Source organism: Flagellimonas olearia, assembly GCF_004150225.1.
Lineage (GTDB): Bacteria > Bacteroidota > Bacteroidia > Flavobacteriales > Flavobacteriaceae > Flagellimonas > Flagellimonas olearia.
Window position 1 is genome coordinate 978,447 of the sequence record NZ_ML142907.1, and the last position, 49,903, is coordinate 1,028,349.

The 49,903-nt window shown below is 45.4% G+C and carries 43 protein-coding genes (1 of these 43 running past the window's edge); 23 read left to right on the forward strand and 20 right to left on the reverse strand.

Going from position 1 to position 49,903, the window contains the following annotated elements; translation table 11 throughout:
- A protein-coding gene (locus DN53_RS04485) for a WD40/YVTN/BNR-like repeat-containing protein (protein WP_129653186.1) crosses the window boundary here: on the forward strand, positions 1-371 show its 3' end. The gene continues 2,791 nt to the left of window position 1, outside the view; 371 of the gene's 3,162 nt are visible here — the last part of the coding sequence; its start codon lies beyond the left edge, outside the window; the stop codon is at positions 369-371.
- Positions 372-386: 15 nt separating this feature from the next.
- On the opposite strand, the gene DN53_RS04490 is transcribed toward DN53_RS04485, so the two are convergent.
- From DN53_RS04490 to DN53_RS04500, 3 genes are read right to left on the reverse strand one after another with little or no spacing between them, the layout of a single operon-like run.
- Positions 387-1,394: a 4-hydroxyproline epimerase gene (locus DN53_RS04490; protein WP_129653187.1), complete on the reverse strand. Its 1,008-nt coding sequence runs from the start codon at positions 1,392-1,394 to the stop codon at positions 387-389.
- Between the two features lie 44 nt (positions 1,395-1,438).
- A complete protein-coding gene (locus tag DN53_RS04495) occupies positions 1,439-2,959 on the reverse strand; it encodes an aldehyde dehydrogenase (NADP(+)) (protein ID WP_129653188.1) in 1,521 nt (506 codons plus the stop codon).
- On the reverse strand, positions 2,959-3,882 hold the full coding sequence (locus DN53_RS04500) for a dihydrodipicolinate synthase family protein (protein ID WP_129653189.1): 924 nt from the start codon (positions 3,880-3,882) through the stop codon (positions 2,959-2,961). The genes DN53_RS04495 and DN53_RS04500 overlap by 1 nt, the downstream gene beginning before the upstream one ends.
- A gap of 132 nt (positions 3,883-4,014) precedes the next feature.
- On the opposite strand from DN53_RS04500, the gene DN53_RS04505 reads away from it, so the two are divergent.
- Positions 4,015-4,860 carry an AraC family transcriptional regulator gene (locus DN53_RS04505; RefSeq protein WP_129653190.1) on the forward strand — a complete coding sequence of 282 codons (846 nt, stop codon included), beginning with the start codon at positions 4,015-4,017 and terminating at the stop codon, positions 4,858-4,860.
- 54 nt (positions 4,861-4,914) lie between these two features.
- On the opposite strand, the gene DN53_RS04510 is transcribed toward DN53_RS04505, so the two are convergent.
- The 4 genes from DN53_RS04510 to DN53_RS04525 are packed head-to-tail and all read right to left on the reverse strand — an operon-like array spanning position 4,915 to position 11,393.
- The gene (locus DN53_RS04510; protein WP_165357276.1) at positions 4,915-6,900 is read right to left on the reverse strand and encodes a M13 family metallopeptidase; all 1,986 of its coding nucleotides are present in this window, start codon (positions 6,898-6,900) and stop codon (positions 4,915-4,917) included.
- 41 nt (positions 6,901-6,941) lie between these two features.
- Positions 6,942-7,388, reverse strand: coding sequence for a YybH family protein (locus DN53_RS04515; RefSeq protein ID WP_129653192.1), 447 nt, complete (start codon positions 7,386-7,388; stop codon positions 6,942-6,944).
- 11 nt (positions 7,389-7,399) lie between these two features.
- Positions 7,400-8,743, reverse strand: coding sequence for a hypothetical protein (locus tag DN53_RS04520; RefSeq protein ID WP_129653193.1), 1,344 nt, complete (start codon positions 8,741-8,743; stop codon positions 7,400-7,402).
- Between the two features lie 28 nt (positions 8,744-8,771).
- Positions 8,772-11,393 (reverse strand): DUF5916 domain-containing protein, encoded by a 2,622-nt coding sequence (locus DN53_RS04525; RefSeq protein ID WP_129653194.1) that lies wholly within the window; start codon positions 11,391-11,393, stop codon positions 8,772-8,774.
- Positions 11,394-11,665: 272 nt separating this feature from the next.
- On the opposite strand from DN53_RS04525, the gene DN53_RS04530 reads away from it, so the two are divergent.
- The 4 genes from DN53_RS04530 to DN53_RS04545 all read left to right on the forward strand — a co-directional run bounded on the left by DN53_RS04530 (position 11,666) and on the right by DN53_RS04545 (position 17,540).
- On the forward strand, positions 11,666-12,439 hold the full coding sequence (locus tag DN53_RS04530) for a LytR/AlgR family response regulator transcription factor (protein WP_129653195.1): 774 nt from the start codon (positions 11,666-11,668) through the stop codon (positions 12,437-12,439).
- Complete coding sequence (locus DN53_RS04535) at positions 12,436-13,521, forward strand: sensor histidine kinase (protein WP_129653196.1); 1,086 nt, start codon at positions 12,436-12,438, stop codon at positions 13,519-13,521. Before DN53_RS04530 ends, DN53_RS04535 begins: the two co-directional genes overlap by 4 nt.
- Positions 13,522-13,700: 179 nt before the next feature.
- Positions 13,701-16,112, forward strand: coding sequence for an outer membrane beta-barrel protein (locus DN53_RS04540; RefSeq protein WP_129653197.1), 2,412 nt, complete (start codon positions 13,701-13,703; stop codon positions 16,110-16,112).
- A 66-nt stretch (positions 16,113-16,178) separates the two neighbouring features.
- On the forward strand, positions 16,179-17,540 hold the full coding sequence (locus DN53_RS04545) for an exonuclease domain-containing protein (RefSeq protein WP_129653198.1): 1,362 nt from the start codon (positions 16,179-16,181) through the stop codon (positions 17,538-17,540).
- A gap of 381 nt (positions 17,541-17,921) precedes the next feature.
- Here DN53_RS04545 and DN53_RS04550 read toward each other — a convergent pair whose 3' ends face one another.
- The 4 genes from DN53_RS04550 to DN53_RS04565 form a co-directional block, all read right to left on the reverse strand.
- Positions 17,922-18,695: an aldose 1-epimerase gene (locus DN53_RS04550; protein ID WP_129653199.1), complete on the reverse strand. Its 774-nt coding sequence runs from the start codon at positions 18,693-18,695 to the stop codon at positions 17,922-17,924.
- A 3-nt stretch (positions 18,696-18,698) separates the two neighbouring features.
- Complete coding sequence (locus tag DN53_RS04555) at positions 18,699-19,994, reverse strand: M20/M25/M40 family metallo-hydrolase (protein ID WP_129653200.1); 1,296 nt, start codon at positions 19,992-19,994, stop codon at positions 18,699-18,701.
- 31 nt (positions 19,995-20,025) lie between these two features.
- Entirely contained in the window at positions 20,026-21,006 is a 981-nt protein-coding gene (locus DN53_RS04560; RefSeq protein WP_129653201.1) for a PLP-dependent cysteine synthase family protein, read from the reverse strand.
- A 73-nt stretch (positions 21,007-21,079) separates the two neighbouring features.
- Positions 21,080-22,321, reverse strand: a complete 1,242-nt coding sequence (locus DN53_RS04565; protein WP_129653202.1) for an ABC transporter permease — start codon at positions 22,319-22,321, stop codon at positions 21,080-21,082.
- A gap of 3 nt (positions 22,322-22,324) precedes the next feature.
- On the opposite strand from DN53_RS04565, the gene DN53_RS04570 reads away from it, so the two are divergent.
- A complete protein-coding gene (locus DN53_RS04570) occupies positions 22,325-23,551 on the forward strand; it encodes an exo-beta-N-acetylmuramidase NamZ family protein (protein ID WP_129653203.1) in 1,227 nt (408 codons plus the stop codon).
- On the opposite strand, the gene DN53_RS04575 is transcribed toward DN53_RS04570, so the two are convergent.
- Both DN53_RS04575 and DN53_RS04580 read right to left on the reverse strand, forming a co-directional pair.
- Positions 23,548-24,378, reverse strand: a complete 831-nt coding sequence (locus DN53_RS04575; RefSeq protein WP_129653204.1) for a sterol desaturase family protein — start codon at positions 24,376-24,378, stop codon at positions 23,548-23,550. The two genes, DN53_RS04570 and DN53_RS04575, sit on opposite strands and share 4 nt — an antisense overlap.
- 22 nt (positions 24,379-24,400) lie before the next feature.
- The gene (locus tag DN53_RS04580) at positions 24,401-24,895 is read right to left on the reverse strand and encodes a YkgJ family cysteine cluster protein (RefSeq protein ID WP_129653205.1); all 495 of its coding nucleotides are present in this window, start codon (positions 24,893-24,895) and stop codon (positions 24,401-24,403) included.
- 74 nt (positions 24,896-24,969) lie between these two features.
- On the opposite strand from DN53_RS04580, the gene DN53_RS04585 reads away from it, so the two are divergent.
- Entirely contained in the window at positions 24,970-25,677 is a 708-nt protein-coding gene (locus DN53_RS04585) for a class I SAM-dependent methyltransferase (RefSeq protein WP_129653206.1), read from the forward strand.
- 43 nt (positions 25,678-25,720) lie between these two features.
- Positions 25,721-26,551, forward strand: a complete 831-nt coding sequence (locus tag DN53_RS04590; protein ID WP_129653207.1) for a hypothetical protein — start codon at positions 25,721-25,723, stop codon at positions 26,549-26,551.
- Between the two features lie 10 nt (positions 26,552-26,561).
- On the opposite strand, the gene DN53_RS04595 is transcribed toward DN53_RS04590, so the two are convergent.
- Entirely contained in the window at positions 26,562-27,194 is a 633-nt protein-coding gene (locus tag DN53_RS04595; protein WP_129653208.1) for a 7-carboxy-7-deazaguanine synthase QueE, read from the reverse strand.
- 83 nt (positions 27,195-27,277) lie between these two features.
- Here DN53_RS04595 and DN53_RS04600 point away from each other — a divergent pair, with 83 nt between their 5' ends.
- Together DN53_RS04600 and DN53_RS04605 are read left to right on the forward strand one after the other, a co-directional pair.
- Positions 27,278-28,786, forward strand: coding sequence for a helicase HerA-like domain-containing protein (locus tag DN53_RS04600; RefSeq protein WP_129653209.1), 1,509 nt, complete (start codon positions 27,278-27,280; stop codon positions 28,784-28,786).
- Between the two features lie 6 nt (positions 28,787-28,792).
- The gene (locus DN53_RS04605) at positions 28,793-29,338 is read left to right on the forward strand and encodes a hypothetical protein (RefSeq protein WP_129653210.1); all 546 of its coding nucleotides are present in this window, start codon (positions 28,793-28,795) and stop codon (positions 29,336-29,338) included.
- Positions 29,339-29,350: 12 nt separating this feature from the next.
- On the opposite strand, the gene DN53_RS04610 is transcribed toward DN53_RS04605, so the two are convergent.
- Positions 29,351-29,779: a winged helix-turn-helix transcriptional regulator gene (locus DN53_RS04610; protein ID WP_129653211.1), complete on the reverse strand. Its 429-nt coding sequence runs from the start codon at positions 29,777-29,779 to the stop codon at positions 29,351-29,353.
- A 92-nt stretch (positions 29,780-29,871) separates the two neighbouring features.
- Here DN53_RS04610 and DN53_RS04615 point away from each other — a divergent pair, with 92 nt between their 5' ends.
- Both DN53_RS04615 and DN53_RS04620 read left to right on the forward strand, forming a co-directional pair.
- Positions 29,872-30,711: an alpha/beta hydrolase gene (locus DN53_RS04615; protein WP_129653212.1), complete on the forward strand. Its 840-nt coding sequence runs from the start codon at positions 29,872-29,874 to the stop codon at positions 30,709-30,711.
- Between the two features lie 32 nt (positions 30,712-30,743).
- Complete coding sequence (locus tag DN53_RS04620; protein WP_129653213.1) at positions 30,744-31,166, forward strand: VOC family protein; 423 nt, start codon at positions 30,744-30,746, stop codon at positions 31,164-31,166.
- Between the two features lie 2 nt (positions 31,167-31,168).
- On the opposite strand, the gene DN53_RS04625 is transcribed toward DN53_RS04620, so the two are convergent.
- On the reverse strand, positions 31,169-31,795 hold the full coding sequence (locus tag DN53_RS04625) for a DUF2306 domain-containing protein (protein WP_129653214.1): 627 nt from the start codon (positions 31,793-31,795) through the stop codon (positions 31,169-31,171).
- Between the two features lie 118 nt (positions 31,796-31,913).
- Here DN53_RS04625 and DN53_RS17875 point away from each other — a divergent pair, with 118 nt between their 5' ends.
- Positions 31,914-32,069, forward strand: a complete 156-nt coding sequence (locus DN53_RS17875) for a hypothetical protein (RefSeq protein ID WP_165357278.1) — start codon at positions 31,914-31,916, stop codon at positions 32,067-32,069.
- Here the strand turns inward: DN53_RS17875 and folD are convergent.
- From folD to DN53_RS04640, 3 genes are all read right to left on the reverse strand, one after another.
- On the reverse strand, positions 32,066-32,953 hold the full coding sequence (folD, locus tag DN53_RS04630) for a bifunctional methylenetetrahydrofolate dehydrogenase/methenyltetrahydrofolate cyclohydrolase FolD (RefSeq protein WP_129653215.1): 888 nt from the start codon (positions 32,951-32,953) through the stop codon (positions 32,066-32,068). The two genes, DN53_RS17875 and folD, sit on opposite strands and share 4 nt — an antisense overlap.
- Positions 32,954-33,057: 104 nt before the next feature.
- A complete protein-coding gene (ffh, locus tag DN53_RS04635; RefSeq protein ID WP_129653216.1) occupies positions 33,058-34,386 on the reverse strand; it encodes a signal recognition particle protein in 1,329 nt (442 codons plus the stop codon).
- Positions 34,387-34,490: 104 nt separating this feature from the next.
- A complete protein-coding gene (locus DN53_RS04640) occupies positions 34,491-36,254 on the reverse strand; it encodes a hypothetical protein (protein ID WP_129653217.1) in 1,764 nt (587 codons plus the stop codon).
- A 113-nt stretch (positions 36,255-36,367) separates the two neighbouring features.
- Between DN53_RS04640 and DN53_RS04645 the strand changes: the two genes are divergently transcribed.
- The 4 genes from DN53_RS04645 to DN53_RS04660 all read left to right on the forward strand — a co-directional run bounded on the left by DN53_RS04645 (position 36,368) and on the right by DN53_RS04660 (position 43,002).
- Complete coding sequence (locus DN53_RS04645; RefSeq protein WP_129653218.1) at positions 36,368-36,868, forward strand: RNA polymerase sigma factor; 501 nt, start codon at positions 36,368-36,370, stop codon at positions 36,866-36,868.
- 135 nt (positions 36,869-37,003) lie between these two features.
- Positions 37,004-37,918 carry a FecR family protein gene (locus tag DN53_RS04650; RefSeq protein ID WP_129653219.1) on the forward strand — a complete coding sequence of 305 codons (915 nt, stop codon included), beginning with the start codon at positions 37,004-37,006 and terminating at the stop codon, positions 37,916-37,918.
- On the forward strand, positions 37,896-40,460 hold the full coding sequence (locus DN53_RS04655) for a TonB-dependent receptor (RefSeq protein ID WP_129653220.1): 2,565 nt from the start codon (positions 37,896-37,898) through the stop codon (positions 40,458-40,460). The genes DN53_RS04650 and DN53_RS04655 overlap by 23 nt, the downstream gene beginning before the upstream one ends.
- Positions 40,461-40,635: 175 nt before the next feature.
- Positions 40,636-43,002: a hybrid sensor histidine kinase/response regulator gene (locus DN53_RS04660; RefSeq protein ID WP_129653221.1), complete on the forward strand. Its 2,367-nt coding sequence runs from the start codon at positions 40,636-40,638 to the stop codon at positions 43,000-43,002.
- A 22-nt stretch (positions 43,003-43,024) separates the two neighbouring features.
- Here DN53_RS04660 and argS read toward each other — a convergent pair whose 3' ends face one another.
- Positions 43,025-44,803 carry an arginine--tRNA ligase gene (argS, locus tag DN53_RS04665; protein WP_129653222.1) on the reverse strand — a complete coding sequence of 593 codons (1,779 nt, stop codon included), beginning with the start codon at positions 44,801-44,803 and terminating at the stop codon, positions 43,025-43,027.
- 106 nt (positions 44,804-44,909) lie between these two features.
- Between argS and DN53_RS04670 the strand changes: the two genes are divergently transcribed.
- The 5 genes from DN53_RS04670 to DN53_RS04690 all read left to right on the forward strand — a co-directional run bounded on the left by DN53_RS04670 (position 44,910) and on the right by DN53_RS04690 (position 49,791).
- Complete coding sequence (locus DN53_RS04670; RefSeq protein WP_129653223.1) at positions 44,910-45,335, forward strand: hypothetical protein; 426 nt, start codon at positions 44,910-44,912, stop codon at positions 45,333-45,335.
- A complete protein-coding gene (locus tag DN53_RS04675) occupies positions 45,332-45,856 on the forward strand; it encodes a DUF1648 domain-containing protein (protein ID WP_129653224.1) in 525 nt (174 codons plus the stop codon). Before DN53_RS04670 ends, DN53_RS04675 begins: the two co-directional genes overlap by 4 nt.
- A 341-nt stretch (positions 45,857-46,197) precedes the next feature.
- Positions 46,198-47,694, forward strand: coding sequence for a peptidase associated/transthyretin-like domain-containing protein (locus tag DN53_RS04680; protein WP_129653225.1), 1,497 nt, complete (start codon positions 46,198-46,200; stop codon positions 47,692-47,694).
- A 114-nt stretch (positions 47,695-47,808) separates the two neighbouring features.
- A complete protein-coding gene (locus DN53_RS04685) occupies positions 47,809-48,018 on the forward strand; it encodes a hypothetical protein (protein ID WP_129653226.1) in 210 nt (69 codons plus the stop codon).
- A 246-nt stretch (positions 48,019-48,264) separates the two neighbouring features.
- Positions 48,265-49,791 (forward strand): BCCT family transporter, encoded by a 1,527-nt coding sequence (locus DN53_RS04690; RefSeq protein WP_129653227.1) that lies wholly within the window; start codon positions 48,265-48,267, stop codon positions 49,789-49,791.
- Positions 49,792-49,903 lie beyond the last annotated feature (112 nt).

The window sequence follows — 49,903 nt, forward strand, 5'->3', positions numbered from 1 at the left end:
AACTGAATGAGATCGTTCCACAGTTGCGAAATAAAAATGACATTAAAAAGGCGGAACAGCTCCGTTCGATGGCCGAAGCCATTGCAGGTTCCTTATATGACATCCATTTGACCGGTGCCCGGGAAGATGCATTTCGGTCCCCCATGAAACTATACGGTCGTTTAAGTGCCCTTGCCAGCGATATCACCGGAAACGGTGTGGACTTTAGACCCACTGACCAACAAGGGGAGGTCTACTCCATTTTCAACAAAAGACTCAAAGACGTTGATGACAAATTCAAAACCTTTATGAACGTAGAGGTCAAAAATTTCAACAGTCAATTGAAAAAAAGTGAGCTTCAAATACTATTGGACAAGAAAATCAAGTCTTGATCAACGTAACAGGCCCTACAAAACCTGAAATCCATGGGCATAGGGATCGTCATCATCTATGATGATGGTGTTATACCCAGTTATTTGTGCCCATCCTTGGATGCTGGGCACAATGGCATTGACATTGGTCAAAGTGGTCTCTTTTTCAACTCGCCCAATAAACTTACTCCCGATAAAACTTTCATGGATAAAGTCTTCCCCCATCTTCAACTTTCCCTTGGCATACAACTGCGCCAAACGGGCCGATGTTCCCGTGCCGCAAGGCGAACGATCAATGGCCTTGTCCCCATAAAACACGGCATTTCTCCCTGAGGAGGTTGGATCTAAAGGATTTCCTGTCCACATCATATGGCTGACATCCCTAATCGTCGTATTCTCAGGGTGGATGAATCTATCGGGATATTTTGCATTGATCCTTTCCCGGACCACCTTGGAATACTGAATGATCTTGGATGCCGAAAAATCATGCACTCCACTAAAATTATCCTGCGGATCCACAATGGCATAGTAATTTCCGCCGTAGGCCACATCAAAGGTAATTTCTCCCAACTCGGGGCATTCCACCGTAAGATTTTCGGCCGCCAAATAGGATTTTACATTCACCAATTTGACCCAATCCACTTTCTTTCCTGTCTGTTGGTATTCGATTTCGACCAAACCTGCAGGGGCCTCCATTCTAATTTTTCCAGGGATTTTAGGCTGAATTAATCCTTCCTCCAAAGCAATGGTAATGGTCCCAATGGTCCCATGCCCGCACATGGGCAAACAGCCCGAAGTTTCAATAAAAAGAATCGCGATGTCATTTTCGGGCTCGTGCGGCGGAAAGAGAATACTGCCACTCATCATATCATGTCCCCTGGGCTCAAACATAAGCCCTTTGCGAATCCAGTCAAATTCCTTGAGGAAATGCTGTCGTTTTTCACTCATATTCCGCCCCAAAAGGTTGGGACCTCCACCTGCCACCAAACGGACAGGGTTTCCACAGGTGTGGGCATCCACACAAAAAAACGTCTTTCTTGCCACGGCTAGTTCTACAACTAAATTATATCGTGTTTAAAAATACAACCTTACTTCAAGTAATTGGGCAACAATTCTTCTGGGAAGGATTGGTAACTGATCGGCCTTGCCCATCTTTTGATGGAATGGACGCCCACTGCAGTGAACCTCGAATCCGTGGATGCCGGATAGGGTCCACCATGTTGCATGGACGGACACACCTCGACCCCAGTGGGAACACCGTTGTAAATGATGCGGCCTACCCTATTTTGGAGCACATCGACCAAGGTAGCCAAATCCAAATCATCATCTTTTTCCGCAATCAAGGTTCCGGTCAACTGGCCTTCCAAGTTTTCGATGACCTGAAGGAGTTCTTCCTCATCCTTGCACTGTACCACCAATGAAAAAGGTCCAAAAACCTCTTTGTGCATTTTGGGGTTGTTCAAAAAATCGGCCCCTGAAACCGTGGCAACTTCCGCTGGGGCATCATTGACCTGTACATCTTCACTTCTTTTGGCCATACTTTCCACACCTTTTTGCGATGTCACCTCCTCGCCATTTTTCTCGTACCCCCTTTTTATATTGGGGTGCAACATGCACTGTGGTGAAATGGCCACGGTCTTTTCAGCCAATGTTTCGACAAAGTTTTGTGTATTGGCGTCCTTGATGGTCAGCAATAATCCCGGATTGGTACAAAACTGCCCTGTTCCCAATGTAATGGAATCCGCATAGGTTTGGGCGATTTCATCGGCCCTTCGGGAAATGGCCTTGGGGGTGATGACCACGGGGTTGATACTCCCCATTTCCGCAAATACTGGGATGGGTTCCTCTCGCTGGGATGCCAAATTGAACAGTGCCCGACCTCCATTGATACTTCCGGTAAACCCTACTGCCTTTACCTTGGGATGATTGACCAAGTTCACGCCTACGTCCACACCTCCGTTGACACAGGAAAATACCCCATTGGGCATTCCAGTCTCTTGGGCCGCCTTGACAATGGCCGAAGCCACCAATTCCGAGGTGCCCGCATGCATGGGATGCGACTTTACGATTACCGGGCAACCAGCTGCCAAGGCACTTGCGGTGTCCCCTCCTGCCGTGGAATAGGCCAACGGAAAGTTGCTCGCCCCAAATACGGCCACAGGCCCCATGGGGATCAAGGTTTTTCTTAAATCCACTTTGGGAATGGGCTTTCGGTCCGGCTCGGCCGCATCAAATGTATTTTCCCGCCAATCGTCCTGGGCCACCAACTCGGCAAAAGACCTTAACTGAAAAACGGTGCGTCCACGCTCACCTTTGGCTCTTCCTTCGGGAAGTCCGGTTTCGGAGGTATATCTTTCCACCAATTCTTCATCCAACTCCAAAATATGATCCGCAATGGCATTCAAGAACGCCGCCCGTTGTTTTCCTGGAATCTTTCTGTAGGTCTTGAAAGCGTTCCAAGCCAATTCAGCGGCCATATCCACTTCCTCAGTGGTGGCTTCCACAAAAGTTGAAGGATTTTCCGTATTCAATTTTGGGTTCAAGGTCGTGAATTTCACATCCCCTTTCCCACTCAAGTTGTTTCCAATGTAGTTTTTGCCTGTAATCATTATGCGTTGCTACTGAGATTTTTATAATCGGGCAATACCGGTCTATTCTTTAAGCCTGTTTCAATGATTTTCAACACCCGCTGCCTTTCCCCACCCTGCAAAGGTAGTCTGGGGAGCCTCACATTCTCCGTCCCTATGCCCGTGGCCACCTCGGCCAATTTAATATTCTGTACCAATTGCGGACTGATGTCCAGTTCCAGCAAGGGCATAAACCATCTATAAATTTCAAGTGCCTCGTTGATTCTTCCCGCCTTTACCAATTCGTAAATGGCTACCGTTTCAGCTGGAAAGGCACAGACCAGACCGGCCACCCAGCCATCGGCCCCTATAGCCAGACTTTCCAGACCCAACGTATCCACTCCCGTGAACACTTTTACGCGGTCCCCAAAGCGGTTCTGCAATCGGATGATATTGGTAATATCCCTTGTTGATTCCTTTATCGCTTGGATATTGCTGCATTCCAGCAAATCTTCCAACATATCCAAAGTTACCTCAATTTTATAATCCACAGGGTTGTTGTAGAGCATTATGGGCAACGAAGTATTGTTGGCAATGGCCTTGAAATAGGTCACCGTTTCAAAATCGGTGGCCCTGTACCTCATGGGAGGTAACACCATGAGTCCGTCTGCACCGGCTTTTTCTGCTTGTTGCGCCATGGCTATGGCATCCTTGGTGCTTTGCTCCGCCACGTTCATGACCACAGGTATTTTTCCGTTCGCTATGGCCAGAGAGGTCTTGATCAGGGTTTCTTTCTCATCTGGTCCAAGGGTACTGGCTTCCCCTAAGGTACCTCCCAAGATGATTCCGTGGACCCCTGCCTCCATCTGTGCCTTGATATTCTTTTCGAACATGTCAAGATCCAATTGGTCATTGGCGGTGAACTTTGTGGTAACTGCCGGCATTACGCCTTTCCATTGTAGCATAACGATATGTTTTAATCACAAATTTAGAAGAGACAGGCCCAATCCTCGGTCTGAAAATTATCCAATTCCAATATTATATTATCCTATAAAAATATTTTATATGTATTTTATGATGATTTTTGTATCATTCTTATGAAAGTACTTCCTTTTAAAATACCCAAACCCAAAGATGAAGCCTTGGTCTACCAAGAAGATCGGGAAAAGGTGTTTTATGACCAACTCCACCAACATGCAGAGATCCAGATAAGCTATATTGAAAAGGGAGAAGGCACCCTCATTGTTGGGGATTCCATCAACGAATACAAGGCCAACGACATCTTGGTCATTGGGAGTTACGTTCCCCATGTTTTCCGCAGTGACACCCATACCACGAATACATCAGTCATGCGCACGCTTTTTTTCAACCGAGGTTCTTTTGGAAAGGATTTTTTTGACCTTCCGGACCTTTCCGCCACCCACCTTTTCTTTCAACAATCGGTCTACGGAATGAAAGTGGTCTCCCCAAAAGAAAATAGCATTGCTCTTTTTAAGCAGTTACGGCAACAGAACAAAATGGAACGGATTGCCTCCCTACTTATGATCATTAGTCAGATAACAAAGTCCCATACCCAACCTCTTTCGTCATTTGTGTACAACAAGGCTTTTTCGGACGATGAGGGAAAACGCATGAACAAGGTATTCGATCACGTCATGGAACACTACCATGAACACATCACCCTCCAAGACATTTCGGAAAAGGCCCACATGAGCAAGAATGCCTTTTGCAAGTATTTTAAAAAGCGTACCAACAAGACTTTCTTTCAATTTTTGATTGAAATACGGATAGAGAATGCCAGCAAACGTATCATCGGGCAACCCGAAGTCCCCATTTCTTTGGTTTCTGAACAGTGTGGGTTTAGCAACTTGGCCAATTTCAATAGAAAATTCAAAGAACTGAAAGGCTGCACTCCCACCCAATACAGGGCCCAATTTCAATAGAAAAGGACCCAAACCAAAATGGTCGGGTCCTTTTCATGAACATAAATAACAACCCTACCAAATAGTTATGATTTCCTCACGCCGCATTTTGCTGCCTTTGGGAATATCAAAAGCTTTGATGAATTCCTCGAAATTGGAGAGCGCCCCGTTGGCCCGGTAAAAACCAGGGGAATGCGTATCTGTTTTCACTAAGTTTTCCAAGGACTTATCCCGATACTTACCTCTCCACATTTTGGCATAGGCAAGAAAAAATCGCTGCTCATCCGTTAGTCCATTGATGACTTGGGCGCCTTTTTCGGCCTGATTGATCTTCATGGCTTCAAAGGCAATGGCCAAGCCTCCCAAGTCGCCAATATTCTCACCCAAGGTGAGCTTGCCGTTCACGTGGATGGAATCCAACACCACGTAGGCATCGTATTGCTCTTCTATCTTCTTGGCCCTTGCCTCAAACCGTTCCCTATCCTCTGGAGTCCACCAAGATTTCAGGTTTCCATCGGCATCGTACAGGCTGCCATTGTCATCAAATCCATGGGTAATCTCATGGCCAATGATAACCCCTGCTGAGCCATAATTGGTAGCATCATCGGCTTCATAATCAAAAAATGGCGGGTTAAGAATCCCTGCAGGAAAGACAATTTCATTCCGATAGGCAGAAAAATACGCATTGACCGTGGGTGGGGTCATGCCCCATGCATTGGGGTCAACCTCATCCCCCAAACGGTTCAATTGCCTTAAATAGTCATGCTCCCTCAATCGGATTACGTTGCCAAAGTAATCATCGGCCTTGATGTCCACCGCAGTATAATCCAACCATTCATCAGGATATCCTATTTTCACCCCCATTTTATCCAGTTTATGGCGGGCCTGGATCTTGGTCTCTTCGGTCATCCACGTATATCGGTTTATCCGCTGATGGAACGCTTGCTTCAAATTATCAATGAGTCCGATCATTTTGTCCTTGTTCCGCTTTGGAAAGTATTTTTCCACGAAAAGTTTGCCCAAGGGTTGACCCAAATTTATGTCTGTAGAGTTCTGTGCCAGTTGCCAACGTGGAAACTCTTCCTCCACCCCATTCAATGTGGTTTGGTAAAAAGCAAAGCTTCGATCTCGGATGGCATTGTTCAACATGGGGGTTGTTCCCCGAATCACCTTCCATTGCATATACGTTTTCCAATCCGCAATGGAAAAATCATCCAACATCCGGTCGAACATGGCTAAAAACTCGGGTTGGTTCACGATGACATAATCCACTTCCTTCTTCAACCCCAAATCCTTAAAATACTTAGGCCAATCCACATTGAAGGTAAGCTGGTTGAGCTCGGCCATGGTCTTTTTGTTATAGTTCCTTTCCGAATCCCGAAGTTGGACCGGACTTCTATGGATTTGGGCCATCCGGGTTTCCATTTCGAAGATTTTTTGGGCCGCTTCCCGTTCCTTGCCTTGGTGTAATTGCAGCATTTTGAAGATATCCGTCATCAATTCCAGGTATTTGTCCCGAAACTCCTGATACTGAGGATTGTCTTCCAAGTAGTACGCCCTATTGCCCAGACTCAAGCCAGACTGACTCAGGTAAAGGGCATACACGGAACTGTTCTTGGCATCCAGAACGGTGTAGGTGCCAATGGGTGCCTGAATACCTTTGGTATATAGCTGTGCGGTCAGTGCTAAATAATCCTCTTTGGTGGTGATTTGTTCCACTTTGTCCAAGTACGCTTTAAGGGGGTTCAACCCCAAATTCTCCAATCGTACCGTATCCATACAGCTGGCATAGAAATCGGTCACCATTTGCTCCGTTGACCCCTTTTCATAGGACGTATTGCTCTCTGTAAGCTCTTTAAAAATCCCTTTGATTCGGTCCTGATTTTCAAAATAGACCTCATGAAAGCTGCCCCAAGAGCCATAGGCCGCTGGAATTTCCGTGCTGTCCAACCATTGGTGGTTCACGTAGGTGTAGAAGTCGTCTTGGAGCTGTTGTTTCCCCTGTGCAAAGGCCATGGTTGTGGCCGTTAAAGCCAAAACTGCCATCATCCTGTTTTTCATATGTTCGTTTTTTGAGTTGTTGCTATGCTTTCTTTCCGATGTCAATCCCAAACAAATTTCCATGAGCCATCCTCTTGGCGCTTCCAAACGGTATGAAACACCCCTTTGGCCTCAGCTGGATTGCCTTCGGCATCCTCATAGGAAAATGTATAATACCCAAAGGTGTAGCCCAGGTCCCCGGATTTGGAGACTTCGATAAATTCGGGTTTCCAAGCCAGTCCTTTGGAGGTTTGGTTCTGCATAAAATCGGCAATACCCTGCTTGCTCTCAATGAGTTGATTATTTCTCATGAGAACCGCATCTTCGGCGGCGTAGGCCACAAAGGCCTTGTTCATGCCTTCTTCCTTGGCCATTTTGGCGAAGGCAGCTTCGGTATCGGCTATTTGTTGTTTCCACGTCTCCAAAACTTGGGGAAGTGGCTCTTGGGTCTGGCCACATGCCATAAGCAGTACTAGGACCAAAACACTGCATACGTTGACTATTTTCATCACTTCAAATTTTAGTGGTTTGGGTTCCAATTGGGCTGGGCCTTTTTCCCGTTTACGGAATACGTATTGACCGCCTCCAAATCGGTTCCATTTTTATATCGATATTCAAATCTATGAACTCCTATTTGAGTATTGTTGACCGGGTTTTCATCGGCATCCAAATAGCTACGCTCCACCAACCTTCCTTCTTGATCAAAATGGTTTTCTTCCATGGCATAACCGCCCGACCCATTGACCATTTTGCCTTCTAGATTATGATAAAAGCCACGGACAGGTCGCCCTTTGGAATCAAATTGGGTCTTATATTCGTGAATCTTATTCGCGCCGAGTCCTATGAGGTTTCCTTCTTTGTCAAAGAAAGACCTTGTGGCCAAAAACCTCCCATCCGCATCATAAGTGGTTTTGATAATGCCAATACCACTGTTGGAATTACTTGGTCTATCTTCCGTATCACGAAAAGTCCGTTCCACTTCATTGCCATGTTCATCAAAACGATATACCACTTTGTGCACTCCCCAATTGGTAAGTTGTGGTTCATTGTTTTCATCAATAAAAGTGGCTTCCTGTTCCGAAAAAAAATCGGAAGGGATATAGACTATTTTGGCAATATTGGTCATAGCCCGTGTTAATCTACCATCCCCATCGTAGTTGGACCATTCCGTAAGTTGTCCGTGGGCATTGTATCCAACTTTGGTAGTGACCACATTTGCCTCATCGGGCGTGGGGGTCTTGCCTTCTTTTCCAAAATTGGTCATTTGGGCCAGTAGACCATGTGTATTATAGGAGAACAGGGTCACAAAGTATTGGAACTCTGGGCGGTTTCGCACTACCTCATCCCTGATATTATAGCGCCATTCCATCACATCGCCATCGGATTGGGTCTCCCAAACATATTTGGCAATGCCGAAATCGTTTTCAATGATGTCCCCTGCAATATTGTAGAAAGCCAGGCCAATTCTCTTCCCTTCCTCATTCAGGGCAAACCTTGTTTCGTACACATTTCCTGAAACCAAGGTTCGGTGACCAAACTCGTTGTAAAATGTTCGAATTTCCTCATTTTCTTGATAGTCAATTTTGATTTTGGGTGCCCGTACAAATCGGTCCGAAAATGGAACCAGTTTACCATTGAGCACATAGCGACACTCTACCAACCTTCCCTCTTCATCATAATCCAATTCAAAATGTTTTTTGTTGTCCACATCATGCTTCTCCATCTTTTTGGTTCCTCTGATATCGGCAAAAGGGGTTTCCCTAAATACAATACCCATGGCATATTGGGTGTGTTGAGCAGTTACCTTCAGCCCAAAACTCAATAGCATCAATACTGCCAAGATTAGGTTTGTTGCCTTTTTCATTCAGTTCCCTTTTTATGGTTTGATATGATCATAAAGCCAATCGATAAGTGAGTTTCATCAAGAAAATGTTCTCCGGTTTTTGCCCAAAAATGCCCGATTCCAATCCGCGGGTCAAACTCTCTGATGGGTCCATGAAGTTGGATATCCCCTGGGACCAGACCAAAAACAGTTCCGATCCCGGGATATACTCCCAACGTATCACCAAGTTGGACCGAAACTCCACCAAGGAAAAATCAGGGTCATCGAAACGGTAATCCACAGTGCCGTCCAAATTTTCATCCACCACATACATTCCCGTATCCGACTGCTTGGTTATCTGTCCCTCTTCCAGCAATTGATAGCGATCAAAAAGGCTTTCAGCCACCGGATTGGTAATGTAATTGAAATGGGAATACCGCCCCCTTGCTATAAAAGGTTGCCCATAATATTGAATGGTGAGGTTGGGATTTATGGTGTAATTCACCCGAATGGCCGCGCTCAATGTTTTATTGTCTATTTCCGAAGTAATGTATCTGGGCATCCCATTGAATTGGGTTTCCGTGACATACTGGGTCTTATGGGGGTATCTGGCATACTGTGGACTAAAGGATACGCTCAACGCATTGGAGGGCTGATAGGTAATCCCGCCCGTAAATTCAAAAATGGTAAAGTGACCTTGCTTGCCTTCCGAATAGAGCATATCGGTACTAAACCGTAGTTTTTTTCGCAAATCGGTATTGGCAATGAACCAGACAAAATTTTCCCGTGAGAGCTTGAATCGTGGACCACCCTGCAAATGCGCCGTACGATAATTGATGGGAATATGGCCCCCACCCACATCAAAGCCCCAGTTATTCAAAAAAGTGCCATCGGCCCCAAATTGGTATTGCATGCGATTGCGGTTCCCCTCAAAATCAAAACTGTTGAAGTAATTAAAATTGGCCCCAACTCTCCTAAACTTTCCCATCTGACGGGTAGATTCGTAGGCCACCGTATTGTATTGTCGGAACTCATCGGTCTGACGCAAAAATCCAATATCGTTGATCTCGAGCTCCGGAGATTTCCAGAAAGCGCCAATGGTATAGCGCAAATTGCCCCCGCCCACTTTTCCATACTCCAATTTCCCACCGGTTCCCGCCAAGGAGGTTCGGGTGGAATCCACCTCCACATGACCCGCATCGGTACGTTGGAACAAATGGGTCAAGGTATTTTGGGTCGCGGCAATAGCCTCCCCGCTCCCCTTTACCTTACTAAAAATGGAATAGCCCATGAGGTAGTAGTTACGATTGTTCCATTGGTGTTTAAAGTCCAACCCACCCGAATAGGCGTCGGTATGCAAAAAATTGAGTTGGTCGGGGACATCAAACCTATTGGTGGCGGTGACAATACCCCCTATGTACGAATTGTTGTTGTTAAAGTCTTTTTGCAATCGACCCACAAAATAATTGGTGAGTGGTTCCACCAATTCCTCGCTTCGCTCCCCATTCGTATCGATTTTGGCATATTCCTTGGCCGTTAAGCTCTCCATAACCCCTATGGACCATCCTTCCTTGGTCTTTCCCGAAAATTTGGCCGCACCCAGGATGGTGGTGTTTCCCGGTCGGTCCACATACTGGTCACCAGTAACATTGGGGTACCCTTGTGGGGTCCTTCCTATACGCCTCGAATAAAATAGATTGTCCGAGGCATGTGAAAATCTGTAATCAAAAATGTTCTTGTTCTCCACGAAGAAAGGGCGCCGTTCCTGAAAAAATATCTGAAACCCATCCAAGGCAATGGCCGATGGGTCTGCCTCCACTTGTCCAAAATCAGGGTTCACGGTCAAATCCAACGTAAGGTCGTTGGTCACCCCAATCTTGGCATCCACTCCCCCGTTCAATTTAAAATCGTTGCCATCCCTAAAGGGATTTCCCTCTTCCTTTTCATAGGTTTTTAGCTGCGTTACCGTAAAAGGCTGTATTTCCAACTGATTTTGAGGGGTAAGGTTTTTTAATCCATGGAGCTCCCCAAACTCACTCACCCAGCCCGGGGCATCTTGGGGAATGCGTTGCCAAACGGAGCGCTCCTCATTTCTGAAATAACGCCGTAAAACCTGGAGCCCCCAAACCTGCTCCTTATCTGCATTAAACCGCAGTTGGCTCAATGGAATTCGTATTTCGGCAGTCCAACCCTCATCATCTATCCGGGTTTTAGTTACCCAAATGGGGTTCCAACTGCTGTCCCAATCTTCCCCGTTGTTAGAGATAAATTCATCCCCCCGTACCCCAGCCACGGTTGCCGTAAAGGAAAATGCAGTTCTAAGATCATGATAACTGTCAATCTCCACTTCCACCCAATCGCCATCAAAGGTATCCCTACGGCCCATGCGCCGAACAATACTGTCCGGCGCCGCATCAAAGGCCCGTATGCCGAAATAAATGTATTTGGCATCGTAAATGATCTTAAACTTGGTTTGAAAGCTAGGTGGGGTATTTTCATCAGGTCTCACCTCGATAAAATCACCGCCCCACCCCACAAGATCCCAAACAGGGTCATCCATGGTCCCATCTATAACCGGTGTTCTTCCATCTTCAATGGCCATGGTGGTATATTTCTTTTTTTCAATGATCTGGGCTTCCAAGACCTGGATAGAGGCCAGCAAAAGAGCTGGCCACAAAAAAATCTTTCCCATGTGATTGTTTTACGCACCAGCCCGCATTGACTTCAATCCTTATGGATTGTTTTTGATATAGGTGATGACTGTCGCTTTTTGATTGATTTGATTGACATTTCCGGCTAAATTTAACTGATGCCCCCTTCCAACTTTCCAAAAAGAATTGGGTGTCTGTTATTTTGATATGAATACACAAGTATCTGATTTGAAATGCCCTTATCCTGAAATGGAAAGGCCAATTTTCAGTTTTCGTACCCCAATTGTTTCCTATTTTCGCCTAAATTGCATCGATGGCATATAGGGTAATCATTGTAGATGACGAATTGTTGGCCCGTAAACGGATTGTCGAATTGTTGGGCACAAGGAAGGAATTCCTGATTGAGGCAGAATGCGCCAATGGGGAAGAAGCCATTGAACAGATCAACACTCTGGCCCCCGACGTGCTTTTTTTGGATGTGGAACTGAAAGATCTTACCGGTTTTGATGTACTCCAAAGCCTTTCCCTCCAGAGCATCCCGCTTATTGTTTTTATCACCGCTTATGATAGTTATGCCATCCAGGCCTTTAACAACTATGCGTTGGATTTTCTGCTAAAGCCCTTCAAAAACCACCGCTTTTTTGAAACCTTGGACCGTATAGAGGAACGAATGAAACTCAACAACTACGGGACCGACATGAAGCAATTTTTGTTGGATATCCAAGGAAATCTTGGAAACCCGCCAAACACCATGGCTTCACGGTTTCCCATTCGCGAGAACAACCGAACGGTTTTTTTGAACAAGGACCGCATCAAATATATCTGTGCTTCCAGCTATTATTCGGATATCCACAGCATTGAGAAGAAATATACGGTTAGGGATTCGCTCAAGAACCTAATGGTACAGTTGAACACTTCCAATTTTGTACGGATCCACCGATCTACGATCATCAATGTGGACCATATGTTGGAGTTGGTGCATTCGGATTACAATGAAATGGATGTTCGGATGCAAGATCAGGAACTGTTCCGGATCAGTAAATCCTATAAAAAGGATTTTCTAAAAAAATTGGGGTTGGCACCATGAAGAAGCTTTTGAAGAAATACGGGGAAAGGCCTTTGATCATCTATTTGGTGGCCTTTTACACTTTTATTGCCCTTGTGGATTTTATGCGGAGCTTTTACTTTTTGTACAGTGGCCCAAGACGGGTCACCAACGATTTTACCGGGCTGGTTTTGGTCAGTGTTGTTGATTGGGCCTTTGTAATCCTTTTTATGTGCTCCGTTTCCTTGCTCACCAAATACCTTCTGATGAAACGGGTGTCTTGGACAAAGATCATCCCATTGCACATTGTGTTGAGTATTTTACAAAGTTACCTTGTTGGGTTTATCTCACCTTTGTTGCTCACTTACGAACTGATAACCATTGAACTTGGCTTTTTTGAAAAGGTCACCCATACCTTTTTGTTCAATGTGACCACCAATATCTTGCTTTACAGTTCCATGATCTTGATCATCTATGCCTATTTCTATCTGCAACAGGTAAAAAATCAGGAGATACGAAACAAGGTTCTGGAGAACAGTCTGATCAAGTTCAAGCTCAAAACCTTGGAAAGTCAGCTCAATCCCCACTTTCTGTTCAATACCCTGAACAGTATTTCCAGCCTTATCCCAAAAAATCCGGATACTGCCCAGGACATGGTGGCCGATATCAGTTTTCTATTACGAAAGTTCCTGAGTATCGATGACAAAAATTTCATCACCATTCGCGAAGAACTGGAAATCCTGGAGTACTACACCAATATTTTAAAGCAGCGTTTTCAAGAGGACCTGGTCATCACACAGGAGGTTGAGGAGTCCATTCTGCATAAACAGATTCCCCGACTGTTGATACAGCCTATCATCGAAAATTCCATCAAGCATGGATTCTCACAGGAAAACAAAAAATTGAACATACACCTGTCCATTCAGGAAAAGGAAGGCTCCATTTTGTTGTCCGTGGAAAACAACGGAAAAAAAATCCCCAAATATCCCATCTACTCCAACAGTGGTATCGGTATCATCAACATCAAGGAACGGCTACAGGCACTGTACCACGGAAAATCCGATTTTTATTTTGAAAATATGTCCCACGGAGTAAAGACGGTGATCACCATTCCCATGGCATAGAACGTTCAATGCATTTTTTTGGGGATTCACATCAAATATCTATGCAACAGATTCTATTTTATCCAATTACGTTTAGAAAATCCGAGTTTAGCAACAGTTTTCAAAACAATGGTTTTGTTTGATGATTTATGCTAAAGCCAACTTAAATAGTTGGCTTTAGTTCTTATAGCTACTGAAGTATGGTTAAAAAAATAGGGGTACTGCTATTTCTTGCAGTCGTAGGGCAAGCATTTGCACAAACTTCGTTCAAGGGAAAAATAGTGGATTCCAATAATGGCGCCATTGCCTTTGCCAATGTAGTGGCCATGAGCAAGTCTGATTCCACCTTGTTAAAAGGTGCCATCACCGATATGGACGGGTTGTTCAACATCGATATACGCCAACCACAGAACAGTTATTTATCCATTTCCTACGTAGGTTTTCAGACCAAAACCGTAACTGATCTGTCCAACACCAATTTGGGGAACATCACTTTGGAAGACCAGACCCAAGCGCTTGAAGAAGTTGCCGTGGTAGGTCAAAAACCCTTTATCCAAAAAGAACAGGACAAGCTGGTACTCAACATCGAGAACAGTATCGTGAACACGGGAAACTCCACCATGGAGTTGTTGGAAAAAGCACCAGGGGTCATCATAGATCAAGATGATGTCATCTCCCTCAGTGGCCGTACCGGAGTGCGAATCTATATGGATGGCAAGGATACCCGTTTACAAGGGGAACAACTGGCCAATTTGTTGCGGAGCCTGCCTTCGTCCAATATTGAGAAAATAGAGATTATTACCAATCCCTCGGTTCGTTATGAGGCACAGGGCAACGCCGGAATCATCAACATCGTCACCAAAAAAGGGAAACTGTACGGCACCAATGGAAGCCTTACCCTAAGCCCGGGGTACGGACGTTATTTTCGTTGGAACAGCGCCATGGACTTTAACCATCGGACTGAAAAATTGAACCTCTACGGTCAATATTCCTATACCGATCGCAATCAATACCAAGAAATTGTCATTGATCGGATATTTTTGGATGGGGACCAGCCACAAGGGTATTACGACCTTCAAAATGATTTTGAACTGCCCCTGAAAACGCATACCGGAAGGTTAGGGTTGGACTACACAGTAAGCGAGAAAACCACACTCGGGGTTTTGTTCACCGGACTCAACAATAATACCAAAAACATTTCCACCAGCAACGTATTAGGGTACAACACGGACTGGGATCTAATTTCGGAGGAGAATACCGCTACGGATATCGCCTCCGAATGGAACCAGTTTACGGCCAACCTCAACGCCAGACACAACTTTGGGAACAAAAGTGTCCTCAATTTCAATTTTGACCATGCCCGTTACAGCAATTGGTCCGACCAAAAGTTTGTGTCCAATTTCGACTTTTTTGAAAGTAATACCACTGCGCAGGACATTCTTTTGGGGGACGTGGATGGCTTCCTTAACCTTACTGGGATCACTGTGGATTATGAACTCCCATTAAAAAATGGGGACCGATTTGAAGCCGGTTGGAAAAACACTTGGGTGAAATCAGACAATGACCTGGCCTATGTAAACGAGAACAACGGGGTCACCACCCCAAACACCAACCTTAGCAACCATTTCATCTATGATGAAGATATTTACGCGGGTTATGTAAGCTACAATATCAACCGTGAAAAATGGAATGCACAAGTGGGGCTACGCGCCGAAAATACCTCAGTTATTGGCAACCAGATCACCACCAACACGGTCAATACAATGGATTATTTGAACCTGTTTCCCACAGCTTCCTACAACTATACGTTTAACGAAAAGCATACTTTGGGTGTATCGGCGGGTAGGCGTATTGACCGCCCCGGTTATGGTCAGCTCAATCCCTTCCGAACCTTTGTGAACACCAACACCTACCGTGAGGGAAATCCCTATCTTCAACCCCAGTTCACATGGGTGAGTGAGGTCAATTATACCTTTAAGCAGCGTTACTACTTTGCCTTCAATGTGGGCATCACGGAAGACCATTTGACCATGGCCATCATTCGTGATGGAGACCAAGAGGTCGTCATTGTGCGTCCGATCAACATCGATAGACTCAAGAGCTATTCCTTTGTGGCCAGTCTTCCCATACAGTTCAGCAATTGGTGGCAGAGCAATTGGAACCTCAACGCATCCATCAATGATTTTGATGGGGAAATCAACGGGTTCAATTTTGATCGTAGCAATCCTGTGGTAAGCCTCAACACCAACCATAGTTTTGGCTTAGGGAACGGCTACCGATTGCAGGCCGGGGCGTTTTATCTCTTCCCGCACTATGGAAGCATTACGCGAGCAGAGACCATTTCGTCCTATTCTGTGGGGCTCCAAAAAAACCTGTTCAAGGATGCCATGACCCTACGGTTCAACATCAACGATATTTTCTGGAATCAATATCCTACCGGAAGAACAGCTTTTGGCAATTTGGACGATTCCTTCACCAGCTACCGGGATACCCGCTATGCCACGCTTTCCATTTCGTGGCGATTTGGAAAACAATCGGTACAGCCCGTTCGTAGAAGACAGTCCGAAATCCAACAGGAAATGGACCGAGCTCGACAACAAAACGAAGGGTAGCCCGAAATTTCCGCTTGGGGTTTGCTTTAAAAAAGTTCTAACTTTAATGCTCGAACTTTTGCGAAGTTGTATACCATCATCGACATAGAGACCACTGGGAATGGCATTAAGGGGAACAAAATCACCGAAATCTCCATTTTTAAGTTTGACGGCACCCAGATTGTGGAGGAATTCACCTCCTTGGTGAATCCGCAATGCCCCATCCCGTATTTTATTACCGGACTTACAGGAATTGATGACCAAATGGTGCAAAATGCCCCCACCTTTCCTGAAATTGCCGAAAAGGTTATGGCCCTGACGCAAGACTGCATCTTTGTGGCCCATGCCGTGAATTTTGATTACGGGGTGATCAAAGAAGAGTTTCGGCAAATTGGAATGGATTTTACCCGAAAAAAACTGTGTACCGTTCGCTTGTCCCGAAAACTCATTCCCGGATTGCGGTCCTACAGCTTGGGAAAACTCTGCTCGGCGGTGCAAATTCCGTTAACGGACCGACACCGCGCCCGGGGCGATGCCCATGCCACCACCCTATTGTTCCAAAAATTGTTGAACACCCCCAATGCGGAACCGGTGTTCCAAAAGTTTCTCAATGCCCGAAGCCAAGAGGCCACTTTACCACCGCACTTGCCCAAATCGGTTTTTAATAGGATTCCGGCCCAACCGGGCATCTACTACTTTAAAAACCAAAATGGGGAGATCATTTATGTAGGTAAAGCCATCAACTTAAAGAAAAGGGTGCTCGGACATTTTTACGACAAGAGCGCCAAGGAAATCCAACTCTGCAGCGAAACGGCCGATATTGATTTTAAACTGTCGGGGAGTGAATTGGTGGCATTGCTTATGGAATCGGCGGAAATCAAACGGTTGTTTCCCGTGTACAACCGGGCCCAAAAGCGAACGGTACGGCAATATGCCATTTTTCAGTATGAGGATAGAAACGGAATCACCCATTTGGCCTACAATACCCTAAAAGGAGTGCCCAACCCTATAAAGATTTTTTACAACCAAACCGATTGCAGGGCCTATTTACATGAAATGTGCAAAAATTTTGCGCTATGCCCCAAATATTGCCATCTGCAACAAACGCAAGCGGCCTGTTCCCACCATGAGATTACCAGTTGTGAGGGAATATGTCGGGGTGAGGAATCCATCGATGATTACAACCAGAAGGTAGAAAATGCCATTCGGGAAACAAGATCCTTGGAATCTGAGATCAGGGTCATTAAGGAAAAGGGCCGAAATCCTGAAGAAAGCGCCGTAGTCCTAATTGCAGAGGGGGTATACAAAGGGTATGGTTTTATTGACCAAGAGACGGAGGTATCTTCTTTGGAGGATATTGAGGCACACATTATTCCACAGAAACACACTTTGGAAACCCAACGCATTGTGGAGGCCTTATTGCCCAAGTTGGAGTCTTTTGTCCTGTAAGGGGTTGGTTGACGCGAATTGCACAAATTGTCACGAATATACCCTTAGTCATTTCGAACGGTCATCCTGAGCGCAGTCGAAGGGTAAAGTGAGAAATCTAAAAATGGGAAAGAGATTTCTCGGTCGCAAGCTCCTTCGAAGTGACGTGGGAACAAGGACCATGTAAATCAAATCTTTGTCTCGACCGTCATGCTGAACTGGTTTCAGCATCGCAGTATAGTAGGTCGACACGGATTACACGAATAAGCCTGAATACCCTTACCGTCATTTCGAACCCTGTCCTGAGCGTTTGGCGAAGGAGCTGGGAGAAATCTGGCATGGAAGAGAGATTTCTCAATCGTCCCTATCGGGTCTCATTTCGAAATGACAACCTAGGTAACCTCAAGTCTTTATGCGGACCTTAAAAACAGCGTCCGTATCTTTTAAGTACTGAAACCCCAGATGCATATTCTGTTGGTTTACCGAATACGGATAGAATGTGATGGGCTCTATGCAAAGCATGTTACGTACTTCGGTCCAGCACATGAACTGCCCAAAACCTTCGGTTTCCATTGTGATACTCTTTTCATCCTTAAGCGTAATGGCAGTACAATCTTTCACATGGAAGGCGCGGTTGCCCACCTCCAATACGTCATCCAATGAAATTTCCTTATCGTTGGCAAGAATCATTGGGGAATTTGTATGAAGTTTAAAAGCAGGATGGTAACCCAGCATAAAAGGCATATCCTTTTCCCCGGAAATCGTGAAGGTAATTTCCAAGGTGTCCTCTTTCAATGAAAAGGATTTTTTAAACCCAAAACTATAGGGCCATACCTGTTTTGGTTCGGGGGATTTTTCCGGGTATTTGGAATTTTTTACGGGAGTGTTGGCTTTATAATCCTTACTAAAAGCTGCCGAGTCTTCGGTTTGGGAAAGCAGTTGGTATTCCAGCTCCCGAAGCAGTCCGTGCTGGTCCTGAACGGCATTGCCTTTTGGTACTTGAACACTGTAACCCGCCTCGTTCACAGGACCAATGATCGGAAACATTTCAGTGTCCGAGTTTCGCCATCCCGGACTTCCTTTTTGATGGATAAACTCATGGCCGTCCACTACAAAGCTTACCAACTCACCTGCATCTATGCCAACGGTGGCATTTTTACTTTTTAACTGGACCATGGATTATTGGTTTATCAATCGGTAAATAAGGATGGCGGTACGCTTGGTCAAGGCCTCAATGGTATTAAGGTTAACGGTTTCCTCGGGTGTGTGCGCCCCAGTGCCCATGGTGCCCAGACCATCCAAGCAATCCACATATTGCGCCACGAAGGACACATCGGCCGCCCCGCGTTTTCCCGGGTCATAGGCCAATACTTCACCTTGCTTTAGATCAAGGCTAACTTGGTTTAGGGTATTCAACAATTGAAGATTGCCCTCGGTGGGCTTCATGGCAGGGTAACTATCCGTAAAACTGATGGTGGCCGAAGTATGCGGCAGATTTTGTCCCACAATTTCGCGCATTTTGTTCCGGGCGCGTTCTTTCTGTTCTTCCGAAATAAAACGAAGTCCACCCCTGACCATGGCTTTCTGTGCTACTACATTGGTCTTTCCAAACACATCCCCTTTACTTGTAGACGCATCAAAATTGACAAAGGTTCCACCCAAAAGGGTTCCGGGGTTGAAGGTCAGTAGGTCCTCCCCTTTGACCTCGGTATAAAATTGATGCAGGATACGTGAGATTTCAAAAATGGCCCCAGCGCCTACATCTTCATTGAAAATCCCGGAGGAATGGGCCCGTTTCCCTTCTACTTCCACTGCCCATCCCGAAGCACCCCTTCGGGCCACGGTGGCATTATTGAATCCTGTGGACGTTTCAAACCCAAGGGCAATATCACTTCGTTGGGCCGCTTCAATCAAATCCTTCCGGCTAATGGACAGCGGTTTTCCGGTACTTTCCTCATCCCCAGTGAAGGCTGCAATGATTTGGGCATCTTTCAACAGTCCGTTTTCCTGCAACGCCTTGAGGGCATACAGCATGATCACATCGCCCCCTTTCATATCGTTTCCGCCCGGTGCATGGGCAATGCTATCGTTCACCATTTCAAAGGTCTGAAAAGGACTATCTTCCTCAAAAACGGTGTCCAAATGCCCAATAAGGAGCAGTTTTTTGCCCTTTTTGCCCGAGGTTTCGGCAAATAGATGGCCGCCCCTGTCCATATCATCGGGCATTTCTATCCATTGGGTATTAAAATTGATGGCATCAAAGGCATCCTTGAAAACCATGCCCACTTCCTTGACCCCTTCCGCATTCAAGGTACCACTGTTAATGTTCACGACTTTCTCCAAAAACTGAATGGCTTCCGTATTGTTCTTTTCAATGGAAGCGATGATTTTCTTTTCGGTTCGGGAAAGTTTTTGTGCGGTGATGGAACATGTTACGATAAGGGCAACGAAGGTTGCCAAGTGCTTGAGGCTCATAATACGATGTTTTGCCCGAATTTATCAAATTTTACTCGATAAACCCTTTTTCACGCATCCAATCGTCATTGAACATTTTGCCTACATACCTACTTCCATGATCATGGAAGAGTACCACTACCACATCGTCCTTGGTAAAATGTTCCTGTAATTGCAATACCCCTTTGATGGCCGCTCCAGCAGAATTTCCCAAGAACATCCCTTCTTCCCTTGCCAAGCGGCGGGTGTAAATGGCGGCATCCTTGTCCGTCACCTTTGTGAAACCATCAATGATGTCAAAATCCACATTCTTGGGTAGGATATCCTCCCCTATCCCTTCCGTTATGTACGGATAGATTTCGTTCTCGTCAAAAATGCCGGTTTCATGGTATTTTTTAAACACCGAACCATAAGTGTCAACTCCCCAAACCTTGATATTGGGATTTTGCTCTTTGAGGTATTTCCCAACTCCCGAAATGGTACCTCCGGTTCCCACACCCACCACAAAATGGGTGATCTTGCCATCGGTTTGTTTCCAGATTTCAGGTCCCGTGGTCAAATAATGGGCCTTGGTATTGCTCGGATTCTCATATTGATTCACATACCACGAATTGGGAATTTCAGTAGACAGGCGTTTTGCTGTGGAATAATAACTTCGAGGATCGTCAGGGGCTACATCGGTAGGGCAAACATACACCTTGCTGCCCATGGCTTGGAGGATATCTATCTTTTCCTTGGACTGTTTGTCACTGATCACACAGATCATTTTGTACCCTTTTACCACTGCAGCCAGGGCCAACCCCATTCCCGTATTCCCAGAAGTACCTTCTATGATGGTCCCGCCGGGTTTCAGGATTCCCGCAGCCTCGGCATCCTCCACCATTTGAAGAGCCATACGGTCCTTGACCGAATTTCCGGGATTGAAAGTCTCATACTTGGCCAATACCAAACAAGGCAATTCTGATACCAATGTGTTGATTTTCACCATTGGAGTGTTTCCAATCGTCTCGAGAATGTTGTTTGCATAATCCATAGTCCATACAAATATAGGTTTTTGGATAATCCGCTATACTTGGCATCTTTTAGTTGCAAAAATAGGCGGGGCCTTACTCGAACTTGATGGCTTTTACTGGGGTAATCTTGGTGATGATGTACGAGGGCACCAATAACATCAGCAGACACAATGCCATAACGCCCAGATTCAAGAGTAGCACCATAGGTGCATCCAAATACACGGGAATGTAGTCAATGTAGTACTCTTCGGGATTAGGAAATTTGAACATGCGGTATTTGTTCTGAAGGAACAAAACTCCCAATCCGATCACATTGCCCCACAACAATCCAATGGTGATCAAATAGGCGGCATTGTACAAGAACACTTTTCGGATGCTCCAGTTGGCCGTCCCCAACGCTTTTAGTATCCCAATCATTTGGGTGCGTTCCAAAATCAGTACCAAAAGGGCCGTGATCATGTTGATTCCACCCACTATGACCATGATACCAATGATCAGGGCGATATTAAAATCGAACAATCCTATCCATTCAAAAATCCGATAGTACTTGGACTTGATGTTCTGGGTATCCAAATTGGAAACGGTTTTACCGTAGATCTCATTGCTTTTTTCCTCCAGTTGGTCAAAATTATCCAGAAAAACCTCAAAGTTCCCCACTTGGTCCTCGTCCCATTTGTTCATGCGTTGGATATGTCTGATATCCACAAACACGTAGGTGGCATCGAACTCTTCAAAACCGCTGTCATAAATTCCAACGACCTCAAACTTTCTGTTGTTGGGTACTTGATTGGCATCCCCATCCTTCAAGAAAAAAGAAAAGAAAGAGTCTCCTACTTTCAATTGCAGTCGGTTGGCCATAGTTCTTGAAACCAAGGCTTCTTCATTGAGTTTTTCGGTGAAATTGGGTAATCTGCCATCCACAATGTATTCGGCAAAGACTGACCAATCGTAATCCTTGCCCACACCTTTGGCCAGCATCCCCTCAAAAGTATCCTCGGTACGGATAATGCCCCCCTTGGTGGCCACGGCCTGCACATGCCGTACCCCTTCCACATTCTTGAACTCCGGATAAAAATCCTGCTGGAGTGGTATGGGTGAGAGGGAAACCTCGGAAATGTTATTGTCGTAATTGGAAATTTGGATATGGCCATTGAATGCAGCCACCTTTTCCCGTATCTTGCGTTTCAATCCAACGCCAGTAGCCAAAGCGATGAGCATCATGACCACGCCAATGGCAATTGCGGCAATGGCAATTTTTATTATAGGGGCAGAAATGCTAATTTTATCTTCTTTCCCTGTGATCAGGCGCTTGGTAATAAACAATTCTAAATTCAACGAATGCCCATTTTATCTATTTTCAAAAGTACAGTTTTATTGTTGGTTTTGGTGCTTTCCTCCTGCAGGGAACAGCAAAAAAAGGAGAATTCTGAAGTCGCAACGGTTCAAACGGAGCCTGTCCCGGAAATCAAGGTAGCGGCCAATAGAACGGAAGTTTACCTGCCTTTGCTCCAAGGTAAAAAGGTGGGTGTTGTGGCCAACCAAACCAGTGTGGTCTTTAACGATAAAAGGCATGTCCACTTGGTGGATTCCTTGCTTTCACTTGGGGTCGATGTAAAACAGGCCTTTGCCCCCGAACACGGATTTAGAGGTGAAGCCGATGCCGGGGAACACGTTACTGATGGAGTGGATGCCAAGACAGGACTTCCCATTATTTCCCTCTATGGCAAAAACAGAAAGCCTTCCAAAGAGCAATTGGACCAATTGGATGTAATGGTTTTTGACATCCAGGATGTGGGCGTTAGGTTCTACACCTATATCGCCACCCTTCAACTAGTGATGGAAGCCTGCGCCGAACACAATACCCCCATCATTGTGTTGGATAGACCCAATCCCAACGGACATTATGTGGATGGGCCCACCATGATGGAGGAACACAAAAGTTATTTGGGACTTAATCCCATTCCACTGGTATACGGGATGACCATAGGTGAATACGCCCAAATGTTGAATGGTGAAAACTGGTTGGAAGATGGGAAAAAAGCTGACCTAACCGTTATCACCCTTGAAAACTATACCCACGAGTCTGATTACCACCTACCTATACGACCTTCCCCCAACCTTCCTAGCGATGTGGCCATTACCCTCTACCCCAGTTTAGGGCTTTTTGAGGGCACCAACGTCAATGCCGGCCGGGGAACGGAGTTTCAGTTTCAACGGTATGGGGCTTCTTTTATGGATAGTACCCAATATGATTTCAGCTATGTGCCTGCTCCCAATTTTGGGTCTAAAACCCCTAAGGAAGATGGAAAAACCTGTTATGGAAAAGACCTTTCCAAAATGGAACGGATGAACGAGGTTTCGGTGAAATGGGTCATGGATGCGTACAACAATACCTTGGACAAATCCAAGTTTTTCCTTACCAGTGGGTTTACCAAACATGCCGGTACACCTTTGCTTCAGCAACAAATTGAGCAAGGCCTCTCTGAAGCTGAGATCAAGGCCACATGGCAGGATGACCTTACTGCTTTCAAAAAAATCCGGGAAAAATATTTGATTTACGATTAACCTTCCGTGGTTGGTCGTCTATATTTATGAAAGGGTTGTTTTAGCAATCCTTTGATACTGCTGTTCTCCTTTTCATCCGGAAAGGTATCCACGCCGTACACAATTTGGTCGGTGTCCATGGTCATATAGGTCCCGAACAAACGGTCCCAGATAGAGAAAATATTGCCGTAGTTGGAATCAGTGTAAGGCAATTGGTAGTGATGGTGCACTTTGTGCATATCTGGGCTTACAATGACCCAGCTTATGGCCATATCCATTTTTTTAGGCAGTCTAATGTTGGCATGATTGAACTGCGAAAGCACCACCGACAAGCTTTGGTACAGCATGATGATACCAATAGGGGCTCCAACCACAAAAACCCCAATCAGGGTAAACGCATACCGAATTAAACTCTCCAAAGGATGGTGTCTATTGGCAGTAGTGGTATCCACGTTATGGTCCGAATGGTGCACTAAATGGACCATCCACAGCGGTTTTACCTTATGCTCCACCCAATGGGCGGTATACGCACCGATCAAATCCAAGAACATGACCCCGAGCACCACATAGAGCCACAAAGGCATTTCTGGGAGCCAATTGATGATCCCAAAATCATTGGTCACGGCCCAATCCGAAGTTTTCAGGAGTAAAAAAGCCAAAGGAAAATTCACCAAAATGGTGGTCATGGTAAAGAAAAAATTGGGGACGGAGTGCCTCCATTTTTTATATGGTACGCTAAAAAGAGGCATGATGCCCTCCAAAATCCAGAAAAAGGTAATTCCACCCACCAAAATAAGGCTTCGATGCCAAGAGGGAATGGTTTCAAAATAGGCCATTAACTGTTCCATATTCCCAAGATATGAAAAATCATCAAAGCTTGATGCGCTTTTTCATTTCTTCCACAATATGAAAAGCGGCAGGGCAAATGGCCACATTCTTCAGCGTAAGGTTACTGATCTGCTGAAACTTCTTCCGGTCCGTATGCGGAAACTCACGGCATGCTTTAGGCCGTACGTCATAGATGGAGCAATAGTTATCCGCTCCCAAAAAAGCGCAGGGCACTTCCTGCAACACATAGTCGTTCTCTTCGTCCATCCTAAGATATTGGTCAATGAACTGGGAAGGTCGCAATCTAAAGTGTTTGGCAATTCGTTCAATATCCACGTTGGTAAAAAGGGGGCCCGTGGTCTTGCAACAATTGGCACAGGAAAGACAGTCCGTTCGCTCGAACTCCTCATGGTGCAATTGCTGCATGGTATAATCCAAATCCTTGGGAGGTCGCTTTTTTAGTTTAGCGAAGAATTTTTTGTTCTCGGCATATTTCTCCTTAGCCCGTTTGGGCAGTTCTTCAAGATTTTCATCCATAACAAACAAACTTATCCATTTTAAACCTTACTCTGCAATTAAAGTCACACCTTTGTAACAGATAAATCCCAACCATGGCAGATGTTTTTGGAATGGCCTTGATGGATTACCACCAAGGAAACTACACAGAGGACATTATCACCCACTCTTCCTTGGATGAGGAAGACACCATTCCCCTTCCCTATTTGTTCCGCGACTATGAAAAAATGCCCCCATTGGAAAAAAAAGCCCTTGCCTTGGCCAAAGGAAAAGTGCTTGATATTGGTTGTGGAGCGGGAAGTCATTCCCTATATCTTCAAAAAAAGGGTTTGGAGGTCACTGCTTTGGATTACTCCGCTGGAGCAATCATGGTTTGCCAAGAACGAGGGGTAAAATCAACCGTGAACAGTGCTATCCTCAGCTATACCGATGATAAATTTGATACCTTGCTCTTGCTCATGAACGGTATTGGTTTGGCCGGTAAGCTCAACAATTTAGAGAGGTTTTTACAACATTTGGCTTCATTATTGCTGCCCAATGGACAGATATTGCTGGATTCCAGCGACATCATTTATATGTTCGACCAAGATGAGGATGGGGGCTATTGGATTCCCAATACTGGTCAATATTATGGAGAGGTTGAGTTTACCATGACTTATAAAGGACACAAAAGTGATTCTTTTACATGGCTTTATTTGGATTACAATACCTTGTCCAATGCTTGCTTGTCACATAATCTTAATTGTGAGCTGGTGTGTTCAGGACAGCACTATGATTATCTGGCCCGAATCACCAAAAAATGATACTAGATTCTGTAATGCAACGTTTTATCTTATATTCACTGTTATGAAAAAGAAAAACTTCCTTTATCTCCTTTTGGGAATGGCTTTATTCATAAGCTGTTCCAAGGATAGTGATATTACATCGGACCCCAACTCCCAAGGAGTGAATAAATCGGCCAATCTATTGGCCACGGGAGCATCCGCCAATGACCTATTGGCCAATACCAATTACAGTAATTTATTGATTGAGATAGGCTATGTGTCCGGGTTTCGGCCAACCGCAGAGGCCATGGCGACCTTTGAAGCATTTTTAAGGGCCAGAACCTTTAAAGCATCCATTGAGTTTACGTACAAAGAACTTTCCTCCCCCAACCAAGAGTCGTTGACCAATGAGGAAATAGCGGAAATGGAAAGTGAAAACAGGACCGTCTACAACACAGGCGATACCATGACCCTATATATCTATTTTGCAGACGCACCCTCTGAAAATGATGACGAAAGTGAAGGTCTGGTGACCCTAGGCGCAGTGTACCGAAACACCTCCATGGTCATCTATGAAGCCACCATACGAGAGCTGATTGGAAACAGTGTCACCATTAGTCTGGCCGATGTTGAGACAGCTACCTTAAATCACGAATTTGGCCATTTATTGGGGCTTGTCAACCTAGGGACCACTCCCGTTAACCCAGGACATGAAGACACCGAGGTGGATGAAACCCAAGGGGAAATTGGAAACAACCATTGCAATGTGGAAGGGTGCCTTATGCGCGCCGAACTACAATTTGGCGGTTCTTTGGCCAAAATGATGCGCAGCAATGTCTCCAAAGGCTTGGCCGCAATCCCAGAACTTGATGCGGAATGCATTTTGGACCTTCAATCCAACGGGGGACGCTGATTACTAAAAATTAAGGGATATTCAAATACTTGTGGGTCTGCAACGAAACTTTCCATTTGGGATGTTGCATCACATAATCCACAATCATGGGGACTATTTTTTCGCGAACACTCCATTCCGGCTGTAAATAAAGGATGCAATCTTCTTTGACCTTAGCGGCCTGTTCCTCGGCAAAAATAAAATCATGCTTATTGTAGACAATGACCTTTAGCTCATCTGCCTTTTCATAGATTTCGCCCTCCGGTAATTTGTTCTTTTTAGGGGAAAGACATATCCAGTCCCAAATCCCGGTGAGGGGATAGGCTCCCGAAGTTTCAATATGGGTTTGCAGGTTCCTTGCTTTCAATCCCTCGGTCAAGGGACCCATATCCCAAGTCAAAGGTTCCCCTCCCGTGACCACTATGGTATTGGAATATTTTGCCGCATGGTCCACAATCTGGTCCACAGCCGTTGGAGGATGGGTCTCGGCATTCCAGCTTTCCTTCACATCACACCAATGGCATCCCACATCGCACCCCCCTACCCGTATAAAATAAGCAGCCGTACCTTTATGGTATCCCTCTCCTTGAATGGTATAAAATTCCTCCATCAAGGGAAGCATCAAGCCCTTGTCCACCAAATCCATAACATTGTCTTCAACCATAGTGCAAAGATAGGGATAGTCTTGTTCACCGCATCTTTTCTCTTTCCCATAAATTCCCCTATTTTTATCCCAAATTCATCGTAATGGACAACAAAGAAAAATTCTTTGAGCAAATAGAGCAGGGGTATACCACCAAGGGCGACTATATTACTGTTGGAGCGGGTATGTTGGGTGGGGAAACCATTACCAACGCCTTTATAAAGATTCCCTTGAAAACCCTTAACCGCCATGGTCTCATTGCTGGTGCCACGGGTACGGGAAAGACCAAAACGTTGCAGGTACTTGCCGAAAATCTATCCGATAAGGGCATCCCTGTCCTATTAATGGACCTTAAAGGGGATCTTAGTGGAATTGCCCAACCCAGTCCCGGACATCCCAAAATTGATGAACGACATGAAAAAATAGGACTTCCTTTCGAGGCCAAGGGATTTCCTGTTGAGATTTTGTCCCTATCCGAACAGGATGGGGTACGTCTACGGGCCACCGTTTCCGAGTTTGGACCTGTGTTACTCTCACGAATTTTGGGCCTTTCAGTAACCCAGGAAGGTATTGTGGCCGTAGTCTTCAAATATTGTGATGATAACAAGCTGCCACTGTTGGATCTCAAAGATTTTAAAAAGGTCCTCCAATATGCTACTGGAGAGGGCAAAGAGGAATTCCAAAAGGACTATGGTCGTATCTCCACCAGCTCTACGGGTACCATTCTGCGTAAAATCATTGAATTGGAACAACAGGGGGCCGATATTTTCTTTGGGGAAAAATCCTTTGATGTAGAAGATTTGGTGCGTATCGATGAGAATGGAAGGGGGTATGTGAACATTATTCGATTGACCGATATCCAAGACCGACCCAAGTTGTTCTCAACATTCATGTTGAGCCTATTGGCCGAAATCTATTCCACTTTTCCCGAACAAGGTGATAGTGAACGACCCGAGTTGGTCCTCTTTATCGATGAGGCCCACTTAATTTTCGACAATGCTTCCAAAGCCCTGTTGGACCAGATAGAAAGTATTGTAAAGTTGATTCGTTCCAAGGGTATTGGACTCTATTTTGTGACCCAAAACCCTACCGATGTGCCCGATGACGTGCTGGCACAATTGGGCCTTAAGGTACAGCATGCGCTCCGCGCCTTTACCGCCAAGGATCGGAAAGCCATAAAGCTCACCGCACAGAACTACCCCATTTCCGAGTTTTACGACACTGCGGAAGTCCTTACTTCATTGGGAACTGGGGAAGCCCTGGTCTCAGCATTGGACGAAAAGGGACGGCCCACCCCTTTGGCCGCCACCATGATGCGCGCACCTATGAGCCGTATGGATATTTTAACCGATGCCGAGCTCAAGGATGTTCTGGACCAATCTAAATTGATCAAAAAATACAATGAGGAAATCGATAGGGAAAGTGCCTATGAAATCCTCAATGAAAAAATTGAAAAAGCCGAAAAAGAGGCCGAAAAGGAAAAAGAACATAAAACCACTTCCAGTAGATCCACTACCCGAAGGAGCACACGGATGAATCCTGTGGTCAAAGTATTGACCAGTGCCACCTTTATTAGGGGAGTTATGGGGGTATTGAAAAAAGTAATTCGATAACAACTTATGAAAAGAATAGTACAGGCCTTAACCATTATGGCCACCTTATTGATAGCTTCGTGCGAAAAAAACACCACATTCCTTATTACCGAAAACAGTGTAGGCCCACTGGAGAAAAGCTCAGCTGTTTCTGAATTGGAAACCCTATTTACAGGGGATTCCATTGTGCGGGACACTGCTTTGGCCCAGCTGGGTTCCAGCAACAAAAAGATAGAAGTCTTTGAAAAAGGGGGACAGCATTTGCTGACCCTAACTCCAAGTACCGATAGCATTCCCACCATTACCAATGTGAGGATCATGGACCCCAGATATCTATCGGACAAAGGCATCGGTTTGCAGAGTACATTTGGGGAAATTCAGAAGAAGTATCCCATTAAAAAGATTGTGACCACTTTGAACAGTATTGTGATCTTTCCAAAGCAAAGTAATCTGTATTTCACCTTGGATAAAGAAGAGTTACCCGCTGACCTGCGCTTTACCACATCAGATGTTGAGGCCGTGCAAATCCCCAACGAGGCCAAGATCAAATATTTAATGTTAGGTTGGGAGTAAGCAAACTACGGATTAAATCAAACCATAACGTTCGCGGTTAGCCAATACTTTTGGACTGTTGGTCTGCATCCATTCGGTAAGCTCCAGCAATTTTTCCACATAGGATTGCCCAAATTCCGTGAGGCTATACTCTACCCTAATGGGTACTTCGGCATAGGCTTTTCGGGAAATATAGCCATCGGCCTCCAGCACTTTCAGGCGTTGGCTCAAGACTTTGTTGGAAATACCGTACACATACTTTTTGAGTTTATTGAAACGCAGTTCCGGAAAATAGCCCAACCACAGAATGATCAACGTACTCCATTGGTCCGATGCCACGGACATCACATCCCGGACCGGACATAGCTCAGGTGGGTTTTTATAATCAATGTGCCCGAACATTTTTTCCAACTTTTTTGACATCCTAACTTTCTGATTTTCAGCAATAGTTTCTGTTTCCATACTTAGTTGGGGTTGAGTGACTTCTTTTTTCTTTGGAAATGAATCAGTAATTTTAGTTTCCATTAAAGAGTAAGTTACAAAAAGTAACCATAATGAAAAAATTGCTGAACAAAATAGTTCCCTTGGCCTACGGACAATATTTCAATGTCTATACCCTTGTTGCCCCTAAAAAAGCGGCTCACAGAGCGTTTTGTTTGTTCTGCACGGTTCGAAAAGGACGTGTACAGCCCCAACAGGCCCAATATTTGGAAGAAGCCAAGCATACTGTTGAAGAAGTGGCAGGACATGAAATACAATCCTATCACTGGCCCGGTGAAAAGGAAACGGTGTTATTGGTGCATGGATGGGAGAGCAACACGTTTCGCTGGCGCAACCTCATCAAGAAACTCCGGGAGGCCAACTTCAACATTATTGCCTTTGATGCTCCATCCCATGGCCACTCTACCGGCAACCTCCTCTATGTACCCCTCTATGAACAAGCTGTGCATCATATGGTCAAAAAACATGACCCCAAACACCTCATTGGACATTCCGTGGGAGGTATGACCTTGATGTACAATGAATACAAAAACCCAAATCCAAAGGTTGAAAAAATCATCACCATTGGATCTCCTTCCGAGTTCCATGAAATCATGGACCACTTTCAAAATATATTGAGGTTCAACGACCGTGTCATGAAATCCTTGGACCGCTATATCCTAGACCGGTTTGGGTTTCGGATAGAGGAATTCTCCACATCCAAATTTGCCCAATCCAACCAAAAACAAGGGTTGCTGTTCCATGATGTGCTGGATGCCGTTGCCCCCTACCATGCCTCGGCAGCGGTACATGAGCAATGGGCCGGGAGTACTTTGGTAAGTACCAAAGGACTGGGCCATTCCATGCACCAAGATGATGTGAACAATCAAATCATAGAATTTTTGGAAGCCTAGGGAAGAAATCCTAATTTTCAGAAAAAATCACCATGCAGCAAATTACCCCTTTTCATGTTGCCATCCCTGTCCACAATCTGGATGATTGTCGGACTTTTTATCGGGAAGTTCTAGAGTGTGAAGAAGGCCGAAGTAGTGACCATTGGGTAGATTTTAATCTTTTTGGTCATCAGTTGGTCATCCATTACAAACCCAAGTCGGAGGAAGGCCTCCATACCAATCCAGTGGATGGCAAAAATGTTCCCGTACCCCATTACGGAGTGGTCTTGCCTTGGGAAACGTTTGAATCCTTTTCCGAAAAATTAAAGAGCAAAGGGATTGAATTCATCATTGAACCCTATATCCGTTTTAAGGGAGAAGTGGGAGAACAGGCTACCATGTTCTTTTTGGATCCTGCAGGAAATGCCCTAGAGTTCAAAGCCTTTAAGGATATGGGACAATTGTTCGCAAAATAGGGTCAGTCCAGCAACAATCCTTTCCGTCTCACCCACAAGTGGGCAAATACCATATTGGGCACCCAGCAAAGCCAGGCCACAATCTTGTAGGCAATCAAAAACTCCCCAAAGATCAAGGTCAATAACGGCAACCAAATGCGAAGGGTTACCGCTGCAAAACAGGCCGCGTAGCTGTAGATCATCATTCCCTGATGCAAGGACAGGTCTTTTTTTCTGATAGCCGTGTATGCCCGTCCCGTGGTGTACAACCAAATCAGACCCAGACCAATAAACCCGAGTGCAGGGATAACCCCTCCCGTTGCATAAAAACCCAAGTATACTCCGCAGACTCCACTGATCATAACTGAACCCACATACACCTTTCCCAAGGTTCGATGTAGTTCAAGGTGTTTGGAGCGCAAACTTTTGCTAAACTGCGACCACCCCATCAAGAGCGCCAAGCCTCCAAAGGAAATATGCCCGTAGAAAGCAGTACGCCATATTTGATTGGCCAAAAGTTCCTTGGCTTTTCCGGCCAGAAGACCAAAATCCCCAGAAGCGAAAACATAGGACAAGGGGTATAGTCCAATACCGATGGCCAATAAAGCGAATACCATCCAAGCTACCCTGTTTCTAACCGTACCGGCCATACCTTTTGATTTTCAGGTAGGTAAGTTATCGAATATTTGGTTGAAAAAACAAGAATCAAAAACCTAAATCGTTATATACAGTGATGAACCGGCCATTGTGCCTCCCAAATCTATCATCATGAAAATAATATTACTCTTGATCACCGTCCTTTTTTCATCTATGGCGGTAACCAGTTGCACCAACGAAGAGGGCGAAACCGAATTTGATCATATCACTCCTGATGAGGAGCAACAGACCCTACTGAAAAGTATGGAGGCCGAAAATGTGAATTAGGCTTCCTTGGTCTTGTGCCTTTCCCTAGCCAGAAGGGTGTTTTTCAATAACATGGCAATGGTCATGGGACCCACCCCTCCAGGAACCGGGGTGATATAGGATGCTTTTTTGCTTACATTTTCAAAATCGACATCACCAGTGATGTAATACCCTTTTTCCTTGGTTTCATCGGGAACACGGGTAATGCCCACATCAATGACCACTACGCCGTCCTTGACCATATCGGCCTTAAGGAAATTGGGGACTCCCAATGCCGAGACCACAATATCGGCTTGTAAGGTAATCGACTTAAGGTCCTTGGTCCTACTATGGGTCAAGGTGACCGTGGCATCGGCTGCCTTTCCTTTCTGACTCATCAAAATACTGATGGGTCTTCCCACAATATGGCTCCTACCGATCACTACGGCGTGTTTCCCAGAGGTGTCCACATCGTATCGGCGCAGTAATTCCATGATACCAAACGGAGTGGCGGGAATGAACGATTCCATATCAAGCGCCATTTTACCAAAATTGGTGGGATGGAAACCGTCCACATCCTTATTGGGGTCAACGGCCAACAATACCTTTTCCTCATCAATATGTTTGGGCAACGGCAACTGCACAATATATCCGTCAATATCTGGATTGGCATTAAGCTCCGCTACCTGCTTTAACAGGGCTTCTTCGGTGGTGTCCTCGGGAAGGTGGATCAAGGTGGACTCAAAGCCTATTTTTTTACAGGAACGCACTTTACTGCCCACATAGGTTAGGCTGGCGCCATCATTCCCCACCAAAACAGCGGCCAAATGGGGTACTTTTTCCCCTCTTTCTTTCATTTGGGCCACCTCAACGGCGATTTCTTCTTTGATTTGGTTTGATATTTTCTTTCCGTCAAGGATTTCCATGGTCTGGTTCTGGTTTTTTTTGGTAATTAAATAGTGGTTCTATTGTCTGATTTCAGATAACTGATTTCCGAAGTCTAGTGTCTGATGTCTGTTGTCTGACAAAATTATCGCATGTTCTGCATCATCTGCATCATCTTTTTGCCGCCTCCGCCTTGCATCATCTTCATCATTTTGCTCATTTGGTCAAACTGTTTCAGTAATTGATTGACTTCTTGGATAGAGGTACCGCTACCCGCAGCAATACGTTTTTTCCTGCTGGCATTGAGTTTTGAAGGTGTAGAGCGTTCATCAGGTGTCATGGAATGGATGATGGCCTCGATATGTTTAAAGGCATCATCATCAATATCCAAACCTTTTAGGGCCTTTCCCGCACCGGGAATCATTCCCATAAGGTCTTTCATGTTCCCCATGCGCTTGATCTGTTGAATCTGACTTAGGAAATCGTCAAAGCCAAACTTGTTCTTGGCAATTTTCTTTTGGATCTTGCGGGCCTGTTCCTCATCGAACTGCTCCTGGGCACGTTCCACCAAGGAAACCACATCTCCCATTCCCAAAATACGGTCGGCCATCCTTGAAGGGTGAAAAACATCAATGGCCTCCATTTTTTCGCCGGTACCGATGAACTTAATGGGCTTGTCCACCACGGACTTGATGGAAATGGCCGCACCCCCTCGGGTATCACCATCCAGTTTGGTCAAGATAACCCCATCAAAATTGAGCACATCGTTGAAGGCCTTGGCGGTATTCACCGCATCCTGACCTGTCATGGAATCCACTACAAAAAGGGTCTCCTGGGGCTCAATGGCTTTATGGATGTTGGCAATCTCGGTCATCATCTGTTCATCCACGGCCAAACGACCAGCGGTATCCACAATCACCACATTGCAGCCCAAACTTTTGGCGTGTTTTATACCGGCCTTGGCTATGGCCACGGGATCATTGTTCTCCCGATCGGAATATACCTCGACCCCTATCTGCTCCCCAACCACGTGCAACTGGTCAATCGCAGCAGGGCGGTACACATCACAGGCCACCAATAACGGCTTTTTGGTTTTCTTGTTTTTGAGGTAATTGGCCAATTTTCCGGAGAAGGTGGTCTTACCGGAACCTTGTAGACCTGACATCAAAATCACTGATGGGTTTCCTGACAAGTTGATATCCTCGGCATCGCCCCCCATAAGCTGTGTAAGCTCGTCCTTGACAATCTTGACCATAAGTTGGCCGGGCTGCAGGGTGGTCAATACATTCTGACCCAATGCCTTTTCCTTTACGGTATTGGTAAATTCCTTGGCTATCTTAAAGTTGACATCGGCATCCAAAAGGGCCCTACGAATTTCCTTAAGGGTCTCCGCCACATTGATCTCGGTAATCTGCCCATGTCCTTTGAGGACGTGGAGCGCCTTATCCAGTTTATCGCTTAAATTGTCGAACATGTTCTTACTTCAGTTTAAAAGAGGGACAAATTTAAGAATAATAAAAAAGAAAAGGACGGCTTTGGGGAGAGCCGTCCTTTTCAAACTAACAGATTGGGGTAATTTTATGGTTTTTCGAAGACCAATATCTCCGTGGAGTTCTCTTGTTCGTGTACCAATTCAATTCTGTTGGCTTCCACCATGTTGATGTACCAGTCTTCGGTAAGTTCTCCCTGAGAGCCTTCTGCACCTAAATTCAAATAGAATTTCAGCACTCCATCATGGTTTCTCAACACTCTCCACAAGCCTGTATTGATCACACTGGCATCCATGGATACCTCTACTTGGTTCAGCGTGTCAAAATTAAAGTCCATGGAACTGTATTCACTGGTAATGTCCACACTATTTTCCTTGTATTGGGCCACCACCCATGGTCCACCCATCATGATGTTCCTGATTTCGGCCACGTCCTCATCATCCGCATTGTCATTACAGACCCGCTGTAGAATCAATTCATATCCAATATCCTCTACATCGAACTTAAGCCTATCATTGGCAAGGTCCCTCAAGGGCCATTCAAAGCTGACCCCTGGCTCATCACCCATAGTGATCATGAGCGACAAGACCAACTGACTGTTAAGACCAATCTCCCAAGTACCTTCTGAAGTGGATACCCCATTGCTCAAGGTGACCACACCTTCTGCCATGAACTTGAATTCATAACCCAACAATCTCTCGATTTCCTCACCTTGGTTTTTCACCTTTTTGATGATCCACTCACATTCACTTAGGGTAGCTCTCAATGTATCCGGGTCAGGTTGTTCCCCTGGATTGAGGTCGCATCGTTGTTTCAGGACAATTCTATTTCCACCTTCGGCATAAAGCTTGATCTTCCCTTCTCCTATTTCATAGACCACCCATTCCAAGTTAAAGTCAACAAGGGTATCAAATTCCAAGGTCAGCAATGGTCCATGATCGGACTGGGTTGTACTCCACGTACCGTTAAGGGTATTTCCCGTGGCTACATTTACAACTACGGAACCATCTTCGGCAAAGGTCATCAAGTATTCAAAATATTGACCGGTTTGGTCCACATCGTCACGAAGCACTTCACGCACTTCCCATGGGCATTCCACCAAATAGGCATCCAAGCGCTCTTTGGTAAAATCATCATCATTGTAATCATCATCATCGTCCTCATCACAATCGTCCTTGGCATTGCTCAAGGCAGCGGCCAGTGCCGTATTGTTCTCGACAACAATTTCGGTGCCGTCATATTTTTTTAGGGTAATGGGGAAGTCGATACTCACCAAGGCATTATCCTCAAGTTCCGAGAAGAACTTTCTCATTTGTTCGTCGCTTTCAATCTTGACCTCTCCGGACAATTGGTTGTTCACATCAAAAGTGAAGAGCGTGATGGGGTAGACAAAATCGATACACTCAATGTCATCATCGTCACCTCCTTCAAGGCAATCCCTGGCCATTTCTTCCAGTTGATCCTTGCTTTGGATTACAATTTCACTAAAATCGGAAAGGGTAATGGTTACGGGGAAAATGATATCCAAAATATCGTCATCATCTTCCAATTCATCAAAGATTTCTTCAATGGTATGCAAATCTTCCTTGGAGTCAATAGTAATCTGAATACCGTTCACCTCAACGGTGTAGGGGAACTTAAGGGCAAAACAGCTGGCGCGATCCACAATATTGTCATACGAGCCATCTTGGGCAGATGTTTTTTGGATCAATTGGGCCGTAGTGGAATTGGCATTGATAGTTTCTTGTTCTTGGGGACCTCCAACTTCTTCGAACTCATCTTGGCAAGCGGTAAAATTTAGTGCCAAAAGAAAAAGGCCGGCGTAAAAGAAGTTGCTTATCAACTTTTTCATAACAATTTGAATTTTGGGGTTAGAATTCATTCTTAAAACAACTCCCTAAAAAAAAACCCTACCCTTTCTTAAATTTTTTAAAATATCTTTGAGATGGAAACAAACTTCTTCCCATGAGCAATGTTTGCGAGGACCACATCTTCAGTTCCCTATTCAAGGCCCATTCCAAAACGGTATTCAATTACATCTATTATAAGTTTGGCAATGCCGAAAAAGCGAATGATGCCGTACAGGAAGCTTTTGTAAAGCTTTGGGAGAATTGTGCCAAGGTAAGCCCGGAAAAAGCAAAATCCTATGTCTATACGGTAGCCAATAATCTGTATTTGAATGTGATCAAGGCCGAAAAAGTGCGTTTGAAGTATGCCAATGCTGTGGATGACCATTCCTCTAATCTCTCCCCGGAATTTTTGATGGAGGAAAAGCAATACAGGGAAAAATTGGAAAATGCACTGAACGAACTTCCCGAAAACCAACGCACCACTTTTTTATTGAATAGGATCGATGGGAAAAAATATGCGGAAATTGCCGAAATGGAAGGAGTCAGTATAAAAGCCATTGAAAAACGGATGCATCTGGCTTTAAAAAGTTTGCGGGAACAAATCGATGGGATATGATACAATGGACAATTCACAATTAGCAATAATCAATTGCCATTAACTATTATTGAACATTGCTAATTGAACATAGTAAATTGAAAAAGTAGGGTATTTTGGAAGAGTGTTGTTATAATAAGGTAAAGCATAGAAACCATGCAAGAAAATTACTTGGCAAAATGGCTTAGCGGAGAGCTTTCCGAGGAACAACTCGCGGAATTTAAAAAGTCTGACGAGTATGCTTCCTATCAAAAGCTCAAGGAGGTTTCAAGCACATTGAAAGCCCCCGATTTTGATATGGACCAAGCTTTTGAGCGCATCAACGAGGAGCGCATGGGCCAAACCCCAAAGGTCATTACCCTCAACCCGTTCAAAAAATTCCTGAAGGTAGCTGCTGTCATCGCCATTATGCTTGCCGGTTCCTATTTCTACCTCAACACTTTGGATGAATCCATCAGCACGCAATTTGCGGAACGTACCGAGGTGACCCTTCCAGACAACTCTGAGATTTTCCTCAATGCCGACTCCCAGATTTCTTACAGTAAAAAGAATTGGGACAAGGAACGAAACGTATCCTTGGACGGGGAAGCCTTCTTTAAAGTAGCCAAAGGAAAAAAATTCACCGTGGCAACCGATCATGGAACAGTAGCCGTATTGGGCACCCAGTTCAATGTGGAAAACCGCAAGGGCTTTTTTGAAGTCACCTGTTATGAAGGCTTGGTAAGTGTTACATTCAACAACCAAGAAACCAAACTGCCGGCTGGTACTTCATTTTTGGTTATCAATGGAAAATTGGTGGACATATCCCAGCCCAAGGAGGCCCACCCTTCTTGGATGAACAATGAAAGTAGCTTTGAGGGCATTCCATTGGAATATGTGTTCGCCGAGTTGGAGAGACAGTTCAATGTCCAGGTAACAACTGAAAATGTGAATACTGAATTGCTTTTTACGGGCACTTTCAACAACACAGACCTCAATATGGCGTTAAAAAGTATAAGTACCCCCTCCCAAATCCATTACAAAATTGAGGGTGATAATGTACTTTTCTATGCTGGGAACACTCCGCAATAGCCAGTTCTGCCTTTTGTTGGGCTTTTTACTGTTCTTCCTTACCCTAACCGCCCAGGAAAAACAGCAAACCCCCATGAGCCTTATTTCCTACATTCAAAGTCTGGAAGATCGGTTCAATATCAAATTTTCCTATCTCAATGAGGATTTGGACGATTTCTCCCTTACCGTTCCCGAGAACAAAGTCAGTTTGGAAGATATTTTAAACCATATCGAATCCAAATTCCGGATACAGGCAGAAAAACTCGATGAACGCTATTATACGCTGACCAAGAGTTCCCATGTATCCCTATGTGGAACCGTATTGGACAACTTTGCCGAAAACACCATTCCAGGGGCCTCACTTGAAGTCTTGGGAACCCAGACAGCACAGACCACAGATGCCGATGGGAGTTTTTCCATGAACAACATACCTAGGGACGCCTCCTTGAAAATTCGATATTTGGGCTATCTCACCAAGTATATCCCCATTGAAGATTTGATTCGCCAAGGACCGTGTGCCAAAATCCTGATGGCTCCACATTACGAGCAATTGGATGAGGTCATCGTGTACAAATATTTAACCACGGGCATCATCAAAGAACAAGATGGGAGCATTACCCTGAACACTGCAGAATTTGGAATCTTGCCAGGGCTGATTGAACCGGATGTGTTACAGACCGTTCAAGCGCTGCCCGGCATAAAGAGTATAGATGAGACCGTATCCGATATCAATGTGAGGGGTGGCACCAACGACCAGAACCTCGTACTGTGGAACGGTATTAAAATGTACCAGTTCGGGCATTTTTTTGGGTTGATATCCGCTTTCAATCCCTATCTGACCGACAAGGTTTCCGTTATAAAAAATGGGACGCCCGCCGCCTTCGGTGATGGCGTGAGCAGCGTCATCCAAATGGAAACCAACAACCACATTACCGACGGTTTTGAAGGTGGAGCCGGTTTCAACTTTATCAGTGGGGACATTTTTGGTCAGTTTCCATTGAACGATAAAGTCGGGCTTCAATTTTCCGCGAGACGCTCCACTACAGATTTTCTGAACACTCCCACCTACAGCAAATTCTTTGACCGGGCCTTTCAGGACAGTAAGGTCATCGACGAAAACAATGTTACCGTGGACGATAACATTTCCCGGAACGAGAATTTCTTTTTCTATGATTTTACCGGAAAACTGCTCTATGACATCAATGACAATCACAAAGTAAGGTTCAGCGCCATCCACATCAACAACAATTTGGAATATGTGGAAACCGATGAAACCAATGACGAAACCACCCAGAGTATTTTGGAACAGACCAATATTTCCGTTGGCGGGCAATTACAAAGCCAGTGGAGCGATAGGTTTTTCACCAACCTTAACCTGTATTATTCCAGGTACAATTTGGATGCCCAAAGCATTTATGCCAACGAATTTCAGCAGTTGGAACAAAAAAACATTGTGGACGAAAGGGCCGTTAAGCTCAACACGGAGTATCAGTTCTCTGACCAACTGCAATGGACCAATGGTTTTCAATATATTGAAACAGGGATCATCAACCGGGCTTTTGTGACCCAACCCAGTTTTGATACCAACATCAAGGGGGTCATCCGTATTCATTCACCCTATTCCGAAATTGGGTACCGCACTTACGAAAACACGTTCATTGGAAAATTCGGTGCCCGGGTCAACTTTATCGAAAACCTGTACACGTTCAACAAACTCTTGGTGGAACCGCGCATCAACCTCAACTTCAAGTTGGCCAATTATCTGCGCGCCCAGGTCTTGGGGGAATTTAAAAGTCAGACCACCAACCAGATCATCGATTTGGAGCAAAACTTTTTGGGGATTGAAAAACGCCGATGGACCTTATCCAACGACGACACCCTCCCCGTAACGCAGAGCATACAAGGTTCGGTGGGCATCAACTATGAAAAAAACAATTTTTATCTGGGCCTTGAAGGGTTTTATAAGAATGTGGATGGCATTAGCACGCGTACCCAAGGCTTCCAGAACCAAAATCAATTCAGTGGGGAAATTGGCAGCTATGATGTAAAGGGGATTGAGTTCCTCATCAATAAAAGAGGTGACCATTACAGCACATGGTTGAGCTACACGTACAACAAGAACGATTATACTTTTGACTCCATTGTGCCGCATAGCTTCCCCAACAATCTGGATATCCGGCATACCATTACCTTTGCGGGCACCTACACCTACCAGAACTTAAAATTGAGTTTGGGGGTCAATTACCGAACCGGAAAGCCCTATACCGAACCCTTGGATGGGGACGAGGCCTTGGACAATTCTTTTTTCCCGGCCAGAATCAACTACAAATCCCCCAACAGCAGTCGTCTTCCCGAGTATTTCAGGGCCGATGCCTCGGCCATCTATAGTTTTGATCTCACCCGAAGGATACGTGCCAATGCTGGGGTGTCCCTCTTGAACATGACCAACCGAAAAAATAGCCTGAACCGATATTACCGAGTCAATGATGAAAACCAGATTGAAGCTGTGGAAAGCGTTTCCTTGGGCATTACCCCCAACGTAAGTTTTAGAGTGAGCTTTTAATCATCACGGTAACTCATGCTCCCACACAATAACCCAACTGTTCAAAGATCTTTGGATTCTAGTAAGCAATCCCTTATAAGTATGGTTTTAGTGGGGTTTTGTGGCCCTGTCATCGATATTCTTTGGCATAGGGCAGGTTGTGTGGTAATGTTGTAGTTAACTTAATGTCCCAAACATGAAGTACCTACTCATACTGATCAATCTGGTCGGCCTATGTGCATTTGGCCAGCAGAATGCCTTTGACCCTGCAACGAGTTCGGGCAGGTTATACCACTACGCAGAGCTGGTAAATAAAAGTGACCAGCCATATTCCATCGCCCAAGTGGTGGAACAATCCAATTTTTTTGAAAACAGCTCCCCATTGCTGTCTGAAAACCATAGTATTGGCTTTACCTCGGACCATTTTTGGATACGTTTTCAACTCAGGAACAGTGAAGATCACCCTACCACCTATTATCTGGAAACGGCAAGGCCCGTCACAGACATTGCCGAACTTTATCTTATGCATAATGGCCATATCGAAAACCTTAAAAGCGGAGATCAGATTCCCTTTACAGAACGACAGGTTGAGCATCGGTCCACCGTATTTAGATTGGAGTTGCCAGCAAAATCCACAACGCCGGTATACCTGCATCTTAAAAGTGATGGTGAAACCATCAATGTACCGCTGAACCTATATACCCCTTCAGAATTTTGGATGGCCAATTACAACCAACAACTTTTTTTGGGTCTATTCTATGGGCTGTTACTCCTTGCCGGCATCGTTTACCTGTTCTTTTTCAGTAGTCTCAAGAAAAAAGCCTTTTTGTATTACGGGTTTTATGTATTCTCTATTGGATTGCTGCAAGCGGCGCTGGATGGAATGCTGTTTCAATATGTGTTTCCTTCCGGAAGCTATTTCAATAGCAGAATGGTGATGATCACAGCCTTACTATCCAACTTTTTCTTGTTGAAGTATTGCGAACACTTTTTAGAAATTGGAAATGTATTTGTCCGTTGGAAAAAACTCTATTCCAGTATTTATGGCATTTTATTGATATTGGGTGTAATGATCTTCATCAATGCCAAAACCTTGGAATTGACCTACCCTCTTGCCAATATCAATGGCCTTTTCAGTCTGTTGATGATTTTGACCACCACTTTTGCGATGCGTTACAAGCGCATTTCCATTGACCCTTATTTCTCTTTGGGTATCTTCTTTTTGGTCATTGGATTGCTTGGCTTTGTAATGAATAACTTAAGTCTTCTGCCCAACAATTTCTATACATTGAACAGCGCCAAGTTTGGAGCAGGAATGGAGGTTATTTTCTTATCACTTTCGATGACCAACCTTATCAAAAAACTACGGGTTGAAAAAGAAAGGTCCCAAGAAGACGCATTGGCCAGATCTGAAGAAATTAGCCAATTAAAGTCCTATTTCATGTCCAACATGAGCCACGAATTGCGAACACCCATCAACGCCATTATGGGTATTGCCAATCAGCAGCTCAAAAAACCGATGCGGAATTCGGACCGAAAGCAGTTTGAAACCATTAAAAATGCTTCTTTTAGTCTATTGAGCAATGTGAACGACATCCTGGATTTCGAAAAAATTGAAAAGAACCAGCTCCAGCTCAACATGGAGGACTTTGACCCGAATAAGGTCGTGGAGCAGATTTACCAAAATTGGAAAGACCAAGCCGACAAAAAGGGCATTATCCTCAACTACCACATCACCAATACCCTTCCCACCAACATTTCAAGTGATCCGGAAAGACTGTCACAAATCTTGAACAATGTGCTTTCCAATGCCGTAAAATTTACGAACGAAGGTCAGATTGACCTGTTAGTAACGAGTACATCAAAGTCCAAGGAAGAGTGCATGCTGTCCATTCGGGTATCCGACACTGGTATCGGGATGGGCCCGGATGTAAAAAAGATGGCCTTTTCAAGTTTCAACCAGATGCGTTTAAACCACAAACGGGAATTTGGGGGCATTGGCTTGGGATTGAGCATTGTGAAACACCTTACCACCCTATTTGGAGGCACCATATCCCTTACCAGTGAAGTAGGTAAAGGAACCGAAATTTGTATAGAACTCCCCATGCAGGTCAATGCAACGGATAACACTTCTCCGATGGCTTCCAAGGAACTCCTGATGGACAACCTATCCACCATTCTTGTTGTGGAAGACAACCGTATGAACCAAATGGTTATTAAAAAGATACTTTCTGGTCTTTCAGGGGTAACCATAGATTTGGCCAAGAATGGCCAAGAAGGCTTGGAAGCCCTGCAAAAACAGTCCTACGATATGGTTTTAATGGACTTGCAGATGCCGGTTATGGATGGTTATGAGGCCATTGATCATATCCGGTCGGGCAAATTGGGGGTGCAGCTGGCAGATACACCGATCATTGTAGTCACAGCCGACGCCACACAGGAAACCAGAAAGCGTGTTTTTGATTTAGGTGCGGACGACCTCATCACCAAGCCTGTGAAGGGCGAATTGTTGCTACAGAAGATATTCACCAGTTTAGAAAGGCATTTGAAGAAAACGGCTTAGCGTGACCTAGGGATAAATGGGGTTACATCCGTTCAGGAACATCAATCCCCAAAAGTCTAAAGGCGGACTGGATCACCTCTCCTACTTTTTGTGACAGCTGTACCCGGAACTGCTTTTTGGTTTCGTCAGGCTCGCCCAAAATGGATACCTGCTGATAAAAGGAATTGAATTCCTTTACCAAATCGTAGGTGTAATTGGCAATAAGCGCCGGACTAAAGTTTTCCGCGGCCAATTGAACGGTTTCAGGAAACTGCTGGATGCCCTTCAACAACTCCTTTTCCTTTTCATGAAGGGAAAAGGTCATGTCGAGCGCAGTCGAGACATCAAAATTAGCTTTTCTCAGAATGGATTGAATCCTCGCATACGTATACTGGATGAACGGTCCCGTGTTGCCCTGAAAATCCACGGACTCCTCCGGATTGAACAAAATCCGTTTTTTGGGGTCCACTTTCAGGATGTAATATTTTAAAGCACCCAACCCAATGGTTCGGTACAGTTGCTGTTTTTCTTCTTCGGAATAGCCTTCCAATTTGCCCAATTCTGCCGAAATGGCCTCTGCAGTCTCCTCCATATTGGTGATGAGGTCATCCGCATCCACAACGGTACCTTCCCTACTCTTCATCTTACCACTGGGAAGATCCACCATACCATAACTCAAATGGTACAATTGTTCGGCCCAAGCATACCCCAGTTTTTTCAGGATAAGGAACAGCACCTTAAAATGGTAATCTTGCTCATTTCCAACGGTATAGACCATCCCGTTGATATCGGGAAAATCCGTGACCCGCTGGATGGCGGTACCAATATCTTGGGTCATGTAGACCGCGGTACCATCGGAACGCAATACGATTTTCTCATCCAATCCCTCATCGGTAAGGTCGATCCACACACTGCCATCTTCTTTTTTAAAGAAGACCCCTTTCTCAAGCCCATCCTTGACCACATCACGACCCAACAGATAGGTATCGCTTTCGTAGTAGAGTTGATCAAAATCCACCCCAAGGTTTTTATAGGTGGTATCAAAACCGGCATATACCCAAGCGTTCATTTTCTTCCAAAGGGAAACCACCTCGGCATCACCCGCTTCCCATTTACGGAGCATTTCTTGGGCTTCCAACAAAATGGGGGCTTCTTTCTCGGCTTGGTCCTTGGCCATTCCATCAGCGACCAACCCGGCAATCTGTTCTTTATAGGCCTTATCAAAGGCCACATAGTATTTCCCCACTAAATGGTCCCCTTTCAATCCTGAGGATTCCGGGGTTTCCCCATCACCAAATTGTTGCCAGGCCAACATACTCTTGCAGATGTGGATGCCACGATCGTTGATGATCTGGGTCTTGTACACTTTCTTTCCCGAAGCTTTTAAGATTTCGGCCACGGAATACCCCAACAGGTTGTTTCGGATATGCCCCAAATGCAGCGGTTTGTTGGTATTGGGTGAGGAATATTCCACCATCACGGCATCCTTGGACCCCGCTTCGGCATAGCCATAATTCTTTACGTCCTTGATGTTGTTGAAAAAATCGAGATAGTAGCCATCTTCGATAACCACGTTCAAAAAGCCCTGCACCACGTTGCACTTGGCCACCTCGTCCACATGCTCCTGCAGATAATCACCGATTTGGGTACCGATCTGTACCGGGTTCCCTTTGATGTGGCGCAACATGGGAAATACCACCACGGTAATATCCCCCTCAAAGTCCTTTCGGGTAGGTTGAAACTCCACTGTGGGAAGTTCCACTTGGTACAGTTCTTTTACGGCCGCAATGACCTTCAGGCTCAAATCGTTCTGCAAACTCATCTCTAAAGCATTTCAGCCCGCAAAACTACACATTTTTTTGCGCTTTTGTCACAGGATTCCTTTCCCCAAGCGTAACACATACACACAATTTTGAGTATTTTTAAGCATGCTTCTGAACGTCTCTTATTCCAACAAGGACATCACCCGAAAAATTGACGAGTCGGTAGGCAAGCCTTTTCCCTTAAGGGAAAGGTTCTCCATGGGCGGTATTGGCTCCCCAAAACTCTTTATCACAGAGACCAGCATGGAAATCCAGAACCTGCTTATTTTGGACAATAACCTCAACACTTGCAACATAGAACTGCGACCCAAGGGCATCATTGTGCGGTTCCGTTCGCTGTTGGAAACCTACGGGCTCATCATCCCCTACTACAAACTGACCCTGTATAAAGGCGAAATGGCCGTGTACTCCATTCATATGGACCATCATTTCATCAAGGTCATGTCCGACACCAAGGCCGTTCAAAAGTTCTTTAAGAAGTTACTGGACCAGAAAGCAAACAACGCACCAACCTCTATTGAAGACCTATGAGTTTGTTTACAAAAAATCCGAGAGTCGACATAAAGGCCTCGCACATTGATCAAAAATTGCACCGTGCGGGATGGATGGTCGTGGCCTTCAATACGGTTTTGGTCCTTGCAGTCTACATGGACCTGCCGGAGACCATCCCCACCCATTTCAATTTTCAAGGCGAAGTGGACGGGTACGGGCATAAATCCACCCTTTGGGTGATTCCCATCCTCAGTGCCGTGCTACACCTGTTTATGGGACTTGTTGTCATGAAACTGAAACCGTGGCTTATGAACTATCCGGTCAAGGTCACCGAGGAAAATGCCCCCAAACTCTATCCGTTGGCCCTTCGCATGCTTGCAGTGATGAACTTCTGTTTTGTGATAGGCTTTTTAATCACCACCGGGATCATCCTCCTAAAACTCAAGGGCTGGGTAGACACCTTGGAAGTGAAACTTTTGATCGCCCTATGGGTATTCAATGGATTTCTACCACTTTACTATGCCTATAGAATGGTAGTGGTGGCAAGAAAAGAGGTCTAGGTTCAATTCGAGTAAATCCGTGTCATTCGTGTCAAACCAAAAAAAACGTCATTTCGACATGAGATGCAAAGCATCGATTGAGAAATCTCAACCAACCATAGATTTCTCACATTCGTTCGAAATGACAGAAGACATTGGAGAAAATCCGCGTAATTCGTGTCAAACCATTACGCGTTTTGTCATCTTGAGCGCAGTCGAAAGGTGGACAAAACATCTCGACTGCGCTCGATGTGACAAGACTTAGGTATGTTTGTTACAAATCCCCTCTTAAATCGTCTAACCCATGTGCAACCTTTTAGCAGTTGCCCTGTCTTTATAAAAAACACATCAAAAACGAACAGATGACCTTGCCCAACACCAAGATCTTCCCAATATTATGTTTCCTCATGGCCCTGCCCATGACCGCCCAGACCATCAGCTCCCGGCTGGTGGATGCCAAGACCCAAAAAGGCATTCCGTATGCCACGGTGCAGTATGGCGAACACCAAGGCACGATCACCAACGATGAAGGCCGTTTCAGCTTTACCTTGGAAGCTGCCTCCGCGCCCGATTCCATTTACATCTCCTCCATGGGGTACGCCAAACAGGGCTTTGCCCTTGCCCAATTGCAGGACAGTGTGGTACTCCTCCAGCCCAAGGCCATAGAACTCAGCGGCGTGTACGTGTTCGACAAGGAACTTACCGTGGACGAGATCATCGAGAAAATGGTGGAGCGCCTTCCGCAGAACATCAACAAAGAACCCGTGAAACAGCGCTTCTTTTTGCGGCAGTCCGAGTTGGCCACCATCACCAAGGTGGACTTTGGGTTTGAGGAATCCAGCATTGCGGAGCTCAACAAGGAACTCATGGACAGTATTGCGGCAAGCATCCCAAAAAATGCCAAAACCTATACCGAAAGTCTGGGCGACCTCTACAAGCACAATGGCACCTACAAACTGGACATCATCAAGGCGGCCGACCTGTACGACAAGAACCAAGTGGGTTCCTTTGAGGAACTGGGCGAGCGCATGCAGACCATTTTTACGCAGAACATAAAACCGGACTCCTACCTGAAGATCAAATCGGGCATTTTTAGTCAAAAGGTGCAAGTGGATTCCATCCTCAGTGAAATGGCGGAGGAAGAGGCCCAAAACCTACAGGACGAAGTGGAAAAGGACACCATCTCCGGTCTGGTGGATGCCCAACGAAGCGCGTTCAAGGAACTGCTGAACGAACTCTACTACCAAGAGGACAGCAAGCTGGACCTTACCCGAAAGACCCGAAAATATGCCTTTACCCTGGCCGGCTATGCCGAAATGGACGATGCCGGGGTCTACGTGATCGACTATGAGCCCAAACGTGGCAGTGCCGAGTTCAAGGGCCGCCTCTACATCAACATCTCCGACTTTGCCATTATGCGGTTGGATGTGCAGAACACCGAGCGCCTGCGCAATTTTAGGCTGCTGGGCATTACCTACCGCGAAGTGCTCTACAAGGGCACCATGCGCTTTGCCCAACTGCCCAATGGCAAGTACGACCTCCGCTTTATGGACTTTACCTTTGGCCGCTACTTTGCCGTGGACCGACCGCTAAAAGTGATTGAAAAGAACAAGCACGTAAAGGGCCGCCGCAAGCAGAACGAACTCTCCCTGAACATAGATTTTAGGATGAGCCCCACCCAAAAATGGGAACTGGTGGTGTTTGACCAAGAAGTGGTGCCCGAAGACCGGTTTACCAACTTTAAAGAAGACAAGACGGCACGCGCCACCTATATGCCCACCTACGACCCCGGATTTTGGCAAGGCCATACCATTATGGAGCCCAACCAAGCCATACGGGAATTTACTGTGGAAGAATAAGGGTTGAGTTTTTAGTTTTCAGTTTCACCTTTTACCCTTCACCCAACACCTTTTACCCCACTTGTCATATATGACATGCACCCATTGCCGAAAAACGCTTTTCTTGCTCCTATTATGGAAAAAGACGAGACTTTTAAAGAATGGGTTGAAGATGGCTACGGCTCTCCTGAAAAGTTGGCCCAAATTTTAGAGTTGGGGATTTTTATGCTGTTCTTTTTGGAAGAAGACACCTTCTCCCGAAGGGAGGTGCAAGATGTTGTAGAAGCGATGAAGGGAATTGTGGGAGAGCTTAGAAAGCCTATAGCGGTTGACAAATTGCAATAAACCCCATACAATGAACAATGAACAATCAACAATGCGCAATGTCCATCTTGTCATTCCCGCGCACGCGGGAATCCACCAGCCCAAAAGAAAAAGATTCCTGCTTTCGCAGGAATGACATAGAGGATTCGAGAAAATCTGTGCCATTCGTGTCAAACCAAAATAGATTTCTCGAAGCTCCTTCGCCATAGTCTCAGGACGGGGTTCGAAATGACAAGTGAAGATTTCCTGTTATCTTCGGAAAAACAAATGGATTCCCGCCTGCGCGGGAATGACAAATTAAGACGTATTTACAACTTCTTAAAACATAACCCACTATTGGCGGTCTCCGCGGGGCTGCTATTGCTGTTTTCGGCAGTGGTGTTTCTATTTACGGAGTGGAGCTACCAATCCATTGAGGTGCTCTCGCTCTGGGTGCGAAGCCACTTTGGGTATTTTTACCTGTATCTGGGCCTCGGCTGCGTGTTGCTGCTCTTGGGCATTGCGGTATCGCCCTGGGGTAAGCTTAAATTAGGAAAACCTAACGAAAAACCAGAACATTCGCTCTGGGCGTGGGCCAGTATGCTCTACAGCACGGGCATGGGGGCCGGAATTTTGCTTAGGGCCGTGCAGGAACCCGTTTTTATGCAGCAAAACCCGCCCTTTGGCTCCAACACCACTCCAGAGGTACTGGCGTTGGAGTTCACCTTTTACCAATGGGGCTTTACCGCTTGGGCCTTTTATGGACTGTTTGCCCTTATCATTGGCCATGCACTCTTTGCCAAACACCAAAAAGTGCTGGTGAGTAGTTCCATTCCGCAAAAATTCAAGGGTACCAAACGTGCCAATGCGGTGGATATCCTGGCTATCATCACCACCGTTTTTGGGTTGATCGCCGCCATAGGTCTGGGCACCGCCCAAATTACCGGAGGGCTCAACCATGTGTTTCAGTCCGAGTTTGGGGTGACTATTACTCTACTGCTGGCATTGTTGATTTCAGCCATTGCGTTTGTCTCCGTGTGGTTGGGGGTGGACAAGGGTATCAAACAGATTTCCAAGTTCAATATTTTGGTGACGCTACTGCTGTTGGCCTTTGTGTTCGTCAATAGCAATATGGGAGATATCCTGCTTTCCTTCGGAAAGGCCTCTTGGCACTACCTTATGGATTTTGTTCCGATGAGCATCGCCGTGGGGCGCTACGACCCCGGCATCGACTTCCTTACCGATTGGACGTTTTACTATTGGGCCTTCTGGCTGGCCTGGGCACCCTTCACGGGTATTTTCATCGCCCGGATTTCCCGAGGGCGTACCTTGCGGCAAATGTTGTTGGGGGTATTGATCATCCCTTCGCTGGGGACCTTCTTTTGGTTTTCTGTCTTTGGCACTTCGGCCTTTGAGATCATAGAAGGTTGGGGCAGCTACCATAATGAATTTGGCAGTGTGTTCTCGTCCATCTTCATCTTTTTTGGGGAATATCCGTTTTCGGGACTACTCAATGGTATCACTATTTTATTGTTGGTGAGTTTTTTGGTCACTTCGGTGGATTCCGCCGTATTTGTATTAAGCATGTTCACGGACAAAGGCAATCCCGATCCCCAGAAGAAACATCGGCTCATCTGGTCCATCTTTATTTTGTTGGCGACCTTAGCACTTATTCTGTTGGGTAATGCCAAACTGGACATTGATGTGCTCACCGCCGTTCAAAAACTACTCATCATCACCTCTCTGCCGTTTGCCTTTTTTATGGTGTTCATGGCTGCGGTGTTCTTAAGCGGATTCAAAGGCAATACTCAATGATCAATTAACAATGGGCAATGACCCAAAGAGATTTCTCGCAGCTCCTTCGTCATAGTCTCAGGACAGGGTTCAGAATGACATTGGAGATTCGTGAAAGTTTGTGCCATTAGTG

Excerpts from the sequence above, each read along its gene's own strand:
- DN53_RS04520 (WP_129653193.1), bottom strand. The coding sequence starts at position 8,743 with ATGAAAAAGGCAACAAACCTAATCTTGGCAGTATTGATGCTATTGAGT.
- DN53_RS04625 (WP_129653214.1), bottom strand. The coding sequence starts at position 31,795 with ATGGCCGGTACGGTTAGAAACAGGGTAGCTTGGATGGTATTCGCTTTA.
- DN53_RS04690 (WP_129653227.1), top strand. The coding sequence starts at position 48,265 with ATGGATTCCCGCCTGCGCGGGAATGACAAATTAAGACGTATTTACAAC.
- DN53_RS04535 (WP_129653196.1), top strand. The coding sequence starts at position 12,436 with ATGAAGAAGCTTTTGAAGAAATACGGGGAAAGGCCTTTGATCATCTAT.
- DN53_RS04640 (WP_129653217.1), bottom strand. The coding sequence starts at position 36,254 with ATGAAAAAGTTGATAAGCAACTTCTTTTACGCCGGCCTTTTTCTTTTG.
- DN53_RS04655 (WP_129653220.1), top strand. The coding sequence starts at position 37,896 with ATGCTGGGAACACTCCGCAATAGCCAGTTCTGCCTTTTGTTGGGCTTT.
- DN53_RS04570 (WP_129653203.1), top strand. The coding sequence starts at position 22,325 with ATGCCCATTTTATCTATTTTCAAAAGTACAGTTTTATTGTTGGTTTTG.
- DN53_RS04580 (WP_129653205.1), bottom strand. The coding sequence starts at position 24,895 with ATGGATGAAAATCTTGAAGAACTGCCCAAACGGGCTAAGGAGAAATAT.
- DN53_RS04585 (WP_129653206.1), top strand. The coding sequence starts at position 24,970 with ATGGCAGATGTTTTTGGAATGGCCTTGATGGATTACCACCAAGGAAAC.
- DN53_RS04525 (WP_129653194.1), bottom strand. The coding sequence starts at position 11,393 with ATGGGAAAGATTTTTTTGTGGCCAGCTCTTTTGCTGGCCTCTATCCAG.
- DN53_RS04600 (WP_129653209.1), top strand. The coding sequence starts at position 27,278 with ATGGACAACAAAGAAAAATTCTTTGAGCAAATAGAGCAGGGGTATACC.
- DN53_RS04605 (WP_129653210.1), top strand. The coding sequence starts at position 28,793 with ATGAAAAGAATAGTACAGGCCTTAACCATTATGGCCACCTTATTGATA.
- DN53_RS04595 (WP_129653208.1), bottom strand. The coding sequence starts at position 27,194 with ATGGTTGAAGACAATGTTATGGATTTGGTGGACAAGGGCTTGATGCTT.
- DN53_RS04515 (WP_129653192.1), bottom strand. The coding sequence starts at position 7,388 with ATGAAAATAGTCAACGTATGCAGTGTTTTGGTCCTAGTACTGCTTATG.
- DN53_RS04620 (WP_129653213.1), top strand. The coding sequence starts at position 30,744 with ATGCAGCAAATTACCCCTTTTCATGTTGCCATCCCTGTCCACAATCTG.
- DN53_RS04650 (WP_129653219.1), top strand. The coding sequence starts at position 37,004 with ATGCAAGAAAATTACTTGGCAAAATGGCTTAGCGGAGAGCTTTCCGAG.
- DN53_RS04660 (WP_129653221.1), top strand. The coding sequence starts at position 40,636 with ATGAAGTACCTACTCATACTGATCAATCTGGTCGGCCTATGTGCATTT.
- DN53_RS04530 (WP_129653195.1), top strand. The coding sequence starts at position 11,666 with ATGGCATATAGGGTAATCATTGTAGATGACGAATTGTTGGCCCGTAAA.
- DN53_RS04575 (WP_129653204.1), bottom strand. The coding sequence starts at position 24,378 with ATGGAACAGTTAATGGCCTATTTTGAAACCATTCCCTCTTGGCATCGA.
- DN53_RS17875 (WP_165357278.1), top strand. The coding sequence starts at position 31,914 with ATGAAAATAATATTACTCTTGATCACCGTCCTTTTTTCATCTATGGCG.
- DN53_RS04685 (WP_129653226.1), top strand. The coding sequence starts at position 47,809 with ATGGAAAAAGACGAGACTTTTAAAGAATGGGTTGAAGATGGCTACGGC.
- ffh (WP_129653216.1), bottom strand. The coding sequence starts at position 34,386 with ATGTTCGACAATTTAAGCGATAAACTGGATAAGGCGCTCCACGTCCTC.
- DN53_RS04510 (WP_165357276.1), bottom strand. The coding sequence starts at position 6,900 with ATGAAAAACAGGATGATGGCAGTTTTGGCTTTAACGGCCACAACCATG.
- DN53_RS04560 (WP_129653201.1), bottom strand. The coding sequence starts at position 21,006 with ATGGATTATGCAAACAACATTCTCGAGACGATTGGAAACACTCCAATG.
- DN53_RS04555 (WP_129653200.1), bottom strand. The coding sequence starts at position 19,994 with ATGAGCCTCAAGCACTTGGCAACCTTCGTTGCCCTTATCGTAACATGT.
- DN53_RS04505 (WP_129653190.1), top strand. The coding sequence starts at position 4,015 with ATGAAAGTACTTCCTTTTAAAATACCCAAACCCAAAGATGAAGCCTTG.
- DN53_RS04590 (WP_129653207.1), top strand. The coding sequence starts at position 25,721 with ATGAAAAAGAAAAACTTCCTTTATCTCCTTTTGGGAATGGCTTTATTC.
- folD (WP_129653215.1), bottom strand. The coding sequence starts at position 32,953 with ATGGAAATCCTTGACGGAAAGAAAATATCAAACCAAATCAAAGAAGAA.
- DN53_RS04645 (WP_129653218.1), top strand. The coding sequence starts at position 36,368 with ATGAGCAATGTTTGCGAGGACCACATCTTCAGTTCCCTATTCAAGGCC.
- DN53_RS04495 (WP_129653188.1), bottom strand. The coding sequence starts at position 2,959 with ATGATTACAGGCAAAAACTACATTGGAAACAACTTGAGTGGGAAAGGG.
- DN53_RS04675 (WP_129653224.1), top strand. The coding sequence starts at position 45,332 with ATGAGTTTGTTTACAAAAAATCCGAGAGTCGACATAAAGGCCTCGCAC.
- DN53_RS04540 (WP_129653197.1), top strand. The coding sequence starts at position 13,701 with ATGGTTAAAAAAATAGGGGTACTGCTATTTCTTGCAGTCGTAGGGCAA.
- DN53_RS04680 (WP_129653225.1), top strand. The coding sequence starts at position 46,198 with ATGACCTTGCCCAACACCAAGATCTTCCCAATATTATGTTTCCTCATG.
- DN53_RS04550 (WP_129653199.1), bottom strand. The coding sequence starts at position 18,695 with ATGGTCCAGTTAAAAAGTAAAAATGCCACCGTTGGCATAGATGCAGGT.
- DN53_RS04670 (WP_129653223.1), top strand. The coding sequence starts at position 44,910 with ATGCTTCTGAACGTCTCTTATTCCAACAAGGACATCACCCGAAAAATT.
- DN53_RS04615 (WP_129653212.1), top strand. The coding sequence starts at position 29,872 with ATGAAAAAATTGCTGAACAAAATAGTTCCCTTGGCCTACGGACAATAT.
- DN53_RS04500 (WP_129653189.1), bottom strand. The coding sequence starts at position 3,882 with ATGCTACAATGGAAAGGCGTAATGCCGGCAGTTACCACAAAGTTCACC.
- argS (WP_129653222.1), bottom strand. The coding sequence starts at position 44,803 with ATGAGTTTGCAGAACGATTTGAGCCTGAAGGTCATTGCGGCCGTAAAA.
- DN53_RS04610 (WP_129653211.1), bottom strand. The coding sequence starts at position 29,779 with ATGGAAACAGAAACTATTGCTGAAAATCAGAAAGTTAGGATGTCAAAA.